52 protein-coding genes and 1 pseudogene (2 of these 53 only partly in view) are annotated in these 56870 nt (G+C 70.6%); 25 read left to right on the top strand and 28 right to left on the bottom strand.

Annotated elements, in window-relative coordinates; translation table 11 throughout:
* Window positions 1–238: the end of an ABC transporter permease gene (locus tag SROS_RS21400; RefSeq protein WP_218919889.1), read on the top strand. The gene continues 2357 nt to the left of window position 1, outside the view; only the last 238 of its 2595 coding nucleotides appear in the window; its start codon lies off the left edge, out of view; the stop codon is at window positions 236–238.
* 374 nt (window positions 239–612) lie between these two features.
* On the opposite strand, the gene mihF is transcribed toward SROS_RS21400, so the two are convergent.
* Both mihF and SROS_RS21390 read right to left on the bottom strand, forming a co-directional pair.
* Entirely contained in the window at window positions 613–858 is a 246-nt protein-coding gene (gene mihF / locus SROS_RS21395) for an integration host factor, actinobacterial type (protein WP_281048016.1), read from the bottom strand.
* Between the two features lie 264 nt (window positions 859–1122).
* A complete protein-coding gene (locus tag SROS_RS21390; protein ID WP_012891026.1) occupies window positions 1123–2037 on the bottom strand; it encodes an IS982 family transposase in 915 nt (304 codons plus the stop codon).
* 86 nt (window positions 2038–2123) lie between these two features.
* On the opposite strand from SROS_RS21390, the pseudogene SROS_RS21385 reads away from it, so the two are divergent.
* A pseudogene (locus SROS_RS21385) lies at window positions 2124–2615 on the top strand (AAA family ATPase); the annotation flags it as partial.
* Window positions 2616–2787: 172 nt separating this feature from the next.
* Window positions 2788–3750 carry a hypothetical protein gene (locus tag SROS_RS21380; protein ID WP_043652535.1) on the top strand — a complete coding sequence of 321 codons (963 nt, stop codon included), beginning with the start codon at window positions 2788–2790 and terminating at the stop codon, window positions 3748–3750.
* A gap of 154 nt (window positions 3751–3904) precedes the next feature.
* On the opposite strand, the gene SROS_RS21375 is transcribed toward SROS_RS21380, so the two are convergent.
* Complete coding sequence (locus SROS_RS21375) at window positions 3905–4435, bottom strand: PadR family transcriptional regulator (RefSeq protein ID WP_012891025.1); 531 nt, start codon at window positions 4433–4435, stop codon at window positions 3905–3907.
* Between the two features lie 55 nt (window positions 4436–4490).
* Between SROS_RS21375 and SROS_RS21370 the strand changes: the two genes are divergently transcribed.
* Window positions 4491–5306 carry an alpha/beta fold hydrolase gene (locus SROS_RS21370; protein ID WP_012891024.1) on the top strand — a complete coding sequence of 272 codons (816 nt, stop codon included), beginning with the start codon at window positions 4491–4493 and terminating at the stop codon, window positions 5304–5306.
* A gap of 129 nt (window positions 5307–5435) precedes the next feature.
* Here SROS_RS21370 and SROS_RS21365 read toward each other — a convergent pair whose 3' ends face one another.
* Window positions 5436–6053 carry a TetR/AcrR family transcriptional regulator gene (locus SROS_RS21365; protein ID WP_012891023.1) on the bottom strand — a complete coding sequence of 206 codons (618 nt, stop codon included), beginning with the start codon at window positions 6051–6053 and terminating at the stop codon, window positions 5436–5438.
* A gap of 72 nt (window positions 6054–6125) precedes the next feature.
* On the opposite strand from SROS_RS21365, the gene SROS_RS21360 reads away from it, so the two are divergent.
* Complete coding sequence (locus tag SROS_RS21360; protein WP_012891022.1) at window positions 6126–6620, top strand: FBP domain-containing protein; 495 nt, start codon at window positions 6126–6128, stop codon at window positions 6618–6620.
* A 210-nt stretch (window positions 6621–6830) separates the two neighbouring features.
* Window positions 6831–7973, top strand: a complete 1143-nt coding sequence (locus SROS_RS21355) for a serine hydrolase domain-containing protein (protein WP_012891021.1) — start codon at window positions 6831–6833, stop codon at window positions 7971–7973.
* Between the two features lie 374 nt (window positions 7974–8347).
* On the opposite strand, the gene SROS_RS21350 is transcribed toward SROS_RS21355, so the two are convergent.
* The 3 genes from SROS_RS21350 to SROS_RS21340 form a co-directional block, all read right to left on the bottom strand.
* Complete coding sequence (locus SROS_RS21350) at window positions 8348–9205, bottom strand: hypothetical protein (RefSeq protein WP_169369330.1); 858 nt, start codon at window positions 9203–9205, stop codon at window positions 8348–8350.
* A 374-nt stretch (window positions 9206–9579) separates the two neighbouring features.
* Window positions 9580–10140: an RICIN domain-containing protein gene (locus SROS_RS21345; RefSeq protein WP_012891019.1), complete on the bottom strand. Its 561-nt coding sequence runs from the start codon at window positions 10138–10140 to the stop codon at window positions 9580–9582.
* Window positions 10141–10491: 351 nt separating this feature from the next.
* Window positions 10492–11397, bottom strand: coding sequence for a LysR family transcriptional regulator (locus tag SROS_RS21340; protein ID WP_012891018.1), 906 nt, complete (start codon window positions 11395–11397; stop codon window positions 10492–10494).
* A 75-nt stretch (window positions 11398–11472) separates the two neighbouring features.
* On the opposite strand from SROS_RS21340, the gene SROS_RS21335 reads away from it, so the two are divergent.
* Window positions 11473–12330 carry an aldo/keto reductase gene (locus tag SROS_RS21335; protein WP_012891017.1) on the top strand — a complete coding sequence of 286 codons (858 nt, stop codon included), beginning with the start codon at window positions 11473–11475 and terminating at the stop codon, window positions 12328–12330.
* Window positions 12331–12549: 219 nt separating this feature from the next.
* The gene (locus tag SROS_RS21330) at window positions 12550–14592 is read left to right on the top strand and encodes a serine hydrolase domain-containing protein (RefSeq protein WP_012891016.1); all 2043 of its coding nucleotides are present in this window, start codon (window positions 12550–12552) and stop codon (window positions 14590–14592) included.
* Window positions 14593–14785: 193 nt separating this feature from the next.
* Here the strand turns inward: SROS_RS21330 and SROS_RS21325 are convergent, their stop codons facing one another.
* The 5 genes from SROS_RS21325 to SROS_RS21305 all read right to left on the bottom strand — a co-directional run bounded on the left by SROS_RS21325 (window position 14786) and on the right by SROS_RS21305 (window position 19016).
* Window positions 14786–16072 carry an RNA polymerase sigma factor gene (locus tag SROS_RS21325; protein WP_012891015.1) on the bottom strand — a complete coding sequence of 429 codons (1287 nt, stop codon included), beginning with the start codon at window positions 16070–16072 and terminating at the stop codon, window positions 14786–14788.
* 5 nt (window positions 16073–16077) lie between these two features.
* Window positions 16078–16428 carry a YciI family protein gene (locus SROS_RS21320; RefSeq protein ID WP_012891014.1) on the bottom strand — a complete coding sequence of 117 codons (351 nt, stop codon included), beginning with the start codon at window positions 16426–16428 and terminating at the stop codon, window positions 16078–16080.
* Window positions 16429–16687: 259 nt separating this feature from the next.
* Window positions 16688–17521 carry an SGNH/GDSL hydrolase family protein gene (locus tag SROS_RS21315; RefSeq protein WP_012891013.1) on the bottom strand — a complete coding sequence of 278 codons (834 nt, stop codon included), beginning with the start codon at window positions 17519–17521 and terminating at the stop codon, window positions 16688–16690.
* On the bottom strand, window positions 17518–18234 hold the full coding sequence (locus SROS_RS21310; protein WP_012891012.1) for a hypothetical protein: 717 nt from the start codon (window positions 18232–18234) through the stop codon (window positions 17518–17520). The genes SROS_RS21315 and SROS_RS21310 overlap by 4 nt, the downstream gene beginning before the upstream one ends.
* A complete protein-coding gene (locus SROS_RS21305) occupies window positions 18231–19016 on the bottom strand; it encodes an SDR family NAD(P)-dependent oxidoreductase (RefSeq protein ID WP_012891011.1) in 786 nt (261 codons plus the stop codon). Before SROS_RS21305 ends, SROS_RS21310 begins: the two co-directional genes overlap by 4 nt.
* A gap of 68 nt (window positions 19017–19084) precedes the next feature.
* On the opposite strand from SROS_RS21305, the gene SROS_RS21300 reads away from it, so the two are divergent.
* Entirely contained in the window at window positions 19085–19591 is a 507-nt protein-coding gene (locus SROS_RS21300) for a MarR family winged helix-turn-helix transcriptional regulator (protein ID WP_012891010.1), read from the top strand.
* A 275-nt stretch (window positions 19592–19866) separates the two neighbouring features.
* Here the strand turns inward: SROS_RS21300 and SROS_RS21295 are convergent, their stop codons facing one another.
* The 6 genes from SROS_RS21295 to SROS_RS21270 all read right to left on the bottom strand — a co-directional run bounded on the left by SROS_RS21295 (window position 19867) and on the right by SROS_RS21270 (window position 26768).
* Window positions 19867–22188, bottom strand: coding sequence for a penicillin acylase family protein (locus SROS_RS21295; RefSeq protein ID WP_012891009.1), 2322 nt, complete (start codon window positions 22186–22188; stop codon window positions 19867–19869).
* A 7-nt stretch (window positions 22189–22195) separates the two neighbouring features.
* On the bottom strand, window positions 22196–24412 hold the full coding sequence (locus tag SROS_RS21290) for an FtsX-like permease family protein (protein WP_012891008.1): 2217 nt from the start codon (window positions 24410–24412) through the stop codon (window positions 22196–22198).
* Entirely contained in the window at window positions 24409–25125 is a 717-nt protein-coding gene (locus tag SROS_RS21285) for an ABC transporter ATP-binding protein (RefSeq protein ID WP_012891007.1), read from the bottom strand. The genes SROS_RS21290 and SROS_RS21285 overlap by 4 nt, the downstream gene beginning before the upstream one ends.
* Complete coding sequence (locus SROS_RS21280) at window positions 25122–25649, bottom strand: PadR family transcriptional regulator (RefSeq protein ID WP_012891006.1); 528 nt, start codon at window positions 25647–25649, stop codon at window positions 25122–25124. Before SROS_RS21280 ends, SROS_RS21285 begins: the two co-directional genes overlap by 4 nt.
* A gap of 89 nt (window positions 25650–25738) precedes the next feature.
* On the bottom strand, window positions 25739–26443 hold the full coding sequence (locus SROS_RS21275; RefSeq protein WP_012891005.1) for a hypothetical protein: 705 nt from the start codon (window positions 26441–26443) through the stop codon (window positions 25739–25741).
* Window positions 26444–26522: 79 nt separating this feature from the next.
* Window positions 26523–26768, bottom strand: coding sequence for a tyrosine-type recombinase/integrase (locus SROS_RS21270; protein WP_043652527.1), 246 nt, complete (start codon window positions 26766–26768; stop codon window positions 26523–26525).
* Window positions 26769–27283: 515 nt separating this feature from the next.
* Here SROS_RS21270 and SROS_RS46095 point away from each other — a divergent pair.
* Together SROS_RS46095 and SROS_RS21260 are read left to right on the top strand one after the other, a co-directional pair.
* Window positions 27284–27826 carry a hypothetical protein gene (locus SROS_RS46095; RefSeq protein ID WP_052316997.1) on the top strand — a complete coding sequence of 181 codons (543 nt, stop codon included), beginning with the start codon at window positions 27284–27286 and terminating at the stop codon, window positions 27824–27826.
* 204 nt (window positions 27827–28030) lie between these two features.
* Entirely contained in the window at window positions 28031–28228 is a 198-nt protein-coding gene (locus SROS_RS21260; protein WP_012891003.1) for a WD40 repeat domain-containing protein, read from the top strand.
* A gap of 352 nt (window positions 28229–28580) precedes the next feature.
* On the opposite strand, the gene SROS_RS21255 is transcribed toward SROS_RS21260, so the two are convergent.
* From SROS_RS21255 to SROS_RS47595, 3 genes are all read right to left on the bottom strand, one after another.
* Window positions 28581–28835, bottom strand: a complete 255-nt coding sequence (locus SROS_RS21255) for a helix-turn-helix domain-containing protein (RefSeq protein WP_245564691.1) — start codon at window positions 28833–28835, stop codon at window positions 28581–28583.
* 279 nt (window positions 28836–29114) lie between these two features.
* Window positions 29115–32576 (bottom strand): WD40 repeat domain-containing serine/threonine-protein kinase, encoded by a 3462-nt coding sequence (locus tag SROS_RS46090; RefSeq protein WP_012891002.1) that lies wholly within the window; start codon window positions 32574–32576, stop codon window positions 29115–29117.
* Between the two features lie 450 nt (window positions 32577–33026).
* Window positions 33027–34145, bottom strand: a complete 1119-nt coding sequence (locus SROS_RS47595; RefSeq protein WP_342632944.1) for an AfsR/SARP family transcriptional regulator — start codon at window positions 34143–34145, stop codon at window positions 33027–33029.
* A gap of 115 nt (window positions 34146–34260) precedes the next feature.
* Here SROS_RS47595 and SROS_RS21240 point away from each other — a divergent pair, with 115 nt between their 5' ends.
* A complete protein-coding gene (locus SROS_RS21240) occupies window positions 34261–35487 on the top strand; it encodes an MFS transporter (protein WP_245564690.1) in 1227 nt (408 codons plus the stop codon).
* Window positions 35488–35765: 278 nt separating this feature from the next.
* Entirely contained in the window at window positions 35766–35915 is a 150-nt protein-coding gene (locus tag SROS_RS51045; protein WP_169369202.1) for a hypothetical protein, read from the top strand.
* A 92-nt stretch (window positions 35916–36007) separates the two neighbouring features.
* On the opposite strand, the gene SROS_RS47590 is transcribed toward SROS_RS51045, so the two are convergent.
* Complete coding sequence (locus SROS_RS47590; protein WP_169369328.1) at window positions 36008–36673, bottom strand: C39 family peptidase; 666 nt, start codon at window positions 36671–36673, stop codon at window positions 36008–36010.
* A gap of 1130 nt (window positions 36674–37803) precedes the next feature.
* Window positions 37804–38061, bottom strand: a complete 258-nt coding sequence (locus SROS_RS53060) for a hypothetical protein (RefSeq protein ID WP_245564689.1) — start codon at window positions 38059–38061, stop codon at window positions 37804–37806.
* On the opposite strand from SROS_RS53060, the gene SROS_RS53055 reads away from it, so the two are divergent.
* The gene (locus SROS_RS53055; protein ID WP_342632943.1) at window positions 38010–38633 is read left to right on the top strand and encodes a tyrosine-type recombinase/integrase; all 624 of its coding nucleotides are present in this window, start codon (window positions 38010–38012) and stop codon (window positions 38631–38633) included. The two genes, SROS_RS53060 and SROS_RS53055, sit on opposite strands and share 52 nt — an antisense overlap.
* Here SROS_RS53055 and SROS_RS21220 read toward each other — a convergent pair whose 3' ends face one another.
* Window positions 38634–40754, bottom strand: a complete 2121-nt coding sequence (locus SROS_RS21220; protein ID WP_012890999.1) for a DUF7824 domain-containing protein — start codon at window positions 40752–40754, stop codon at window positions 38634–38636. It abuts the gene before it with no gap.
* A 295-nt stretch (window positions 40755–41049) separates the two neighbouring features.
* Here SROS_RS21220 and SROS_RS21215 point away from each other — a divergent pair, with 295 nt between their 5' ends.
* The 5 genes from SROS_RS21215 (at window position 41050) to SROS_RS49725 (ending at window position 45359) form a co-directional block, all read left to right on the top strand.
* Entirely contained in the window at window positions 41050–42312 is a 1263-nt protein-coding gene (locus tag SROS_RS21215; RefSeq protein ID WP_218919888.1) for a dicarboxylate/amino acid:cation symporter, read from the top strand.
* Between the two features lie 87 nt (window positions 42313–42399).
* A complete protein-coding gene (locus SROS_RS21210; RefSeq protein WP_012890997.1) occupies window positions 42400–43578 on the top strand; it encodes a threonine synthase in 1179 nt (392 codons plus the stop codon).
* Entirely contained in the window at window positions 43575–44213 is a 639-nt protein-coding gene (locus SROS_RS21205; RefSeq protein WP_012890996.1) for a helix-turn-helix transcriptional regulator, read from the top strand. The genes SROS_RS21210 and SROS_RS21205 overlap by 4 nt, the downstream gene beginning before the upstream one ends.
* 41 nt (window positions 44214–44254) lie before the next feature.
* Complete coding sequence (locus tag SROS_RS21200; RefSeq protein WP_012890995.1) at window positions 44255–44677, top strand: RidA family protein; 423 nt, start codon at window positions 44255–44257, stop codon at window positions 44675–44677.
* A 532-nt stretch (window positions 44678–45209) separates the two neighbouring features.
* A complete protein-coding gene (locus SROS_RS49725; RefSeq protein WP_245564688.1) occupies window positions 45210–45359 on the top strand; it encodes a DUF3703 domain-containing protein in 150 nt (49 codons plus the stop codon).
* Between the two features lie 36 nt (window positions 45360–45395).
* On the opposite strand, the gene SROS_RS21195 is transcribed toward SROS_RS49725, so the two are convergent.
* The 4 genes from SROS_RS21195 to SROS_RS21175 form a co-directional block, all read right to left on the bottom strand.
* Window positions 45396–46691 carry an MFS transporter gene (locus SROS_RS21195; RefSeq protein WP_012890993.1) on the bottom strand — a complete coding sequence of 432 codons (1296 nt, stop codon included), beginning with the start codon at window positions 46689–46691 and terminating at the stop codon, window positions 45396–45398.
* Complete coding sequence (locus tag SROS_RS21190) at window positions 46688–47176, bottom strand: MarR family winged helix-turn-helix transcriptional regulator (RefSeq protein ID WP_012890992.1); 489 nt, start codon at window positions 47174–47176, stop codon at window positions 46688–46690. Before SROS_RS21190 ends, SROS_RS21195 begins: the two co-directional genes overlap by 4 nt.
* A gap of 665 nt (window positions 47177–47841) precedes the next feature.
* Window positions 47842–48366 carry a helix-turn-helix domain-containing protein gene (locus tag SROS_RS21180; RefSeq protein WP_218919887.1) on the bottom strand — a complete coding sequence of 175 codons (525 nt, stop codon included), beginning with the start codon at window positions 48364–48366 and terminating at the stop codon, window positions 47842–47844.
* Window positions 48367–48537: 171 nt separating this feature from the next.
* A complete protein-coding gene (locus tag SROS_RS21175; protein ID WP_012890990.1) occupies window positions 48538–48831 on the bottom strand; it encodes a putative quinol monooxygenase in 294 nt (97 codons plus the stop codon).
* Window positions 48832–49026: 195 nt separating this feature from the next.
* Here SROS_RS21175 and SROS_RS21170 point away from each other — a divergent pair, with 195 nt between their 5' ends.
* The 6 genes from SROS_RS21170 to SROS_RS21145 all read left to right on the top strand — a co-directional run.
* Window positions 49027–50463: an MFS transporter gene (locus tag SROS_RS21170; protein WP_012890989.1), complete on the top strand. Its 1437-nt coding sequence runs from the start codon at window positions 49027–49029 to the stop codon at window positions 50461–50463.
* A 39-nt stretch (window positions 50464–50502) separates the two neighbouring features.
* Window positions 50503–52083 carry an FGGY family carbohydrate kinase gene (locus SROS_RS21165; RefSeq protein ID WP_012890988.1) on the top strand — a complete coding sequence of 527 codons (1581 nt, stop codon included), beginning with the start codon at window positions 50503–50505 and terminating at the stop codon, window positions 52081–52083.
* A gap of 17 nt (window positions 52084–52100) precedes the next feature.
* Window positions 52101–53753: a glycerol-3-phosphate dehydrogenase/oxidase gene (locus SROS_RS21160; protein ID WP_086012364.1), complete on the top strand. Its 1653-nt coding sequence runs from the start codon at window positions 52101–52103 to the stop codon at window positions 53751–53753.
* The gene (locus tag SROS_RS21155; RefSeq protein ID WP_012890986.1) at window positions 53750–55312 is read left to right on the top strand and encodes an FAD-binding oxidoreductase; all 1563 of its coding nucleotides are present in this window, start codon (window positions 53750–53752) and stop codon (window positions 55310–55312) included. The genes SROS_RS21160 and SROS_RS21155 overlap by 4 nt, the downstream gene beginning before the upstream one ends.
* A gap of 16 nt (window positions 55313–55328) precedes the next feature.
* Window positions 55329–55940: a glycerol-3-phosphate responsive antiterminator gene (locus tag SROS_RS21150; protein ID WP_012890985.1), complete on the top strand. Its 612-nt coding sequence runs from the start codon at window positions 55329–55331 to the stop codon at window positions 55938–55940.
* Window positions 55941–56368: 428 nt separating this feature from the next.
* On the top strand, window positions 56369–56870 hold the 5' portion of the coding sequence (locus SROS_RS21145) for a DMT family transporter (protein WP_012890984.1). It continues 344 nt past the right edge of the window; only the first 502 of its 846 coding nucleotides appear in the window; it begins with the start codon at window positions 56369–56371; the stop codon falls past the right edge of the window.

Here is a 56870-nt window from a genome sequence, read left to right as displayed (position 1 = left end):
GCGCCAGGAGGCGGGCCTCATCGTGCTCTGCGCGGTTGTCGTCGGCACGATCGCCGCGCTGCCGTCACTGATCGGGATGAGCTACGCGATACGCCACTCGGTGTTCCCCTCCATCCCGCCCCTGGCCTACCTCGGCATCGTGCTCGCGGCCGCGGTGATCGCCTGGCCCGCAGTGATGCTGCCGGCCCGGATCGCACTGCGGCCCCCGGCCGTGGAGGCGATCACGCGGCCCGAGTGACCTACGACCGCTGTCGCAGGTGAGCATGGCGAACCGTGGGCGTGATTACAGAGAGCTACTGTGGAGCCGGTGGCATACGGTGCCGCTCTCCATGTCCGTCTGATGTGCACCGAACGGAGTGTTTCCTGCCCGCTACCGCCGCTGACCGATTAGTTGCTGCTTAGGCGCCTCGATAGCCCGGAGTTCGCGCGAACTGAAGGTTCCTCGGGATGAACTGATTGAACCTCATGCTCTATTCGGCGCCCCCTTGGCTTCAGGATTCCCCAGACCGTCCCCTGGATCACCTCGCGCATTCTCGCGCCGTGGAGCGGAACCGGCGGCAATCGTGGCCCCATCCGTGGAGATGAGGCCCACACCCGGCTGATCTTCGGCGATCAGCTGGCAAGCGCCTGCAGCAGACGCTCCCGCTGTTGCTCGGTCAGCCCGCCAACCCGGCGCTTCTCAGCAACCCCCGACACCGCCATCAGCGCCGCGACACTCGCATGCCCGTAACCAGGAACCGCTCGAAGGACCTGCGCCACCCGAGTCTTCTTCACCAGCTCCTCGCCGCTACGGCCGAACACCTCGGCCACGCTGGTCGTTCCGGATCTCATCCCGGCCAACAACGCGGCCGACCGCATCAACCAGCTCCGCCAGGCCCTCGCCAAACTCATCACCAAACACGGCTGGACCACCCGAGACGAACCCCGCTGACCTGCGGCTCAGCGCTTATCGAGAAGTCTCGTTGGAATATGCCCACGACCCCATGACATCTCCTCCTCGCACGGGGCCCGGTACCGGAAGTCGCATCGCGAACGCCGATCTGTGGGCCCTGACCTGTCGTCAAGGAGCGCGTGCCCGGCGACACGCCCCTAGATGAATGAGTCCAAGAGGTCTGGTCGCGTTCAGTGATCGTAGGCGATCAGGGATCGTCTGATCGGCCAGCTGGTCTTGTCGTTGTGCCAGATCACGGTGGTCAGCGCGAGGATCCTGGACGGCACCCGGATGACGACGCCGGCCGGGGTCCTGCCCCCGTGGCGTTCCAGGTCGAGCTGCCCTTTGAAGGTCTGGTTGATCGATTCGATGGTCTGGCGTAGCGGCTTGAACAGCCGCGCTCCGGCCCGCTCGGGTTCGCCCCGGCGGGCCGGTCGCAGCAGACGCAGATCACGCTCGGTCAGCGCGTGCTCGAAGTCCCGCCCGTAGTACTGCCGGTCAGCGATGATCACCTGGCCCGGACGACCGGCCACCACCTCGGGAGCGGCATCCAGCATCCCGAGCAGGGTGTGGCGCTCATCGGCCTTGGCCCCGGTCAGGGCGAACATCACCGGCAGCCCGCCCAGAGTGCACAACAGATGTAACCGCAGCCCCCAGAAATACCGGGAGTGACTGGCGCAGTAGCCGTACTCGGCCCACCCGGCCAGGTCACTGCGCCGGGCGGTGTCGCGGGAACGGCCGCACTCCACCGGGGTGGAGTCGACCACCCACTCATCATCGCTCCACAGCGTGGTATCGGCGGCCAGCACCCTGATCACGTGCAGGACCAGCCCCGATGCCTTCCGTAGCCGTTTGCCGTATCCCGATTGTCCGGGCAGGTAGGGGAACATCCGGCCCAGTTCGGCGTGGGCATAGCGCAGCCGGCGTCGTTCGGAGACGAAGCCCAGCAACGCCGACATGACCGCCAAGGTCACCAGTTCAGCGTCGCTGAGCGTGGGCGCGATACCCGTCTTCGGCCGCCACGGGGCCAGGCCCGGTGAGGCCTTCAGTAGATCATCGACCTTCACGTACCGTGCGGTTGCGAGGGTGTCCAACTTGGTCGTCACAAACTGAGCGTGGACGCCCTCGCCCTATCTCCGCAGCTACGCCTTGGACTCATTCATCTAGACGACAGCCCTGATCGGGAGCCACCGAGCGGCTCACCGGACGGGAACTGCTCACCTACCTGGGGCAGTTGCACGGTCTGGAGGCCGCCGAGGCCCCGCGGCGCGCCGGCGAACTGCTCGCCGTCATGGAGCTCGACGGCCCGGCCGAGCGCACCCTGGTCGTCGCCTACTCCACGGGCATGCGCAAGAAGATCGGCCTGGCCACCGCGCTGCTGCACGGACCGGAGCTGCTGGTGCTCGACGAACCCTTCGAGGCCGTCGACCCGGTCTCCGCGGCCACGATCAAGCAGATCCTCAGGCGGTTCGTCGCGGGCGGCGGTTCGGTGCTGATCTCCAGCCACGTCATGGCGCTGGTCGAGCAGCTGTGCGACACGGTCGGGGTGATGGCCAAGGGCCGGGTCGTGGCCGAAGGACCGCTCGACGAGGTGCGCGGCGGCCGCTCGCTCGAGGAGACCTTCGTCGACCTGGTCGGCGTCGAGATCGGCGGTAGAGAAAGCCTGTCGTGGTTGGTGTCCTGATCCGTATGAAGCTCGCCGTGCTGCGGAACAGCGCGACCGGCGGCAAGACGGCGTGGGTCGCCCTGGGCGGGACCGTCAGTCTCTGTCTGGCCATCGCCAACATCGTCCTGGCGTTCTTCGAGTTCTCACACCCGCGGATGCGGATGGACCTGCTCGCGGTGACCTTCGCGCTGTGGGCTCTGGGCTCTCCGTGGAGGCCGCGGGCCACGGCGACTGGTGGGGGACCGTCGGGCCGCTGGCGGCGCTCGCCGTACTCGTCGCGGTCTTGTTCCTCGTGTGGACGAGGTTGCTCGGTCCGCAGCGGCTCGCCCGCGCGGTGGTGCGCGGGTCCTCGGCGGAGCGGGCGGCGCCGAGGGGCTGGGCCGCGCGCAGCCATCTGGGCGTGCTCTACCTCAAGAAGATGCGCACGTGGTGGCGCGATCCGCTGCGCACCCAGAACATCGCGCTACCCGCCGCGTTCTCGGTCATCACCGCGCTGTTCCCGCTGATGCTCGACTTCACCGGGTTCTTCCCGTTCGTCGGTGTCGCCACCGCGCTGATGGGTGCCGCGACGTGCGCGAACCTCTACGGGCAGGACGGCACCGCGTTATGGATGACGCTGATGCTGCCCGGCAAGGAGAAAGCCGACGTACGGGCCCGGCAGCTCGCCTGGCTGACGGTGTTCGGCCCCATGACACTCGTGATGACGGCCGCGGGTGCGGTCCTGCACGGGGACCTCTTTCTGGTGCCGTGGGCGCTGGCGGCCAACCTCGCCGCACTCGGCGGCGGGGTCGGCCTGCTGGTCTGGATCTCCGTCGTGGATCTCGTGCCGGGGCCGGACCCGCACAGGAGCAAGAACTCGCCGCTGGAGCACGGGGACGTCGTCGGCCAGTCGTTCCTGATGCTCCTCCTGCAGCATGGCCGCCGGCATCCTCGCCCTGTTCCCGCAGGGCCTGGCGCCCCTGGGCGTCAAGCTCAGCGGCTCGGCGGACCGGGTGTGGTTCCTCGCGCTGTACATGCCGGATCCGTGGCAGTGGCCGGTGATCGCGGGCATGATCCTGATCGGTCTGGCGAGCTTCGGCGGCATGCTGGCGGTATACCTCGCCGAGAGCCGGAAGGCGAAGGAGAAGGCGAGGACGGAGCCGAAGGCCCGTGAGGAGGCCCTCCACTCGGGTCCGTGCGATGGGTCCTGAAGTAGCCGTCCGCGAGGGTGGTCGCTGTCGGTGTTCTCACAGACGCGGTTCCGAGAGAGACGATCACCGGCCACCGTGACCTGGTCACGGCCGTGGGTCCGCCCCGGGATGGAGCCACTACGCCTGCGCTTCCAGCGCGACGAGTGTCTGGCGCAGCCATTCCAGCTCCGTCCGTGTGGTTGCCGTCGCGATGGTGAACAACCCCTGCCGGAACGGGTCGTCGAAGTCGGCGGCGCGGAGGGGGCGGCCCTCGTCCCAGAAGAAGCTCGCCGGCTGGGTGAGGAAGCGCAGCCTGCGGCGTAGCACCGCCGCCTGCTGGGCCGGATCGTCCAGGTGGCGCAGAAAGGCCAGCAGGGTGAACCAGCGGTTCTCGTCGGTGACGAACAGCTCATCGGGTTCGCGTAGCCGCTTCAGCAGATCCTGCTTGCCCGCCGCGGTCAGCGACAGCATGTGCCGGGGGGCCGCGACCTGACCGGGCTGCAGCTCGCGGTGCAACAGCCCCGCCGCCTCCATGCGCTTGAGCAGCGGATAGAGCGTGCCGTCGGCGATGGGCCGCACGTGCCCGGTCAGTGCCGCGATACGTCTTCGCAGGTCATAGCCGTGCAACTGCGCGTCGTAGAGGAATCCGAGGACGGCCAGCTCCAACATCGCTCCAGGATACCCTGTTGACAGGATATATCGGCTTCGAGATATCTTGCGGGGCATGCACAGCGCACAGGTCCTTTCCGACGGCTCCCGCATCCGCTGGGTCGAGATACCCGGCGTCGAGCCCGTCCTCGTCTTCGTTCACGGGCTCGGCGCCAGCTCCGCCCCCTACTTCGCCCCGGCAACGGCGCACCCGGCCCTCGCCGGGCGCCGGACCCTCATGATCGACATGCTGGGCTTCGGGATCAGCGACCGTCCCGCCGACCTGGCCTACACCCTGGAAGAGCACGCCGACGCCCTGGCCGCCGCGCTGGACCAGGCCGCGGTGGGCGCGGCGGATGTCGTCGCACACAGCATGGGCGGCGCGGTCGCCGTCACGCTGGCCGCCCGCCATCCGCACCTGGTCGGACGGCTGGTCCTGGTCGACGCCAACCTTGACCCCCTGCCGCCACCGCAGGCCAAGCGGCCGGGCAGCTCCGGCATCGCCGTCTACCGCACGGAGCAGGAGTTCCTTGACCGCGGCTGGAACGAGACCATGGACTTCGTCGGCCCGTTCTGGGCGGCGACGATGCGTCTGGCCGGGCCGGAGGCGCTCTATCGCAGTGCGATGAATCTCCTGCGCGGCACCGTTCCGACGATGCGGGAGAACCTGGAGAAGCTGCCGATCCCGCGGACCTTCCTCTATCCGGCCGGAGACGGCCCGCGTGCCGACGCCGACAGCCTCACCGCCTCCGGGGTCTCCGTCGTGGACATCCCCGACTGCGGGCACAACATCATGGTGGACAACCCCGACGGGTTCGCCAGGGCCGTCGCCCAGGCGCTGAACGAGCAAGCGGTGGCATGCCCAGCCGCCCCGGCCGCCGCCAGGGCCTGAACGGGGTCGAGGTCTCGGTCAGTCCCCCGCCGGCGACCCCCTCCACAGCCGGTGGGCGTCCGCTCGCGGCCATCGGGGCTCCTTCCGACACGTCGAGCCGGAGCGCCGCCAGGAGGCGAGCGCACCTCGTCATGTCCTTTCCTCCTCCGCCTCTTCCTCCGCCGCGTGACGCGGCGACCCCGCAGGCCAGTTCTCCAGCAGGAAGTGGAGGCCGTCAAGGGCCCGCTCCCAGGAGCTCTGCACGGCGCGGGAGTGGCTGAATCCGCCGTTGGCCTCAAGGACGATGTAGCCGTGGAAGGCGCTGCGCAGCAGGCGGCCCGCGTCGGTCAGGTCCGGCTCGACCAGCCTGTATGCGCGTAACATCGCGTGGGTCAGCTCGACGGTGCGGGCGTACACGGTGGACCGGGCGAGGACGGCGGGGTCCAGCTGGACCGCCTGGGTCGCCGCGTAGCGGCCGGGGTGGGCCAGCGCGTAGTCCCGGTAGGCGTTGGCGAAGGCGGCCATGGCCTCCTTCCCCGACCGGCCCGCGACCGCCGCGGCGATGCGGTCGGCGAGTTCGCCCGCGGCCAGCAGCGCGACCCGCTCCCGCAGATCCTGAAGATTCCTGACGTGCGAGTACAGGCTGGCGTCCTTGACCCCGAAGCTCCGCGCCAGCGCGGACACGGTGATGTTCTCGAACCCGACGGCGTCCGCCAGGTCTGCGGCCGCCTTCGTCACGCGCTCAGATGTCAGTCCCGCACGAACCACCCGCCGCCTCCGCTTTTCCTAGAGATTTAAGTGTTTGCCTAATATATCTAGGGAAAGGTAGCGTTCCGCGCCATGAAAGCAGTCACTGAGCAGGACATCCGTACGTCGTTCGTCAACTGCTCCCGGGGAGAGGCCAAGCGGCTGGTGCTTCCGCGGGACCTGGCCGAGCAGCCCTGGGACGACCTGGACTTTTTGGGCTGGTACGACCCCGGCGCGCCGGATCGCGGCTACGTCGTCACCGAGCGCGGCGGCGAACTCGTCGGTGTGACGCTCCGCCTGGTCGCCCGGCAGCGCGGGGCTCTCCACCACGGCATGTGCTCGCTGTGCCTGACCACGCATCCCGGCAGCGGCGTCTCGCTGATGACCGCCCGGCGCGCGGGGCAGGCCGGACGGGACAGCAACTCGGTCGGCGTGTACGCGTGCACCGACCTTGCCTGTTCCCTGTACGTGCGCGGCAAGAAGCTCCCCGACCTGGGAGGGCGGCTCGAAGAATCCTTGACGGTGGAGGAGCGGATCGATCGCACCAGAGGCAAGCTGTCGGCATTCCTGGACAAGGTTCTGGCGTGAACCGGAACCGCGTTGATCGGCCGGCCGGCGGCGCGCCTCCCTTGGCGCTCCACCGGCCGGTACGCCCACCGGGAACCGCTACCTCACAGACTCGGCAGGTAGCTCGCCGGAACTCCCCGCGGTCGTGGCCCCAGCGGCTCGGTGCCCACGCGCGGACGCACGGGCATTCAACGGGACCATCGACACCGCATCAAGAGAAAGAAGATCATCGTGAAGCGCAGCGGATCCGCCGACGAACGGTTCGGAGCGGTCGCAGACGCCTTCTCCCGGAACTTCGCCGAATACGGTGAACTCGGCGCGGCCGTCACCGTGTTCGCCGGTGGACGCAAGGTCGTGGAGCTGTGGGGTGGGGTCGCGGACGGACGGACCGGCCGGCCGTGGACACAGGACACGGCCGTGCCGGTCTTCTCCTGCGCCAAGGGCGTCGTCAGCATCTGCGCCCACCTCCTCGCGCAGGAGGGACGCCTCAAGCTCGATGCCCCGGTGAGCCGCTACTGGCCCGAGTTCGCCCAGCGCGGCAAGGAGGCCATCACCTGCCGCATGGTCCTCGGCCACCGGGCAGGGCTCCCCGCCCTTGACCCGGCGCTCGGCTTCGAGGAGATAGCCGCCTGGACACCGGTGATCCACGCCATCGAGGCGCAGGAACCGCTGTGGGAGCCGGACACGGCATACGAGTACCACGGCCACGTCTTCGGGTTCCTCATCGGTGAGGTCATCCGGCGCATCACCGGGCTCACCCCCGGCGCGTACTTCCGCCGTGCCGTGGGCGAGCCTCTGGGGCTACGGGCCTGGATCGGCCTGCCCGCCGAGGAGATGGACGGCCGCGCCCGGCTCGTCGAGGCCGATGGGCGGCCCCCGATGCCGGGCCCCGAACACCTGCTCACCCGCATCGTGACCATGAACGGCGCGCTGGTCTTCCCCGGCCTCGACGAGCCGCACGGCTGGAACGACCCGGCGTTGCTCGCTCTGGAGCTGCCCGGAGCGGGTGCCACGGCGTCGGCGAGCGGCCTCGCCGGGCTGTACGCGGCGGCCGTGACCGGCATCGAGGGCCAGGAGCGGCTGCTCACACCGGACACCGTGACGGACGCGGTCCGCGAGGTTTCCTCCGGCAAGGGATGGCTGGGCTTCGACGCCGGGGCGCGCTGGGGCTCGGGCTTCCTGCTCGACTCGGCCTTCCGGCCGATGCTGGGGGAACGCAGCTTCGGCAACGACGGAGCGGGCGGGCAGTTCGCCTTCGGTGACGACGAGTTCGGCGTGGGCTTCGCGTACGTCGCCAACCGTATGATCGGCCACGGTGACGCCCGCGCCAACCGCCTGATCGAGGCTGTGCGCGAGTGCCTGTCCGACGGGTGAGCCGCGTGGGGCCTTGCGGGTCAGGATCGGCGCCCCCTCCCCCGGCCTGCCGGCCTTATTGTCAACGTGCCGCTGCTTCCGCAATTTCCGGATTCCGGAAGCAGCCCGCGAGGTGACTTCCGGAAACATGATTCCAGAGATCGCACAGAACCCCGGAACGACTTCCGGAAACACGGGCCGGTCACGGATGGAGCCACGGCGAATTCACGGCCGCCTGGGCGACAGGACGGACCGAAGGGGTTCATGTTCTCCGCCGGACAGGGCATTGAGACGAGACCGGCAACCTTTTCTCCGGACCTGGGCGCCGCCGGCGGCCGGACGGAAACGGCGGAGCCCTTCCACCGGCACGGACGGAAGGGCTCCGCGACAGAGGATCAGCCCGGGGGGAAGTTGCCGTTCTTGGCGACCGGCAGGGCCAGCTGGCTGGCGCCGGTGAGGGTGGCCTGCTCGATCGGGAGGCCGGCGAGGACGGGGTTGATGTGCCGCAGGGTCAGCGAGACCGTGGGCAGGGCCGGGGTGGCGAGGTCGAACTTCTCCAGGTCGATCCACCGGACGATGTTGAACACCGCGGCCGGGATGTTGTCGCCGGCCTTCTGCACCGGGACGCACAGCTGGCGGGCGTAGAGGACCTGCGCGCCGTGCGTGGGGATCACCGGGGTCAGGACAGGGTTGAGCTGGCGCAGCGACAGCTGCTGGTTCAGCGGGTTGTTGGGGGTGATGCCGTAGCACTTGAGGTCGATGTGGCGGACGAGCGAGAGCACCTCGGCGGGTGGGACCACGTTGTTCTTGATGACCGGCACGCACAGCTGCTGCGGGGTGTTCATGGAGATCTGTGTGCGCGGCAGGGTCTGGAACAGCGGGTTGAGGTGGCTCAGCACGAGGCCCGTGGTCACCGTGGTGCCGGAGATCTTGTAGCAGGCCAGGTCGATGTACTTGATGAAGTCGAGCGCGGGCGACGGCGGCACCTGGGTGTTCTTGGCGACCGGGACGCACAGCTGCTCACGCTGGCCGAGGGTGACGGTCTCGATCGGCAGGTTGCTGAGCACGGGGTTGATGTGCCGCACCGTGAGTGTGGTGGCCGGCGGCTGGTACGGGCTGGTCTTGAAGCATTCGAGGTCGAGGAAGGCGGTCAGATCCTTCGGTGTCGGCAGCGCGAGGGCGGCGGCGGGCGGCACGCAGAGAAATGTCACGGCGAGCATCGCGACGGCGGCGGATGCGAGGCGCCGGAGCATCGATTTTCTGCGCCCGTGAATTCCCGTTACGGATCGGTCCATTGCGGCTCCAAAATCTGGGGCAGGCCTACTTGTCACCGAGTGTGTGCCGCCGCAGCCGGACTTACAATATCGTTGACCGTTTTTGTCGTACTCGAAATTCAGGCCGACGGGCCGGGGAATTATCAACAGAAATAAAAGCGTTGCCGGCTCGCCGAAAATCGGAGTACGGCGACTTTATCGAGTGTTTATCAATCCGGTGGCGCAGGTCGTCGGAGACGCGCGCCGAGGCGGGTCGGCGTGAGACTTCCCGGAGTCCGGCACGCGCGACCGGTGCGGGGCCGCCGGACGGCGGCCCCGCACCGCGGCGGGCAGGTCGGCTGCCGCCGCGGGGGCTACCAGGTATGGTCCTCGCGCAGGAACCGCCACAGCCGGTCGGAGGAGTTCTGGTCGCGGTTGAGATAGAGAGTGTTCCAGCTCCCGGGGCCGTGGTAGGTGTCCAGGGTCAGGGCGACCTTGGTGTTGGTGCGGGGGCGGAAGCTGCCCCAGCCGGTGGGCTGGCTGGAGTCGGTCTCCTCCGGACGGCGTGACCAGTCCTGGGCCGCCGAGCCGTTGCAGGTCTTGATGACGACCTGATCACCCGCCGCCGCCGCGGCGGTGGCCGGCTGCAGGCACTTGTTCGCAGCCTCGTTCTTGATGATGTAGTGGCCGTCGTCCTTGACGATGTAGGTCCACTTGGCCGTCCGGTACTTCCAGTTCGGGTGGCGCAGCGAGATCGCCTGCGCGCTCTCGGCGACCGAGTCACCGAGAGTCGCCAGGCGGCTGCCGTCCATCCGGTTGATGAACTCCCGGTTGGTCTGCGGCTCAGCGTCGGCGTAAGCGGTGGCCGGTGCGAGCGCCATCGTCGCGGCGGCCAGCGCCGAGGCGGCGCGGACGGCGCGGATGATCTTCGGCATGCGGAGGTTTCCTTCCGAGTGGGTGAGGACCCGGGGCGGTCGCACCCGGGGAGGGAGTGGCCGGATGCCCGGCCGGTCACCCAGAGTAGTTGATCACTTACTCAAAGCCACTGTCTTTGAGGGGGGGTGTCGCTCGTCCTCGCCGGTCACACCGCTCCGCTGCTCCCCCGGCCTCGGCCCGGCCGCCGGCCGGGCCCTGCCGCCGGCCGATCCGCGACGGGAACGCGCGCGGATCCTCCGGGCACCGTCGACGCCGCCCCGATCGGGATCCGGCTCCGAGCCCCGCTCCGATGATCCACGGGACAGGCACCGGACAGGCGGCGATTCCTCGGCGGCTTCACATGGCGATGCTCAGCCGGCCGGCGCTCGGCCGTGCCGGCGTAGGGCTCGGATCACGGCCCGGATCGAGGGCCGACGGTCGGCGTCGGCGCGCCACACCGCGTAGACGTGCCGGACCAGCCTCGGCCGGACCTCGACGAAGCGGACGCCGCCGGGCGCCGGGTCGCGGCCGAGCCGGGGAATGATCGCCACGCCGAGGCCGGCCGCGACGAGGGCGAGCTGCGTGTGGTGCTCGGCGGCGGTGTGGGCGATGTCCGGCTCGGCGCCGCAGGAACGCAACGTGTGCAGCAGCCAGGCGTTGCAGATCCAGCCGCGGCTCCAGGTGATCCACGGTTCACCGGCGAGTTCCCGGATGTCGACGGTGCCGCGTGCGGCCAGCGGGTGCCCCTCGGCAAGCGCGACGTCCGCGACGTCGTCAAGGAGCGCGGCCCTGCTCAGCTCCTCGGGTAGGGCGAGAGGGTGGTTGAACCAGTCCTGGACGACCGCCACGTCCACATCACCGCGGGCGACCCGCGGCACCGTCTCGTGCGGCTCGGCCTCCTCCAGCCCGACCCGCAACCGCGGGTGGTCGCGGCGCAGGTCCCCCAGGGCGGGCGGGACCAGCCCGCGCGCGGCCGTCGCGAACGCGGCGAGCGTCAGGCGCCCGACGACGGCGCCGCGGTGGGCTTCCAGATCCGCCTCGGCGCGTTCGGCCAGCGACAGCATCTGCCCGGCGTGGGCGACGAGCAGCTCGGCGGTGCCGGTGAGCCGTACACCGCGGCCGCTGCGCTCCAACAGCCGCTGCCCGACCTCCCTCTCCAGCTTGGCCATCTGCTGGGAGATCGCCGAGGTGGTGACGTGCAGGGCGTTGGCGGCCCCGGTGACCGACCCGTAGGTGCCGATCGCATGCAGGATGCGGAGCCGCTCAAGACTCAACATCTAAGTGATACTACGCAACGGTCCTAAGAAAGACTCGCTTGTGCTTCGCGATCGTGAGGCGCCAAGGTACCGGCCATGAACACTTTCCGGATCGGCGGAGACCTGCCCGTGCACCCCCTCGGCTTCGGCGCGATGCGGCTGACCGACTGGGGCCCGCCCAAGGACCTGCCCGCCGCCATCGCGGTCGCGCGGCGGGCCGTCGAGCTCGGGGTGACGCTCATCGACACCGCTGACGCCTATGCCCTGGGGGCCAACGAGGAACTGCTCGCCCAGGCGCTGCACCCCTATCCGCGCGGCCTGGTCATCGCGACCAAGGCGGGGCAGAGCCGCCCGGGACGCGGGCGGTGGAAGCCGCTGGGCCGCCCGGAGTACCTCATCCAACAGGCCGAACTGAGTCTGCGTCGCCTCCGGCTGGAGCGGATCGAGCTGTTCCAGCTCCACCGCGTCGACCCGCAGGTGCCCTTCGCCGACCAGATCGGCGCCCTCAAGCAGTTACGGGACGAGGGCAAGATTCGCCACATCGGGCTGTCGGAGGTCGGCGTCGCCCAGATCGAGGAGGCCCGCCGGACCGTTCCGATCGCCGGCGTGCAGAACCGCTACAACCTCACCGACCGGCGGCATGAGGACGTGCTCGACTACTGCGAGGCCGCGGGGATCGCCTTCATCCCCTGGGAGCCGGTGGCCAGCGGCACCCACGCCGCCACGGAGGGACCGCTCGCGCAGGTCGCCGAGGAGGTCGGCGGCACCCCCGTGCAGGTGGCGCTCGCCTGGCTGCTGGCCCGCTCGCCCGTCATGCTGCCGATCCCGGGCACCAGCTCCGCCGCGCACCTGGAGGAGAACATGGCGGCGACGCGCATCGAGCTGACCAGGGAGCAGTTCTCCCGGCTCGACGCCGCGGGGCGAGCACCCCGGCACGCCGGTCCGGCCCGCTGACCGGCCCCTGCCCCCGTACCGCGATCCCTCGGCGCCTCGACCAGAGGCCCGGGGATCCCCCGCCGCGACGGCGGCAACAGCCCGTACGACGTGCCGTGCGGGCGGCCCGGTAGCGCTTTCGGCGGCGCGGGCCGCCGGCCGGACACCTTCTCGGATATTGAACAAGCGCCCGCTTTGGTCGATCATGTCAGTGATCACTCGGAGAGAGGTGCGCGTCCCGTGGGCCGACGACTGCTGTCCCTGCTGGTGATACTCCTGTTCCCGCTCACCCTGGCGGCGCCCGTCCAGGCCGCCCCCGAACCCCCGCCCGGCGTCGTCGTCGGGCAGCAGGACGGTCGCGGGGCGGGGGCGACGCCGAAGGTTCCCGCCGTCGGCGAGACCCGGTCGGGCGGGCATCTGGTGAAAACCACGACGCCCGCGCCGCAGCGCACCGAGGGCGGCACGGGCGCCATGGCGCGGGCGACCCCGAGGGCCGGCACCGCCGCCGCGTTCAACGAGTCCTACGGGGACGACCAGTACCTCACCGCGCCGACGCAGTGGTGGACCGTCAACGGCTGGACGATCGAGCAGATCTACGACTACGCGCAGAGCCAGGGCGCGCGGGTCAGCGACATCGCCCACCAGCCCGGCACCCAGCTCACCTTCACCGCCACCCTCGTCAAGAACGCGGGCGCCTACTGGGTGCGGTCCTGGGGGCTCTACTACGGGCTGACCGACCAGGGCGTGGTCGGCCTGGCGAACTACACCGGCACCCGGCCCGCCTCGGTCGCCCGCTACTGGACAGCGGACGGCTGGCGGTTCGCCGTCGCGCTGGTCGACAACACCGGTGACGGCGCCCGGCCCTGGTGGTGGTACTACGGCGACACCTCGTTCGTGCTCGCGCAGCAGCAGGCCACCGGCGCCCGGCCCGTCAAGCTGCGGCCCTTCGACGCCGGCGGCGGCGCCCGCTGGTACGACCTGCTGATGACGGGCTGGAGCTCGCAGCAGTTCTGGTGGTGGCTGGGCGGCAGCGACGCCCAGATCAACAACCTGGCGAACCAGAACGGCGCACGGCTGGTGGACGCCGCCCGCAACGACGACGGCACCTTCAACGCGATCATGTTGCGCAACACCTCCGGCCCGGGGCCGGGCTGGTGGTACGGCCTCGGCCACGACCAGCTCAACCTCAAGACGCTGCGCAAGGGCGCCCGGCTGATCAGCGCGCAGGGGTACGTCGAGAACGGTCAGACGCTCTTCGTCGGCGTCATGACCCGGGAGGTGACCGGCGCCGACCAGGCCCGCGCCATGGTGCAGAACACCATGCTGCACACCGCCTGGCTCAACGGCACTTCGGCGATCGCCGAACTGTCGGACGGGACGCTCGGCACATTCCAGGCGTACTACGGCGACGTCTCCGGCATGGACGTGCGGGTGCGCGTCGCGAGCGTCTCGAAGACCTTCGCCGCCGCCGAGCTGCTTCGGCTGGCCGCCGCCGGGAAGGTCTCGCTGGGCGCGCGCGTCTCGCAGTACCTGCCCGGCGTGACCGGTGGCGACCAGATCACCCTGCGGAACCTCCTCCAGCACACCAGCGGGCTGTACAACTTCACCGACGACCTGCCCTCCTTCGGGACGACGATGACGCAGGGGTTCACCAACCAGCAGTTGCTGGACATCGTGAACCGGCACGCGCGGCTGTTCACCCCGGGCTCCCGCTACTCCTATTCCAACAGCAACTACCTGGTCATCGGCATGATCATCGAACGGGTCAGCGGCCGGACCTACCCCGACCAGATGAGCCGTGACCTGATCGGCCCGTTCGGGCTGACCGGCACCTCCGTCCCCACCGACACCGCGATCTCGTCGGTGCGGCTGCGCGGCCACTGGTGGAACCCCGCCACCTCCACCCGGGTCGAGACCACCGGCCAGAACGCCTCGCGCTGGGCGGCGGGCGGCCAGATGGTCTCGACCATCCCCGAACTCAACCTCTTCTACAAGTATCTGCTGGTCGGGTATGTGACCGGGGCGAGCTGGCTCAACGAGATGAAGAGCAACCTCGTCTACACCGGCGAGGGCTCCAAGTGGGCCGGAATGGGGATCTTCCGGACCACCTTGAGCTGCGGTAAGAACGTCTGGTGGCACGACGGCCGGGTCCCCGGCTACCGGACGTGGTCGGTGCACTCGGAGAACGGGCAGCGCAGCCTGAGCTGGGCCTACTCGGAGGGATCGGCCAACCCGGTCAACTTCGACGACGAGTTCATCGACAACGTCTTCTGTCTCCTCTGACGACCCCCTCTGAGGATGTCTCCTCTGGCGGCGCCCGTCGATGCCCGTCCGTGTTCCGCGACGGGTGCGGGGGCGTCGCCCGGCCCCGGGGAACAGCCGGAGCCGGCGGAGCCGAGCCGTTCGGCCCTCACCCACGCGATCATCCGGTCATGGTCCATGTTCGGCTGTGGCGGCGAGTGGGGTACCGCGGCCCTCACGTGCCGGCCCCGGCGTCCGGGCCGGATGGCTCGACCGCCTCCAGCCTGCGTCGCAGGTGAGCGCGTTCGGGTTCGGTGCCGGCCAGGGCGAGCGCTTCCCGGTAGGCAGCGGCGGCCTCGGGGAGCCGGCCGAGCCGTTGCAGCAGGTCCGCCCGGGCCGCCGGGTAGGGGTGGTGGCCGCGCAGCCTCTCCTCGCCGGCCAGGCTGTCGAGCAGCGCCAGGCCGGCCTCCGGGCCGTCGCACATCGCCACCGCCGCGGCCCGGTTCAGGGCGACGACGGGAGAGGGGGCGAGGGCGAGCAGCACGCCGTAGAGCGCCACGATCTGCGGCCAGTCGGTGGTCGCGAGGTCTGCCGCCTCGTCGTGCAGGGCGGCGATCGCGGCCTGCACGCCGTACGGTCCAGGCGGGCCGCCGGTCAGCGCGGCGGGCACCAGGGCGAGGCCCTCCTCGATCATCGTACGGTCCCAGCGGCCGCGGTCCTGGTCCTCCAGCAGCACGAGCTCGCCGTCCGGGCCGGTCCGGGCATCGCGCCGCGCGTGGACCAGCAGCATGAGCCCGAGCAGGCCGGCGACCTCCCGCTCGGCGGGCAGCAACCGGCGCAGGATCCGTGCCAGCCGAAGGGCCTCCTCGGCGAGGTCGAGCCGCTGCAGCTGCGCTCCGGCGCTGGCCGCGTACCCCTCCGTGAAGATCGAGTAGAGGACCTGGAGCACACCCGGCAGGCGTGCGGGCAACTCGTCGGCGCCCGGCACCCTGAAGGGGATCCGGGCCTCGCGGATCTTCTTCTTCGCCCGCACGATCCGCTGGGCCATCGCCGCCGGCGGGACGAGATAGGCCCGCGCGACCTCGGGTGTGGTCAGTCCGGCCAGGCAGCGCAGCGTCAGCGCCCCGCGAGCCTCGGCCGGCAGGGCCGGGTGGGCGCAGGTGAAGAACAGCTGCAGCCGCTCGTCCGGGAGATCGGCGTCCGCGTCCGCGGGCGGGGCGGAGGCGGCCCGGTCCGCCTCCACCTGCAGGGCGGCGAGCCGGGCGGCGTAGGCCTGGTCCCGCCGCAGCCGGTCGACGGCCTTGCGCCGGGCCGTCGTCAGCAGCCAGGCACCCGGCTTGGCCGGAACGCCCTGCACCGGCCAGTGCATCAGCGCGGCCTCGATCGCCTCGGAGGCGACCTCCTCCGCCAGGTCGAGGTCCCCGAAACGGCCGACGAGTGAGGCGAGCAGCCGACCGTGTTCCTCCCGGAACACCGACTCCACGGCCCTGTCCGTACCGGTATCGGTCGGCTGCTCCGCCATCTCCGTCAGGCCCCGAAGTCGGCGACCGGCCGCACCACGACCGAGCCGCTACCGCGGGCGCCGGGGCAGCGTGCGGCCCAGTCGAGCGCGGCATCGAGATCCGGCACGTCGATGACGTAGAAACCGCCGAGCACCTCGCGGGTCTCGGCGAACGGCCCGTCGGTGACGGCCCGCTCGCCGTCCGCTCCCACCCGGACCGTCGTGGCGGTGACCAGGTCGGCCAGCGACTCCCCCGAGACGTAGATCCCCGCGTCCTGCACGGCCTTGTCGTAGATCATCCAGTCCTCGACGCCGCACTCCGCGGCCCCGCCGTTCGCGTCGATCGCACCACTGTTGATCAGCAGCATGTACTTCATGGTCCGACTCCTTCGGGTCCTGTCATTTTCTCGCGCGGCGGGTCGCCGTACACCATGACGACGAACGGGATGCGGCCACATCGACAGCTTCCCCGAGATTTTTTCCAGACCGAGCGCGGCCGTCACGCCCGGCCGCCGCCGATCGGCTGCGGGGAGCCACATGTCGGCCTTCCTGCCCTCCAGGAGGCCGGCATCGACCGTCGCCCTCGGCGCTCGCCCGGTGTCATGGACGCCGGCGGCGGGACCGGACAGGAGGAGCTTACGGGCGGTCCGCGCGGGTGCCGGCCAGCGCCTCGACCAGGGCGGCGGTCAGGGCCCGCTGGCCGGCGAGGGAGAGGTGCAGGCCGTCGTCGAGGTGGAAGCGCTCTCCGCCCTGCCGGGAGATGACGGGGTGGCTGTCGACCGTGAGATCCGGCTGCGCCTTCAGGATCTTCGCGATGGCGTCGATGTCACGGTTGGCCCAGCCGATCGCGGCTCGCTGGAAGTGCGGGTAGGCCGCGACGCGCTCCTCGTCCAGCGGGGCCGGGGTGATCCACGCCCATCGCGCCGCGGTGCGCCGTACGAGGAGGTCACGCAGGGTGTGCAGGTTGCGTTCGGTTTCGTCGAGGCTGACCAGGGTCGGCCCGTCGGCCGCGAGACGCTGGGCGTCGTTGCCGCCGAGCATGCACAGCACCCAGTCCGGGCGGTGGAGGGACAGCCCCGGCAGCGCGGCCAGGGCCTGGGTGGTCGTCTGCCCGGTGACCGCCGCGTTGATCAGGGTGATGCCGTCGGCGGGGCGCCGGAGGTCGAGGAGATGGCGCAGGATCTCGAACCATGACAGCAGGTCGTCGGTGGTGCTCTCGCCGACGGCCACGACCCGCTGACCGGGGGCGAAGGGCAGCCGGTCGACTTTTTCCGCGAATCCGGGGGCCTCGAGCAGCTCCGCCGCCGCGCCGCGGGCCTGCTCCTCGTGGGAGCGGCGCACCCGCCGGTAGGTGGCCGTGTCCAGCCCGAACAGGGTGGCGAGCCGGTCGTCGTCGAGGCCGCCGAGATAGCCCAGGACCTTCTCGGGGTGCTGGAACCGTACGAGCCGTTCGGTCATTTCGGTGTTCATGCGACTGCGTCCTTCGTGCGGGAGGCGTTCTTGCCGGCCCGGGTGCGGGGCAGCAGGAACCCCGCGGTGACGAGCCAGGCCAGGGAGGCGAAGCGGGCGATCGGCAGCGACACGGCCGCGCCGGGGACGAGCAGGGTGAGCGTGGACAGCTCGGCCACGACGGCGATGGCCAGGCCGGCGAGCGCAAGCGGGCGCGGGAGCAGGCCGGCCAGCAGCCCCGGTACGGCGATGCCCGCCACGAGCAGGCCGAGGAAGACGACGTGCCCGGTGCCTCCGGTGGCGAAGGCGAGGTCCTGCAGGGCCCGGACCACGGCGGACCCGGTGAGCGCCTCGGTCCGCGACAGCACCCAGCTGAACAGCGCGGACAGGGCCAGCATGGTGGCGGCCAGCGCGCCGCCGACCAGGGCGATGGTGGCACCGGGCGCGCGGACGCCGAGGCTGTGCAGGCGGGCCGAGGCGGTGGCGGCGTAGATCGCCATCGGCACCGAGGCGGCGAACTGCAGGAACCCGCTCACCCGCACGGCGTCGGGGTGATCGTGGAAGTAGGCGAGAATCTCGGCCTGGGGGCCGAAGGGCGAGGGGAAGGTCTCGCCGCCTGCCATGATCGTGCTGATCGCGATCCCGGCGAGGAACAGCACCGTGAACACGACGGCGAGGATCCCCAGCGGCGGCCCGGACTGGGCCTGGCGCGGGGTGCGCTCGACGGCTGTCACACGATCACCCGCCCGCCGGCCAGGTCGAGGGTGACCCCGGTGACCCAGGACGAGGCGTCCGAGACGAGGTACAGCACCGCCTGGGCGACGTCGCCGGGCCGCCCGATCCGGCCGAGGGGGTGGGTCGCGGCCAGCTCGTCCAGCTGCCCGGCGGACATGAACCGCTGCATCCGCTCGTTGAGCACGGCGGAGGGAGCCAGGCAGTTGACGCGGACGCCCTGCTTGCCGACCTCGTTCGCCAGATGCTTGGTGAACATCACCACGCCGGCCTTCGCCGCGGCGTACGCGGCGTTCGCGCCGCCCGGCCGGCGGCCGGCCGCGGAGGACATGGTGATGATCGTCCCCTCCCCTCGCTCGATCATGGCAGGCAGGAACGCGGTCACGGTCAGGTAGACCGAGGTCAGCTCGGACTCGACGACCGCGCGCCACCGGTCGAGCCCGAGCTGGACGGTGGGCGCCGGGGCGCCCTGGCCACCGGCGAACGCCGCGAGGATCTCCACCGGTCCCAGCGCACGCTCGACCGTGGCGCGCACGTTCCGCACCGTGGCCTCGTCGGTGACGTCACCGGGCGCCGCCACCGCCGTGCCGCCTTCCGCCGCGATCTGTGCGACGACCTCGTCGATCGCCGCCCGGTCGCGGCCGTTCACCGCGACCGCGACCCCGTTGGCCGCCAGTGCCCGGCAGGTCGCCGCACCGATTCCGCGCGAGCCGCCGGTCACCAGCGCGACCTTGCCGGCCAGGCCCGGATGGCGCGGCCAGTCCTCACTTGTGTCATCGGACATCCCCATCTCCGTTCTCTAATGTGAACTATTCATAGCACAGAACTATTCATTGCCACTACTATCGCTGCATGAGCACGCAACCGCAGACCGGCCCCGACGACGGATCGACGCCGCGGTCCCGGCCGAGGGGCACGGCGTTCCTGCTCTCCCAGGTGGGCGCGCACGCCGCGACGCGGTTCGCCGAACGGATCGGCGGACTCGGGGTGGTCCCCTCCGACGTCGGGCTCCTGCGCCTGATCGCCGCCCGGCCGGGCCGCAGCCAGCAGTCCCTGGCCGAGGAGCTGGGAGTCGTGCCGAGCCGGGTCGTCGCGCTGGTCGACGGCCTGGAGCGCAAAGGGCTCGTCGAGCGACGGCGGAACCCGCAGGACCGCCGCAACTACGCCCTGCACCTGGCCGCCGAAGGCGAGCGCGTGATGGCCGGGATGCGCGATCTCGCCTCCGCGCACGAGGAGGAGATCTGCGCCGCGCTCGACGACGCCCAGCGCGCGCAGCTTGCCGGGCTGCTCGAAGCCATCGCCGCCCAGCAGGGCCTCACCTCGGGCGTTCACCCCGGATACCGGCACCTGCCCCGGTGATCCCGGCGAGGAGCAGGGCCGGCGCGACCGGCCGCCGGCCCGTGGCCAGGAAAGGGGGCCAGGTGGTGAAGCCTGCCGGCGGCGTCAACTTCTACGGCAAGGCGGCGACATCCCCGTCGACCGGCGCGAGGAACCGGAGCTGACCGTCCTGTATACGCGGTTCCTCCGGGCGACGTCCGTCTCCACCGGCACCCTGGTGCCTCACGACGGCCTTGCCGGTCCTGGATGGTCGGCTCGCGATGACAGTCGGCTCCGGTCTCTTGAGGCGGGAGACCTCACCCCCGCACCGTGGTGGTCCTCAGCTGCGGGTCGGCGGCGATCTCGGCTTCGGTGAAGCGCCCGGTGACCCACTGGCCGCGCGAGAACAGGACCGTCTGGTCGGTGTGGTGGGCCGAGGTGGGATCGGCGGAGAGGGAGTAGGTGAGGATGGTGCGGGAACGGGGGCCGTCAGGGCCGAGCTCGACGGCCATCATGAAGCTGGAGCCGGTGTCCACCTCCGGGTAGCGCCCGTCCGTGCCGAGCGGGCCGCGCATGCGCACCCTGTCGAAACAGCCCTCCCCCTCGGTACAGCCGGGAAGCGGGATCGAGGAGTAGTGCTGCGACCGGCCCGGGGTGAGCGTCAGGGAGATGCGGTTGGCCTGGAAGAAGCGCACGGCATCGGCCAGGGCCTGCCGCACCGCCGGGCTGTCGTGCTTGAGCCCCCGGGGGGTGGTCAGCGGACGCGCGGGGTCGAACGGCACCCGCCATGGGGTGAATTCGGAGTCTCCGGGCTTGCTGGGACGCCGCAGCCGGGTGAAGAACTCGCGCCACAGGATGGCGCCCTGGCCGTCCAGGGTGGCGCGCCCGTCCCACTTCCCCAGGATCCCGCAGGCCTCGCGCGCGTTCACCCGCGTGCCGTCGGACGCGGTCGGCGTGGGGTGGGTACGGCACAGCTTCAGCAGGTCCGAGCGCATGAGCTCGAAGGTGTGGTTGCGCTTGGCGAGCGCGGTGGCCTGCAGTGTCTCCAGGGTGAAGCCGGGCGCGCCGAGCCCGTCGGCCCCGGACAGCCTCTGGGCGATCATGTCCAGGCTGACCCGGGGACGTGGCTCCAGCTCCGTGCGGTCCTTGCCCCACACGCCCTGGTAGCCGGTCAGCGGCGCCGACGGGTTCGTCATCCAGGCGGTGTTGTTGGAGTTGGCCACGTAGTCGGCGCGGGTCAGTTCCGGCTGGTTGCCCGGCCCGAAGATGCCGGGCACGACGGCGTCGCGATCCTTGCCCCACAGGCACGCGGAGGTCGAGCCGTCCAGGACGTATGCCTCCAGCCCCGGAACCGGCGAGGGCTTGGCGCAGCGGCGCGCCTTCGCGTCGCTGATGTGGGGGACGACCGAGGCGTCGGCGAAGTAGGCGGTCCCGCCGATGTCGGTGGCGAGCGTGTGGACGAACGGCATGCCCTGATGGGTGGCCTGGGCCGCGCGCAGCCGGGTGAGGTCACTCGCCTTGGCCATCGCCAGCCATTCGTCGGCCGCGCGCAGGTTGGCGGCGTTGGCGTCGGCGAGCGCGTAGGCGACCTTGTCGGTGCGCCCGACGGCGAGCACCGGGCCGTAGCGCGAGGTGTAGAGCGTGTGGCCGGCGACGGTGCCGTCCTGCAGGGTGACCTCCACCTCCTGGCGGCCGATCGGCTCGGCCCGGCCGTCCACCATGTAGCTGCTACGGTCGCCCGCGAGCTTCAGCCGGTACAGGGTGAAGCGCTGGGCATGGGAGACGGTGTGGGTCCAGGCCACGCTCGCGTTGTGGCCGATCTGGACGACCGGCGTGCCGTACAGGCTGCCGCCGGAGACGTCGAGCACGCCGGGGATGGTCAGCTGTACCTGGTAGAAGCGGCGGCTGCCGTTCCACGGGAAGTGCGGGTCGGCCAGCAGCATGCCGTGGCCGTCGCGCGTCGCCTGGCGGCCCAGCGCCCAGCCGTTGCTGCCCGCGGCCGGTCTCTTGACCGGGCCTTCGGCCTCGGGCGCGCCGGCCCCGGTGATGGCGTCCTTGAGCTGGGAGCTTCCGACCATGCGGTTGAGGTCGAGCAGGTTGTTCCAGATGTCCGTGGCGGTGATGGGGGCGGCCCAGGCCTTGCCCCGGCAGGTGGGATCGGGCAGGTTCGCCACGCCGGTGTCCGCCAGGTAGCGGTTGTATCCCGCGGCGTAGCCGTCGACCATGCGGCGCAGCTCGTCGCTTGGCCCCACCGGCGCGGGCCGGGCCAGCAGCCGCCGCACGACGCCCGAGTCCGCGACGCTCCTGTAGTAGACATCGCTGGCGAAGTTGGTGACCGGGCGGATCGGGTCGTCGGACATGGCCGCGGCGCCGAAGTGCCGGGACCGCTCGCCCCGCAGCGTCACCAGCCACGAGGCCAGCACGCACAGGTTGTCCTGCGCGAATGCGTAGCCGTACCCGAATCCGAGTCCGCCGTAGTCCTTGGCGGCGATGTGCGGGATGCCGTACTCGGTGCGCCGGATCGTGGCCGAGTAGCGCTCGCCGCCGGCCACGGCCGGCGCGTTCGCACGCACCACCACCCCGGCGGAGAGGAGCAGGACCAGCGCGATCAGCACGGCCAGTCGTGATCTGAGCGTCATGGGACTCCTATTCGAAACGGGCGTCGTCCGGCGCGGTCATCCGCCTGAGCAGCGGCAGGCCCGCGAGAATCACCAGCAGGGAGGCGGCCATCCCCCCGCCGACGGTCGCGAAGTAGGCGGGTCCCGGCATCGCCAGGGAGGCGCCCTTGAGCGCGAGCTGGTCGATGAGCGGCTCGGCCACGCCGAACCCGGCGCCGGCGGCGAGCACGGCGGCCAGGACGAGCGGCAGCGCGGACTCCAGCAGCACCACCCCGGCCAGGGTGCGGGTGGGCGTGCCTGCCAGCCGCAGCAGGGTGAAGGGCTGCCTGCGCTCCACCAGCCCGCCGCCGACCGCCACCACGAGGCTGCAGCCGCCGACGATCAGGGTCAGCGCGACCATGGTCATCGCGACGCTCTCGACCTGGGTGTACAGGGCCGCTCTGACCTGGGCGACCTCGGCGAAGGTCATCGGGGCGTCGGCGGTGTGCTCCGCCAGCAGCGTGCGGATCCGCTCCACCGCCGCCGTGTCGGCCGTGCTGATCAGGATCGACTCCAGGTCGAGGCCGGTGGCGGAGGCAGAGTGGCTGGCGGGTCCCGCCAGTGGAAGGATCTTGTCGATGGTGAGCGGGTTGTCGGCGTTGACCAGGCGGTCGAAGGAGCCCGCCACGGCCTGCGCGGCCGCCGGGCACCGCCCGAGCACGGGGAAGCGGGCCAGGCTCGCGCATTCGACGACGGTCCTGGCGGGCGGTGGTCCGTCAGCAGGCATGCGGAAGGCCTCCTGGTCCGCCCTGGCGTAGATCGGCAGCACGTCCACGCCCGGGTAGCCGCGCAGGCGGGCGAGCAGGTCCGCCTGCGCCTGCTGGGACAGCCCCGTCACGCCGGGCCGGGCGAACTGGGCGCGCAGCACATGGTTCAGCTCGCCGCCGGCCACGGCCTGCTGGCCGGAGAGCACCGCGGGGACGAGCCCCGCGATCGCCGTGCCGATGAACACCGCCAGTACGAGCCCGCTCACCGCACGGAAGGCGGCCTTGGGGTCCGCGGCCATCCGCTGCGCAGCCAGCAGCGTCGCCGCGCTCCGGGTCAGCCGGGCCGCCAGGCGCGCGGCCCGCATCGTCAGCCAGGGCCCGGCCAGGACCAGCCCGACCATGATCAGGGCGAGTCCCGTGCCGGCCAGCAAGGCGTCGGGCTCCTTGCCGTTTCGGTACACCGGGCCCGCGAACAGCCCCAGCCCGGCCAGCAGCGGGACCACCCGCCACGCCCTCGGCGGGGGCGGCGCGGCCTTCCTGGCCGCGCCGAGGGGGGAGATCCGCACCCGGCGCAGCGACCACAGGGCGGCGCACGCCGCGATGACCGGAACGCAGGCGAGCACGGCCGCGTACTGCCAGGGGCGTGGGGCGATCAGCTCGGGGAAGAAGCGGGCGCCGGTGAGCCGCACTCCGGCCAGGGCGGGCCGTACCGCCTGGAAGAGCGCGAGGCCGGCCAGCGCGCCGAGCAGCGCGCCCAGCGCGGCGTCCACCGCGGCGAGCACGTTGACCTGCCGGGATGTGGCACCCACCAGCCGGATCGCCGCCAGCCGCGTCTCGCGGCGCGCGGCCGCCAGCCGGGTGGCGGTGCCCACGAGCACCAGCAGCGGGACGATCAGCCCGATGGCGGCGACGCCGAAACCGAACTGGTAGAGGTCGGTGTTGTCGTCGACCGCGGGCTCGGTGGCGACCGTGTCGACCTGCCGGGCGCCGGGCATGGCGGCGACCTCCTGCAGCGTCCGCCCCACCACGATGGCCAGTTCGTCGGGCCCGGACAGCGCGGCCCGGCCGATGAGCCCGGCGCGGGTGCCGGGGAAGCGGTCGGCGAGCTGCTCGCGCGGCGCCGAGTCCAGCAGCCTGGCCAGCGCGGGCGAGGCGTAGTACCGGCCGGGGCCGGGCATGCGGGACAGTCCGGGGATGACCGGTGCCCGGGTGCCGAGCGCGGCGACGTCCAGCCTTTTGATCGTCTGGCCCGCGTAGTAGTCCTCGTGGAGGTTCCACAGCGCGCCGTCGGCGGTGGTGTCGAGGGCCCAGCCGCTGGGCGCCGTACCGCGCGTGCACTCCCAGCAGGTGCGGTCGTTGGTGGCCTGGAAGGCGTTGAAGAGCGACAGCGTGGCCAGCAGCACCACGACGCCGACCGCCACCCCGGCGACGATCAGCGCCAGCCTGGTCGCCGCCTCCCTGCCACCGCGCAGCGACAGCCGCAGGCCCAGCAGGATCATCGGCCGACCCCGCCTGCGTACGGGTCGGTGACCCGGCCGGCGTACGGGTCGGTGACCCGGCCGTCGCGGACGACGACCTCCCGGTCGGCGCAGGCGGCCACCCGGGCGTCATGGGTCACCACGATCACGGTGGTGCCCTCCTCGCGGGCCAGGCCCACCAGCAGCTCCATCACGAGCTCGCCGGTGAGCGAGTCGAGCGCGCCGGTCGGCTCGTCGGCGAAGAGGACCCGCGGCCCGGTCACCAGCGCTCTGGCGATGGCCACCCGCTGCGCCTGCCCGCCGGACAGCTCCCCGGTACGGCGGCCGCCCAGTTCGGCCAGCTCCAGCCGCTCCAGCCAGGAGGCGGCCCGCGCGTAGGCATGGTTGCGCCTGGTACGGCCCAGCAGCAGGGGCAGCGCCACGTTGTCGGCCACGGTCAGCTCCGGCACGAGCTGGCCGAACTGGAAGACGAAGCCGAAGGCGGTGCGCCGCAGCTCGCTGCGGCGGCCGTCGTTCAGCGTGTCCAGCCGCCGCCCGTCGAACCACACCTCGCCGCTGTCCGGGGTGAAGATCCCGGCCAGGCAGTGCAGCAGTGTCGACTTGCCGGAACCGCTGGGTCCCATGACGGCCAGGACCTCGCCCGCGGTGACCGACAGGCTGGCCTCGCGCAGCGCGGGCGTGTTGCCGTAGGAACGGCTGATCTCCTCGGCCCGCAGCAGAGTGTTGACGATCATCGGTTGCGCACCGCCGCCGCCAGCGCCCCCAGCCGGGCCTGGGTGACGTCGATCCACCGCAGGTCGGCCTCAAGTCGGAACAGGCCGTGATCGGCCAGGAGCGCGTCAACCAGGTTGCCGGTGCGCTTGATCTCGGTCAGCTCCCGCATGCGTCGCAGATGCGTCGCACGCTGGGCATCGAGGTAGCCCGCCGCGTCGCGCCCCAGCATCAGCGCCAGCACGGTCTTGGTGAACAGCACCGTATGCAGGTACGGCTCGGCCGCGACCGGCTCGGCCAGCCATGCCTCGACCTCCTCCCTGCCCACGGAGGTGATGGCATAGCGCTTGCGGTCGGGCCCGTCGCCGGGTTCGCTCTGCCCGGCGATGACCTTGCCGTCTCTGGCCAGCCGGCCGAGCGTGGAATAGACCTGGCCGAAGGGCAGGGGCTTACCCCGGCTGAAGAGGGTGTCGTAGTCGCGTTTCAGGTCGTATCCGTGGCTCGGCTCCCGTTCCAGCAGGCCGAGCAGTGCGAGAGGAACACTCATGGCAGGGGACTATACCCTGAGGATATATATGCGGGTGATAAAGCGTCCGCCTCGGCCGAACAGGCGATGTGCGTGTGGCCGGCGCCGGTTCAGAAACCGATCAGCTCCGGTGCCTGGGCGGCGGACCGCAGCACGCCGGGCAGAGCGGCGCGCAGCTCGCCGATCGTCTCGGGCGGCAGGTCGAGGCGGACCTCGAAGGCGGTCTCGGTCTCCAGCATGTCGGCGGCCTCGGGGGTCAGCTCCAGCCGGAGCGCCGCGCCGTCCAGCATGACAGAGCGCACGTCCTCGCCGGTGCCGCGCATGCCCTGGCGCGCCACCCAGCAGGTCTCCTTGTAGCACGTCACCAGAAGGATCTCGGACTCGGACTCGCCGGCCTGCTCCGCCAGGTAGACCATGTGCCCGCCGTGCTCCTGGCCCTGGCCGAAGGCGCGGGCGGTCATGGTCGTGGCCGGCAGGTAGGTCAGCTCCCCGGTGATCGGCGGCGGGGACGGCGGCCGGTCGTCGTCAGGGAGGTTGCGCCACCGGTCGTAGCGGTCGCCGTACGTGATGGGCAGCCCAAGGGGCGCCGCGGTCGGCAGCGCGGCCAGCAGCCAGCCGGGCGGCTCCTCGCGGGGGAACGTGGTCAGCTCCGCCGGCGCCGCCGGCGCCGGCACGTCCTCGAACGGTGGCGCGGAGGAGTCGACGCGCCCGGTGTAACCCCTGCCGCCGGGCGAGAACGCCGGCTCGCAGGTGAACCCGGCGCCGGCGCCGGCTCTGTAGGACAGCTCGCGAAGGCGCTGGAACGGCCCGTCCATGCCCACGGCGACGATCTCGCGGCCGTCGCGGGTGACGGCCTGGAACTCCTACAGCTCCGGCAAGCCGCCACTCAGCTGATCAGTGAGTACGGCGACGGGGCGCCAGGACCTCGGTGACCTTGGCGATGGCCTCAGCACCAGGTTTGACGTAGCGCATAGCGGTGCGAGGGTTCTTGTGCCGGGTCTTGCCCATGATGAGCTGCAGGGGGATCTCGGCTTCGCCGAGGTGGGTGGCGGCGCTGTGGCGCAGCTGGTGGAGGTCGAGGCCGGCGTAGATGTGGGGTCTTGGGACTATCGGGCCGGAATTGAACGTTAAGCCTTCCACTGCTGGTCAGCGTGGGGTCAGTAGTCTCCGAAGACCCCGATCGAGAGGGCTTTTCCGAGGCTTGGATGCCGACTTCCCGCAGCTCAGGACGTGCCGGTCGGTCTTAGCGTTCAATCCTGCGGAAACAGTCCCAGCACCCCGAGTATGGCCGTCGCTCCCCGGCCCTCAAGGCCGCATCCTTCGCTGCGCTCGGCTGCGCCTTGACCGCCGGATTCGACGACGGCCCTCAGGGCCCTTGCGACGACGCCCGGTCGCGTCGGCACCCGAGCGGAAGCACTGAGGACGGCCCCGCATTTCCTCATGATCATCCCGGGGCAAGTCGGGGTGTCGGTAAGACTCGTGCAACCAGGTACACGCGATTGAGTCCGCCCGGGTCAGTGGCGTTCTACTGGTCGGCGGGGAGGCGTCGAGACCCCGCCGCCCAGTCTCCCTTTCCCCCGCCTCACCCCGTACCCCTTCGGGCTCGTCAGAGCAGGATGCTGGTCAGGCGGTGAGGCGGGTCATACGCTCCGGTCGTGGCGGACATCGGCTACTTCGAGGCTTGGCAGATGTGGCTGGACGGCGAGTCCACCTTGGGAAACGACATGTTCGGCCTGCCGATGATCTGGTGGGGCAGAGCCGGGAAGATCGCGGCCTTCGTCAGCGGGATGACGATCCTGCTCGACATCGCGGGTCCCGAGCGTCTCACGTCGTTCGCAGACCGGCTACACGCCCTGATCCAGGCTCTCTGGAGCCGCGCGCTGGTCTACTCGTTTTCGGTCGGTGCGTTTGTACTGGCGTTTAGCTGGATCGCCATATGGGACATCGCATGGAGCATCGACATTCCCGTCCCGGCCGGTGTCCCCGGCTTGAACGTGCTCGTCGGTCTCCTCAAGATTGTCGTCGTCGTCACGCTGCTCTGTCTGGCCCCGCTGGCCGTGGCGGGAACCGTGCTCCTCATCGACAAGGTGTGCGCGAAGCTGCCTGCGATCTTCATGCATCCTCGCGCGGTTCACATCCGCGTTGTGGCGGCCGTACTCCTGATCGCCGGCTTCCATTTCGACCTGCTCGCCTCATAGCTCATCCCATAAGAACTTCGTTTTTCCGGCCGGAGGAGGAAGCATGCCCCCTCGCCGTCGTCGGCTCACCGCAGCGCCCGAACCTCCCGCACGGGAACGGGCACCGGACCTGCGCGCCGCCGTACGCGCCGCGCTGAACGCCATGGACTGGCTCACCGACTCCGACCAGGCCATGAAGACGCTCGCACTGCGGCAGGCCTCGTTATGGTCGCCTTCCACCCTGACGGCCATCTGCTGGCCACCGCCGGCGAAGACGGCACCGCCCGACTGTGGGATCCCGACACCGGCCAGCCGGTCGGCGACCCCCTCGCCGGCCACGCGGCAGGCGTCGGCGCGCTCGCCTTCCACCCCGACGGACACCTGCTTGCCACCGCCGGTGATGACGGCACCGTCCGGCTGTAGGCGTTGACGGCCGAATTGTGGCCCAGCCGGGAGTTCTTGTATGAGCGCATCCGCCGCCTTCAGGACCGGGGTTGAGGAACAGCGGAACAGCCGTTGGCGGTAAGCCGCTCCGACGCAGGTCGCGGAAGGCCATGCAGGGCGTCGGGGCGGTGTTTCCCGAGACCGGGTCCTCGCGTCAGCGGGCCCTGATCACCTGGTCCTTTCACATTGGACCAGCTCAGCGCCACAACGAGAAATAAGATCTTTCTCACCGCCAACGGCTGTTCCGCTGTTCCTCAACCCGGGGGGCAGACCAAGTACGCAGGAAAGGGGCAACGGGTTGGTCAGAGACCGCGCTGATCGGGAGTGCGGATCATCGACTGCCTGTTTCCAACTCGGCCGGGCGGCGAGCGACGCGCAGCTCGCGCAGGTTGGGGATGTGGTTGTAGAGCGTGCCCGGGCTCACGCCGAGGAGTTTGGCGATCGAGATCACCGAGTGTTCGGGGTTGGGCAGCATGTCCCGGGCGGCGCGCAGCAGGTCGGGGGTGACCACGGTGGGGCGGCCGCCGACCCGGCCGCGTGCCTTGGCCGCAGCCAGGCCCTCGCGGGTGCCGTCGACGGCCGCCACCCAAGGCGGTGCGTGGTGAACACCGCCGCCCCGGCCGGCCCGGCCTGCCCCGTGTGCAACGCGCCAATCGAGCAAGCCCGCACCGGCCGCCCGGCCCGCTACTGCGGAACCCCCTGCCGCCAGACCGCGCACCGAGCCCGCCGCCGAGCGGTCGAAGCGGCCAGACACGCGGCGTGGCTGCGCGGCCGCCTGGCCGCGGACCTGAACCTCGCCCGCGACCGCCGATGAGATCCTTGAATCCCTCGCTAAATATTGCCGACGAATTTCAGGCGCATGACACTAGCAGACGTCACGATAGGGCAGTTGCGGGATGTATCTCTCCCACTCCGTCCGAGCCAGTTGCCCTCCTGCGCGGGTGCAGAGCAGGGTTGCGGCGCTGTCGGGGTCGGTGACGTGGGTGTAGACGATGCCGGTGCTGGTCAGGGCGTGGAGGGTTCGGCCGTCAAGGGAGAAGGCCAGGGCTCGCACAGGGTCGGGCACGCCCGGGAGGGGCAGGTCTGTGACGTCGCCGGTGACGGTGTCGAGCAGCCGGATCCGGTGGCTCCGGTCCTCCATGGCCAGGGTTCGCCCGTCTCCGGACGAGGCGATGGATTCCGCGCTGTGCTTTCCCGCCAGCGGGGAGTCGAGGAGTTGTCCTGTGGTCAGATCGACGGGATACAGGGCACGGGAGTCGAGGAGGGCGTAGCGGGGGTCCGAGGCGAGGCCGAGCAGGCTGATCGTGAGGCGGCTGGTGTCGATGCGCCGGGTGATCCTGCCGGTTGCGGGGTCGATGAGCACCATGCCGTCGTTGTCCAGGGCCACCAGTTTCGCGCTATCCGGGGTGAAGGCGAGCGGGCCTCGCGCCCCGGGTGTCGTGGAGGTAAGCCGCCATCTGGAGTCCGCGTTCCAGGTCTGGATGATGAGCTCTTCGTCGCATTCGGGTGGTGCGCGGCGGATGCCGGAGGCTACGAGGGTGCGGCCGTCGGGGCTGAAGGCGACGTGTTGCCCCTGCGGCAGGGGCAGTCTGACCACCAGACGGCCCGTGGCGACCTCGCTGACGCGGACGGCGTCGCCTGGGGTGATTACCGCTAGGAAGCTTCCGTCAGGGCTGAGACTCACCGCCTGGAAGGGGCCGTCATCGGAGCCGCCGCACGGTGAGGTGCTCTTCGGCATGGAAGTGAACACGGTCGCGGGCCCGATCTGGCGGAGGGAGCGCAGGTCCCAGACACGTACGCCATCCGGTGCCACCGTGGCCGCGCGACCGGCTCGTGGGAAAATGGCGGCGCTCGTGGCCTCCTCGCCCATGCCGTACAACCGCGGGGGAGTCGTGTACGGGGCGAGGTCGATCATCCGCGCCTCGAGCCCCCGCGGCAGGAGTGACAGGCCGCGCCCGTCCGCGGTGAAGGCGAGCGCGTCGATCAACCCGGGCAGTGGGGACATGACGGTCATGGAGCGGTTGCTGGGGAGGTTCCAGAGCTGGATGCTCTGCCCGTCAGCCGTCGCCATCCACCGGCCGCTCGCGTCGAGGGCGAACACGTGCGCGGCGAGGCCGTTGCCCGCGTGATCGGCCCGCTCAGAGCCGGAGGCGACGTCCCAGAACCTGAGCTCGCCTGTGTTCGACACGAGGGTGGTCCCATCCGCGGTGAACCGCAGCATGTCGATGTTCGCCTGCTCGCGCAGCCAGGTCTCCTCGTCGACCGGCTTGGGGACCGTGAACTCCCGGGACGTGCGTCCCGACACGACGTCGACCAGCTCCACCCTGCCACCTTCCGTGGCGATCGCCAGCGTGGAACCGTCAGGGCTCAGGCCGATCGTCCAGACGTCCTTCCTCGACAGCGAGGCCAGCTCGGTGCCGCGGGTCAGGTCGAATACGGAGATGGGCCTGTCGGATTGGTGGGTGAAAGTCGCCGCCCTGCTGCCGCCGGCACTGAAGACTGCGCTGTTGCCCGGCGCCGCGGCCTCGCCGAGGCGCTTGCCGCTGCGCACGTCGAAGACGCGGGTGATGGTTTGGGACGCGTCGATGGCCAGGAGCTTGGAGGCGTCGGGGCTGAGGAAGGCGTTCGCGCAGCAGCCCGGTGAGCGGATCGTGCCGGCCTTCGCGCGTGAGCCGGTGTCCCAGACCTCGGCCCAGTTGCTGTTCCACGACAGCACATGGCCCTGATCCGAGACCGCGACGTACGCACCCTTCACCTGTATCAGCACGTCCGGCTGGCCGAGCGACGACAGCAGGGTCAGCCGCGCCTCCGCTACCGGCGAGACGCGCCAGGCGGCCACGGCGGCAAGCAACGCGGTCGACGGCGCTAGCGTGCGTAAGGAGGGGACCCGCGCCGCCACGCTGCGGGCGATCGCCTCGTCGCGTTGCGCGGTGACGACCCGGCGCTGGGTCTCGGCGAGCGTGGCCAGGACCGCCGTCAGTGACAGCAGTACGGCCAGCGTGACCAGCAGGAGCCGCCTGCGCCGTACCCGACGGCCGGCCAGGGCGGCGGAGGCGGCCAGGAAGTCCCGTTCGACGGCGTTGAGCCGCAGGTTCCTTCTGGCCTCTGCCGCCCAGCGGTTGTCGCGTTCGAGGGCAGAGCCCTGGTCGAGATCGGCGTCCTTGCGGCCGTTCGCCGCCCACATCCGTGCGGCCTCGCCCAGCCGGTGGTGGTCGGCCTGTCCCGGACGCTCCTCCGCCAGCCAGTCGGCCAGCCGAGGCCAGGCCACGGGCAGCGCGGGAGCGGCGATGGAGACGCCGGTCCCAGAGCGCAGCAGGATGCCCTCCATGCAGAGCGCCTCGACGACGGCGCGGACGGCCGGGTCGTTGTCACCGAGCTCGGCCATCGGCGCGGTCCTGAGCTGATCGCCCGGACCCATCAGGCGCAGCAACACGCCGGGCACTGCGGCTCGCTCGGGCGCGGGGAGGGCGGCGAACACCTGCTCGGCGCGCTCGCCCAGCGGCGGATCCACGCCGTTGCCGCGTGGGCCGACCGTGCCCGCCGCCCTGCTGCCCGCCTCCATCAGGCGAGCCGGGTCCGGTCGGTGTTCGAGCAGCCGCAGCAGCACGTCGCGGGCCTCCGGCCGGGCTTCCGGGCGTGCCGCCAGCCCGGACAGGACGAGCGAGCGGAGCGGCTCGGGCAGTCCGGCGGCTGACGCCTGGGCCCGGTAGGGCGGCCGCGCAGAGGCGGCGAACAGCATCACTGCCGCCCAGCCGTACACGTCGGCGGCCCGGTCGGCGGGTGCGCCGTGCAGGACCTCGGGCGCCATATACAGCGGGGTGCCGACGACGCCGGACGTGGCCGCGCCGGTGAGCAGCCTGGCGATGCCGAAGTCGATCACGCGGGGACCGTCGGGGCTCAGCAACACGTTGTCCGGCTTGAGGTCGCGGTGCACGACCCCGGCCCTGTGGATGGCCACCATCGCGGTGGCGATCCCCACCCCGAGCCGGTGCAGCTCGTCACCCCGCAACGGCCCGTGCTGTTGGACGATCGCACGCAGGCTGGCTCCGGGGACGAACTCGCTGACGATGTACGGCCGGTCGGCGTCGAGGTCGAAGCCGACGATCCGGGCCGTGCAGAAGGGCGCCACCCGTAACAGCGCTGCCACCTCGCCGTCCAGGGGCCGCAGCGCGGACATGTCGGCGTGCAGCACCTTGATCGCCACCCGGGCGCCATCGGGCCCGTAACCCTCGAACACCACGCCCTGACCACCCACGCCCAGCCTGCCCGCCAATGCGTAGCCGCCGATGCGCTGGGGGTCGCCCTCGATGAGGGGGCTGCAGACCATGATTTATTCTGACGCGGGCGATCTCCGCGCGAAAGTGCGGCCGTCACCCGACGTCCACGGCCCAACGCTGACATAGGCAGGATCGTGCTGACGCCGTAGCCCCCGCTCTCCCCTACGTGGGGGGCAGACCAAGTACGGGAGAAAGGGACAGTCATGCCTCTGACCTCGGCACAGTAGGCGGCGGGGGCATGACCTTTCTCCCGTACTTGGTCTGCCCTCCAGATCACGTGGGCACCGGTTCGCGCGGCTACCTCGGCGAGTTCGGTGATGGCCGCCTCCAACTCGGCCGGATTCAGCCGGGAAAGCGGCGTCAGGTCGGCGCCGTAGCCGGACAGGGCTCCTTCGGGGAAGACCATCAGGTCGTTATCGGCGCAGGCTTCGACCACTCGCGTGATCTCGCTCAGGTTGCCGGGGATGTTCCAGGAGATCTGAGCTTCCCCCCGGTAGCGGCTACTGCCCACCCCACCGGCCCTGACCACCATCGAACGGTCGACGAGGCGGGCCAGCAGGTCGAGGACGTCCTCTGGCGCCACGTCGCCGCCGTCCGCGCAGATCTCCTCGGCTGCCTCCAGCGCGCAGCCCTCCGTGTGTACGGCGAGGCGCCGCAGGACAAGGCGTTCCGGCTCGGACAGCAGCTCCCAGCTCCAGTCGATCATCGCGCGCAGGGTCCGCTGCCGTGCCGGGGCGCCGCGGTGTCCAGAGGAGAGCAGCCGGAACCGGTCGTCGAGCCGTTCGGCCAGGTCGTGGACGTCCAGTGCGCGCAGGCGGGTGGCCGCCAGCTCCAGGGCCAGCGGGACGCCGTCCAGCCGGCGGCAGATCGCCGCGACCGCTCGGGCGTTGGCGTGGTCGATCACGAACCCAGGAACGGCGGCCGCCGCGCGTGCCTCGAACAACCGGACGGCGCTGAACCTGCGGAGGGTCGCCGCCCCGGTGTCGGCCGGGGAGAGGGGCGACTCCAGCGGCGGTCTCCAGGGCCATCCGCGTCTTGCCGACACCGCCTGGGCCGGTGAGAGTGACCAGCCTGGCCGACTTCAGCAGCGCCTGGACCTGGGCCATCGCCTCCTCACGCCCGACCAGCTCGCTGATCTGCGCGGGCAGGTTCGTCCGCGGCGCCGCCCCTGGCGTAGTGGCCAGGGCAGGGTCCTGCTCGAGGATCCGGCGGTGGAGTCCGGCGATCTCCGGCCCTGGGTCCAGGCCCAGTTCCTCACGCAGCCGCGTCAGCAGGTCGGCGTAGGTCTCGAGGGCGTCGCTCTGCCGGCCGGTGCCGTACAGGGCGCGCATGTACGCGGCGCGGAGGCGTTCGCGCAGCGGATGGCGTTCCACCAGGTCGCCCAGTTCGCCCGCCAGGGCACCCAGCTCACCGATCTTCAGGCGCGCCTCCGCCCGTTCCTCGAGGGCGGTGAGCCGCTGCTCTTCCAGGAACGCCATCGCCAGCCGCGCGAACTCCTCGTCGGCGAAGTCGGCGTAGGCCGGCCCGCGCCACAGCTCAAGCGCCTCGGTCAGCAGGCCCGCCCGTGAACGCGGGCTGGGCGCCTCGCGCGCCCGCGCCAGCAGCCCGGTGAACCGCATCGCGTCGACGGCCTCCGCATCGATCCGAAGCCGGTACCCCATGGCCGCCTCGAAGGACACCAGGTCCCTGGCGCCTGGCTCGGCCTCGTCCAGGGCGCGGCGTAGCTGCGAGACCTTGACCTGTAGTGCCCCGGACGGATTGCGCGGCGGCGCGTCACCCCACAGGTCGTCGATCAAGGGAATCGGCGGCGCCGTCCTGTTCCCGGCCACGCTCTCGCTGGTCACCACCAGATTCACCGAAGGCCGCGAGTGCGTACGCGCCCTGGCCGTGTGGGCCGGGGCAGGCGCGGGCGGGCTGAGCCTGGGCGCCCTGCTCGGCGGTGTGCTGACCCACGCGTTCGGCTGGGAGGCGGTGTTCCTGGTGAACGTGCCGCTGGTCGTGGCGGGCGCCGTGGGCGCGTTCGCCCTGCTCGACGTGGACGGCCCGCGCGAACGGGGACGCGGCTTCGACATCCCGGGCGCCCTGACCGGAACGGCCGGGCTGACCCTGCTCGTCTTCGCCATCGCCCAGGGCCCCGAGGTCGGCTGGAACGCGACCTCCGTCCTCACCTCCGCCGTCCTCGCCGTGGCGCTGCTGACCGCGTTCGTCATCATCGAGGCCCGCACCAGGCACCCGCTGATGCCGCTGCGGCTGTTCGCCAACCCCAACCTCCGCGCCGGCCTGCTGGTGATCCTCGCCTTCGGCATCACCATGCAGAACCTGGTCTACTTCCTCACCCTGTACGTCCAGGACGTGCTCGGCTACTCGGCACTGCAGGCAGGGCTGGCCTTCCTGAGCCTCTCCGTGGTGATCGGCATCGCCAACTTCGTCGCAGAACGACTGATCAACCGCATTGGCGCCCGCGCTACCCTGATCATCGCCCTGCTGCTCGGCTCCGCCGGCGGCGCGCTGATGGCCGCAGGCATGCGCACCGACGGCTCGTACTGGACGATCCTCGCCGGCCTGGTCGTGTACGGCACGGGCATGGGAACGATCTACCCGACCATGTTCGGCATCTCGGGCACCGGCGTGGCCGACAAGGACCAGGGCGCCGCAGGGGGCATGGCCAACACCGCCCTCCAGATCGGCACCGGCGTGGGCCTGGCCATCCTGGTCAGCGTCTCCGCCTCCGGGCTCACCGGCCTGACCGGCGAGGCGCTGCGCGCCGCCACCTCCGACGGCCTGCGCAACGCGGTCTACGTCGCGGCCGCACTCACCCTCGCAGGCATCCTCGCCGCCCTGACCATCGCCCGCCGCACCACCCCGGCCACCCCATCACCGAGGAGCCCGTCCCCGCCCTTCGCTGAACCGCCGAACGAACGACCACTACCCAACGCTTCGACACGAAAGGCGTCATCATGACGACGACCAAGAACCCGACCGCCGCGACCGAGCGGCGCGTTGATCGCACAGTTGGCCATCTCCAGGTTCAGGCGGCTCTGAGCAGGGATAACGCAATCGCGTGTACCTGGTGACAGCTTCGTTAACGACAGGCCAGTTTGGGCCGAGAATCCAACGTACCTATCCCTGACCTGCGGATACTCGGGTTCTAGGATGATCGAAGATCTCTATCGCCACAGTTCGTGACCTCTGGAGCCGTGAGAGGGCGGTTCGCTAGTCGATGCCGTCAATGCCACAGTGTGGTCGGATGGTCCCGCCCCGTCCTGGTCCTCGACCTGCCCTTGGCCCGGCAGAACATCGAAAGCACCCGCGCCAAGCTCAAACGCCTCGCCGGCCTGGGCATCCTCGCGGAGATCGAGCCGGGATTGTTCGCTCAGCCGTGTCCGTAGCCCGGGCTACGAGCCCGCGACCTGCCCTTCCCGAGCGCCTACGGGAAGGGACGACCCAGAGCGGTGCCATCGCAGCCCCAGCCGGGCGCCTTCTACTTCTTGACGGGCTGGTAGATGCCCCAGCGGCTGTAACCGGGAGCGGGGTTGGTCGAGAAGGAGGCCTTCGCGAGCTGTGCCCAGGTGATGCGGTGCTCGCCGCCGTCACCCGTGTAGTTATTGGGATCCCAGACGATGAAGGTCTTCGCCTCCTTGTCATAGCCGTGAACGATCATGACGTGACCGACGTTCTTCCGGCCGAAGTCGACGTCCCTGTACCAGGGAAGCCGGTCGAGGAAGACCTGGACCGGAACGGCCTTGCCCAGGGTGCCGATGCTGTGGGCGAGCCGCTGGCCCAGACGCTTGGAGCTGTACGCGTCCGATGAGGGCACATAGGTGTACCCGGTCTTCTTGGAGTATGCGTTCAGCACCCGCAGGATGTTATCGGCGAGTGAGCCGTCCTTGTTGGTTCGCATCTTCTTGGCCAAGGTGGCTTGGTTGACCTTGATACCGAGCGTGCGCAGAGCGACCGAAGCCGATGCCGGGGCGCACCAATACTCCGTGGCCTGGAAGACGCCCTTGATCGTGAGCTTGGCCCGCGTAGGCGACGCGGACGCTTGCGCGGTGGCGCTACTGGCAGGGGCTTGGGTGGCCAGCGCGCTCGCTGGATGGAGGGCGATGAAGGCTGAGGTCAGGGCTGCGCTTGCCAGAAACTTCTTCACGCGGGCTATCTCCGGGGGGTTAGTCATGAAAAGTTCTGTTCGGCACCCTATGTGATCTTGTCTGCCGCGACGATCGGCTTGACGAAGTTGACAGTGCTGGAGTTGGGCGCACATCCCTGCACACGCTGTGGAAGGGCAGAAGCCCAGCGGCCCTTGCTCACACCGTTCTTCGCCTGTCTCTACTTAAGGAATAACCCCACAGTTCCCTGAGCCCTCCATCGTCGCCATAGCTCCAGGACCTGGGCGTTCTCCGTACAGAAGACGTCGGTCCAGCAGTTGAAGGGATCTCGGGATCGGTGAAGCCTCTTCCTCTTCGTTGAGGTTTTTGTAGTGGTGGTGAAGATGAGGAGGCGTGTGGCCGGCCCTTCCATGGACGCCTTGGTCCGGTGTCGAGCGTTGCCCTGACAGAGAACGCCTGATCACGCGGGGGTTGGCTCCGTACACCAGCTCAGGCGTCCCCAGCCGCTCGCCGGGCCGAGCCGGTCGCCGTCGCCGTGTCCTGGGCACTGCCTGGTACAGCTCCGAGATCGGCCGGCCATGAACGACCTTGGGTTCGGTGAACCCAAGGGGGCATAACCTCCCAGACCACCCCAACGGTCCAACGTCGACCTTTGGGGTCGCGGGAACTCCAGGCTTTCTTGGGGTCTCGGGGCCATCCGGCTGAGATCGAACGCTAAGGCTCTCCCGCCGCAGGTCAAGGCCATGCAGAGCCCCCGCGAATCGCAGCCTTCCCGGCCGCATTAACGGTGCGGCGTGGCGGACCCTTCGGGGATAGTCCCCCCGACCTCCTGTCATAAAGATCAACAAAAGCCGCTTGATCGTACAAGAGTAGATAAAAGGGATATAAGGGGCCGTCGAGGTAAGGTAATGATCGCTTAGATGTACGCGATAATCACCTATTGTCATGTGCATAAGCGATCATGATGGCGCGACGACCAGGCGCAACTCTTGCCGGGGCGATGCGCGACTCCGACACGTTATCCGGTACATCGCCGCAGGCGTCGCGCGGTGACCGGCATGAGCGCCGCGCCGAAGATCGCCGCCCTGCGCGGCGGAGGCGTCAGCCTCGCTGTGGCTGCTGACGCCTTCCTCGCGATCCCGCGCACGGCCAACCCCAACATCCACCGCGCCTACGCCTCCGCCATCGACCGCACCATCGAGTTGCTCGGCCGCGACCGGCCGCTCGCCGACGTCGCCGACGCCGAGATCGGCGCCGCGCTCACCGAGCTGTGGGGGATGAGCGCGCCGGCGACCTGGAACCGCAACCGCGCCGCCGTCACCTCCTGGCTCGTCTGGTGCCAGACCAAGAAGCACTGGGCCGCCCCGTCGGTCCCGGCTGAGGCCGAACGCCGCAAGGAGAGCGCCGACGAGACCCGCGCGGTCGCCAAGACCACCCTCCACCGGCTGCTGTCGCGCCGCGACATCCCGCTGCGCGAGAAGACGCTGTGGCGGATGCTTCTACGAAACCGCCGCCCGGGCCGCGGAGATCCTCGCCCTGAACGTCGAGGACCTCGACCTGGAGCACCGCCGCGCCCCCGTCCGCTCCAAGGGCGGCGCCGTCGAGTGGGTGTACTGGGACAGCGGCACCGCCCATCTGCTGCCCCGCCTGCTCCGGCTCCCGGACGGCAGCACGCGCACCCACGGCCCGCTGTTCCTGTCCGAACGCCGCCCGGTCCCCGCCCGCCGTCCGGCGGCCGCCGACATCTGCCCGCACACCGGCCGCGCCCGCCTGGGCTACGACCGCGCCCGCGCCCTGCTGGACAAGTACGCCGGGCTGGATCTGCACCGGCTGCGCCACAGCGCCGCCACCCACCTCGGCGACGCCGAGATCCCGCTGCAGCTCATCATGGGCAAGACCCGCCACAAGAACCCCCGCACCGCCATGCGCTACGTCAAACCCGGCGCCGAAGCCATCGCCAAGGTCACCAAAGTCCTGGCACCCCGCCGCCGCACCCACTGATCAACCGAGTGGCGGCTCGCCGGAACCATAGGAGTTCCGGGCCGAGACGGTGGTCAGCGCGTGCGCGCCGACCTGGGCACGGCGGACGGCGAGCCGCGACCAGCCCGGCGCGGCGGCGAGCGTGACGAACCCGGCCAGGCCGTTGCGCGGGCGCTCGCCCGGCGCGGGCAGCGCCGCGGCGGTGATCCGGCAGACGTGCGCGGGGGCGCCCCGCCTGGCCACGGCGTCGAGCTCGGCGACCATGTCGATCATCCTGACCTCGCCACCGGCTACGAGCAGCCCGGCCTGGCGGCCGATCTCGGCCGCGGGCAGCTCGCCGCGCGCGGCGACCTCCAGCAGCACGTCGACCGACTCGGGCATTTGCGGGTCGCCCAGGACGCGGGCGAGCAGCGCCGAGAACGCCGCCCCGGCCGGTCCTTCGGCCCTGGCGAGATCGCGGGCCTGCTCCGGCCCGACGAAAGATTCGTCCCAGAAGCGCCTGAGCACGTGCTGCATGAGGTAGGCGGTGGCGACCTCGCGGTGCGAGGGCAGTGTCGAAGGCCACCATTCGCGGTGCTCGGCCTGGGACCAGTGCCGGAGAACGCCGAGCATCAGGTCGACCAGTGGGAGACCGACGGGGACGGCGGTGGCCGTCGGCACCAGGCGCACCTCGTGGTGGTGGCTCCGGTCGTGCCAGTCGTGGTCGCCGCCGTCGCTCCCGCAGGTCCACTCCAGCTCGATCTCGACCTCCGGGCAGGTCCAGGCGGCGAGAATCTTGCCCGCCGCGGACGTCAGGCGGGCCGCCCGCTCCGCCGCTTCGGGATCCGGGGTGCGCGGCAGGCGCAGCAGCGCCTGTTGGAGGTCGGCGGCCAGCGGCTTGGCCCCTGCCGCCTCGATGACCTCCAGCCGCCGGACCATCTCGGCCGCCGCCACGTGCCCGGTGCTGTGCGTGGGCGTGGCCAGCAGCAGTGGGGGGAGGGTGTCCTCCTCGACGGCCCGAAGGATCTCGGCCCCGCGGTGCAGCAGGAGCAGTTGCGGGGCGGCCAGGTCCGCCTTCGGCATGAGGCGCTGCCAGGCACGCGGGGTCGGCGCGGTCGCGGTCAGAGAACGGGCGGCGCCCCGGAGCCACTGGTCGGCCCGCTCCCAGCTCTCCTGGCGGTACTCCCAGGTGAGCCCGTCGAGCAGCCAGGGGCGCAGTGCCGCCGCCACACCCGCCCGGTCACGGCCGACGAGCGTGACGAAGCCGGCGAGCAGCCGCTCCCACGCGCGCCAGGAGCGCGCCCCCTCCCTCATCAGCCGGCTGAGCTCCTCGACGGCCTCGATCGGGGGCGCGACACCGCAGGCGCGTTCGGGCGCGGCGGGCAGCGGCGGTGGCACGAACGTGGGCCCGGTTCCGGCCACCGTGCCACCCGCGAACGCCGTGGCGGCCCGGTGGCCGAGGTGGGGCGCGAGCAGCTCGATCGCCTCGCGCACGGTGGCGCGCCCCTCCTCGCTCATGCCGCCCGCATGGGCGAGGGCCACCTCGACGGCCTTCTCCTGAAGCTCGGCGGAGTCGGCGGCGAACGCGCGGGCCAGCGGAGCGGCAATCACCTCGGCCAGCGCGGGCGTACGCCGTACCGAACGGTCGAGCCACGCCAGCCCGGCGCGCACCAGCTTGCGCTCGGGGCGCAGCAGCAGCGCCTCCCACGCCTCGGCGAGGTCGTCGGCGGTGAGAGCGTCGTAGGCGCGCAGGCGCCTCATGGCCAGCTCGGCGACCGGGCCGGGGGATGCGGGCAGCAGACGCAGGTAGTCACGAGCGTGGGAGGCCGCCTCGGCAGGCGAGGGGTCCAGCATCTCGTGCAGGCGGACGAAGAACCGCAGGTCGATGGCCGTACCGCCGCGCAGGAAGCGGCGTACGCAGCCTTCGATCAGCGCCTCGCGCTTCACCCGGCCCGCCTCGGCCAGCGCCGCCAGCGCGCCCAGCCAGCCGGCGCGCGGCTCCCCGTCCCACTGGAGCACCTGCCCCACGCCTTCGGCCTCGAACAGGCGCGGCAGCAGGTGGTCGAGCAGCGGGTCGTGCGGCGGCGGCTCGACGCCGGTCTCGCGGAGCAGGGCCAGCGCGAGCGCCATGCCGCGGTCGTCGGAGACGCGCAGGCGCAGCACCAGCCGCTCGGCCAGGTCGGCGCGCCAGGCGGCGGGCCGGTCGCCGGGCGACGAGACCCATCCGAGCGACGAGACCCATCCGACCTGCGCGAAGTGGTCTTAGAATTTTCTTGCATTTCTGCAATTCTTGTCTAAGACTGTGAGTGGGCGGGACCACATGCGTGCCGGCCACACCGAGCGATTCCCTCGGAGCGAAGCCTGCAGCCCACTGCTCCGTGACGGTCGTTCGGTCCCCGCCGCTCGCACCGGCTGGTGCGTCACACCGTCCGTCTGGAGTTGCTGCATGAAGAATCTGATGAGCCGACTGATCGTCGGCGCCCTTGTCCTGGGGGTCGGAGCGGGACTGGTCTTGCACTACCAGTTCGCCTCAAGCCGCGAGGAGATCGTCGCGGTCCTGGAGACGGTGACGCACCTCTTCCTCAATCTGATCAAGATGGTGATCGCCCCGCTCATCTTCGCGACGATCGTCGGTGGCATCACCGGCATGGCGAAGGCCACGGGCATCGGGTCGCTGTTCGCCCGCTCGATGGTGTGGTTCGTCTCCGCGTCGCTTCTCATCGGCGCCTACGGATTTCTCGCGGCGCACGCCATGGGCGTGGGGGACGGGCTGAACCTGACCCCGGCGGCAGGCGGGGCCGGCATCGAGACCGAGCCGGTCACGCCGGCCACGTTCGTCGAGGGACTTGTCCCGCAGAGCTTCATCGAGGCGTTGGCCTCCAACAAGCCGATCCAGATCCTTGTGTTCTCAATGTTCTTCGGGGTCGCCTTGCTCGCCCTCAAGTCCGCCAACGGCGACTCCCGTCTGGCCGACGCGATCGACGAGCTCACCAACGTAATGCTCAAGGTCACCGGATACGTGATGGCGCTCGCACCCATCGGCGTCTTCACCGCCGTCGCCGCGGCACTCACCGCGGAGGGTGTCGGCGCCTTCGCCACGTACGGGTCGCTGATCGTCAGTTTCTACACCGCACTGGCAGGCCTGTGGGCCGCCCTGATCGCCGTGGGGGCCCTGTTCCTCGGCCGCGGAGTGCTCCGGCTGCTCGCCGCGGTGCGCGAGCCCATGTTCATCGCGTTCTCGACATCGAGCACGGAGGCCGCGTTCCCCAAGATGATCAGCTCGCTGACGTCCTACGGTGTCGATCGGCGGACGACCGGCCTGATCCTTCCGCTGGGCTACGCGTTCAACATCGACGGCTCGATGATGTACATGATGTTCTCGTCGGTGTTCCTGGTCAACGCCTACGACATCGACATGCCCCTCGCCCAGCAGATCCTGATGTGCCTCGTCCTGCTGGTGAGCAGCAAGGGCATGGCCGGCGTGCCGCGCGGCGCGCTCGTGATCATCGCCGCGGTCGTTCCCGGCTTCGGTGTCCCGGCGGCCGGCGTCGCGCTGCTGCTGGTGATCGACCAACTGCTCGACATGGGCCGGACCGCGACGAACATCCTCGGCAACGCCGTCGCCGTCGCCGTCCTCGGCCGCGGCACGACCGGCACCACGACCCACGGAACAACACGAGCCGGCGACGTTCCCGCGGCGGCCACCGAACCGGTGCGCTGACCCAGCCGCCCATCCCACGTGCCTCGACCACTCATCTGACGTTCCCCTCGCGGGGGGAGCCACCTGCCGAAGGGTTTCAACAGCTCCATGAACGACACCACCAGCACCGTGATCGATACCCCGTTCCTCTACGACAGGTCCGGCCGGCGTTACGCGGTCACCGACCGGCGCTGGCGCGGTGAGGACGGGACGCCTCTCGCACTCAGCCCGATGCCAGGGCTCACGCCCGACCAGATCGACACCAGCGAACGCTCCCTTTGGCGCTACCATGCCGCGATCCCGGTCTCCCCTCGACACCGGGTGAGTCTCGGAGAGGGCTTCACCCCCATGCTGCCACTGGACTGGAACGGGCTGCGCGTTCACTTCAAGCTCGAGTGGTTCAACCCCACCTCCAGCTTCAAGGACCGCGGCATCACGGTGATGATCTCCCACCTGCGCGGACAGGGAGAGACGCACGTCCTTGAGGACAGCTCCGGCAACGGCGGCTCCTCGGTCGCGGCCTACGCGGCTGCCGCCGGGATTCACGCCAAGATCATCGTCCCCGCGGCGACGTCGGCCGCCAAGATCCTCCAGGCACGCGCGTACGGCGCCCAGATCGAACTCGTCGAAGGCACTCGGGAGCAGGTGTCCGACGAGGCGATCCGTCAGTCTGAGCAGATCCCCTACGCCAGCCACAATTGGCACCCGTTCTTTCTGCAGGGCACCAAGACGATCGCCTACGAGATGTGGGAGTCGCTCGGGTTCAGGGCGCCTGACAACATCGTGCTCGTAGCGGGTGCGGGCAGCAACATCCTCGGCTGTGACATCGCGTTCAGCGAGCTGCTCGAAGCGCGTCAGATCGACAGACGCCCCAAACTTCTGGTCGGCCAACCGGAGCACTGGGCCACCATCGCGGACGCGGTGAACGGGATCGATCCGCGGAGCCGGGGACCGCGGGTCCCGACGATCGCGGAAGGAGCCTCCATCGCCAACCCGGTCCGGCTCCCGGAGACCGTCGAGGCGATCCGTCGCTCAGGTGGTGCGGCAGTGGCGGTCACCGAGGACCAGATCCGTACAGCCGTGCGCAAGCTGGCCTCGCGTGGTCTGTACGCCGAGCCGACCAGCAGCGTCGCCGCAGCGGCCCTCGATCACTTCATGGCCGACGGCGCCATCGGCCCTGACGAGACCACCGTCGTTATCCTCACCGGCGCCGGACTCAAGTCCGCAGAGAAGATGGCCGCTGTCTTCGACACCGACAGCAATCCAGACGAGGAGAGCCACGCGTGAACCCTGACGACCCCGACGAGCACCTTCTGCTCGAAGCCGAGAAGATCGCGATCGCGATCGGACGCATGTTCCCAGGCCTGTGTGAAGTGGTCCTCCACGACCTGCGCCGGCCAGAGCACGCGATCCGCGCCATCGAGAACAACCTGTCCGGCCGCAAGGTGGGTGACTCCGCCACCGAGCTGGGGCTCCGCCGGATCGCGGACCCGAACTACCCCAGCGTGATCCAGAACTACCCCAACCAGTTCCCGGACGGCCGTCCGGTCAAGAGCACATCGATCGGGATCAAGAACGCTGAGGGCCGCTACGTCGCTGCACTCTGCCTGAACCTCGACGTGTCGACCCTCTCCCCCATGACGCTCACCCTGGCCAACCTGGTGGCGACCGAGGTCGAGCACCGAGGCGAGGCGTTGGAGACCCTGCGAGACCGCACAGCGCGGGAGTTGCGTGACGTCATCGAGACGTTCGCCGCCGAACGGGCCGCCACCCCACGAGCACTCAGCCGTGCCGTCAAGAAAGACCTTGTCAGGCAGCTGCACCGTGACGGCTACTTCGCCTCCAGGAGTTCCACCGAGACCATCGCAGACCTGCTCGGGGTCTCCCGGAGCACCGTCTACAACTACGCCAAGCAGTCCTGACCACCGATTCCTGGCGCCAGCCATCACGACGAAGGAACACGATGCCCAACCCCGCAACCCCGAACACCACCGAGCGCAGCGACACCGTGCACCTGCGCAACAGCCCAGACCTGATCCAGCCGCTGGGCCACTACTCCCATGTCGCCGTCCACGGGGGCCTCGTCTACGTGTCCGGCCAGCTGCCGGTGGACCAGCACGGCACCGCCCTGAGCGACCAGGCGTTCGACGTTCAGGCGCGCCAGGTCCTCCACAACCTCGACCGGTGCCTGATCACGGCAGGCACCGACCGGTCCCGCCTCGTCTCGGTCACCGTCTACGTCACCGACATCGGTCAATGGCCGGCGTTCGACGCCATCTACGCCGACTGGATCGGCCGGCACCGCCCCGCTCGCGCCGTCACCGGCGCCAGCCGGCTCCACTACGGTGCCGCAGTCGAGGTCCAGGCCACCGCGGCCCTCTCCTGAGAAAGGCCACCCGGGACTGTACGTCACCGGCTCTGGCGCAAACGCGGTGGTGACGGAGTGTGCGGACCGGCAGGGTGATCTTGGTGTGCCTCAGAGATCTTGAAGACGCCGCTCCCGCGGTCGGCCGACGTGGTCCCCGAGCAGGTGATCGCGGAGCAGCAGGTCATGCGTGTGCGGGCTCGGACGCGGTCGGTGGCGGCGCCTTGCCCAGCGTGGCCGTGCCGACCACCGGGTAGATCGCTTTGCGGGCGGCCTCTTTTTGACGGATGAGCAAGCCGCCGAGGACGAGCGACCGGCCTCCTGGCTGCCTCCAACTCCATCTCCGCGTCAGTACTGGTCAGTGGCCTGGAGCGGGTACAGCGTCCCCTCACAAGTGACGGCTTTTTGCGTACCCGCTCCACCCGGCGGCAGGCCTGGTGGGCTTTCGAGTCCCAAGTGCGCCCTCGTACATCTCGGTGACCACCGAGTGGACGGACGAGGTTCCGCGGTGAAAACCCGTTGGATGGACCGGCGCGGACGGTTCTAGGTGGTCGTGGCTCAGGGGAGGTTCCGCACCATCGTCGTCGCGCCCGGGTCCGCGCTCGGCCGCTTTCCCGAGGGCACCGGCCTCGCCCTCGTAGGCCTGACCCAACCCATGCCCCTGCCCGAGGACCTGGCCGCGCTCCTACAGGCCACCGGCTGACGGGCGCCGCAGAGGAGGGATGACGCTGGATGCGACTCAGCAAACCTGACCAGCGGCCGCCGCCGCGTCGGCGACCCCAGGGGCGGTCGGCTTCACGGCAGCAGGAGGCGTGCGGTAGGCGCGAAGGGGGGCATTGGTCGCGGCCACGGCGGCGATCGCCAGGATGGCGGACAGCCCGCCGACGACCAGGGAGAAGGAGGCGGAGGTGGCCGACGCCAAGAGGCCACCGCGGAAGTTGCCGAGTTCGGGGCCCGCGACGCCGATGACGTGTTCCACGGAGGAGACCCGCCCCCGGTAGGCGTCCGGGGTCTCCAATTGCACCAGGGCACTGCGGGTGACTACCGACACGGTGTCGGCAGCGCCTGCCACGGCCAGGCAGCCGAGCGCCAGCCACAACGACCCAGCCAGACCGAAACAGGCCAGCGCCAGACCCCATACACCGGCTGCGGACAGCTGTACCAGGCCGGCACGGCGCCAGCGCGTCACCGTGCCGGAGAGCAGACCGGCCGTGATCCCCCCGACCGCGACGGCCGAGAGGAACAGACCGAGGGTCTGCGGGTTGCCCTCGAAACGGATCTCGTTGACCAGCGGGAAGAGCGCGATCGGCATGGCGAGCAGCGTCGCGGACAGGTCGGTGGCCATCGAGCCCCACAGCGTCGGACGGCGCAGGACGATCCGCCAGCCGCCGCGCTTTGGCCGGCGCCTGCCGCCTGCCGCGCCGGTGCCTTCGGGCCGCATGGCAGGTAGGCGGACCGCCGCGAGCATCGAGACTGCTACGGCCACGGCCTGGGTCGCGTATGCGGCAGGGAAATCCCAGCGGGCGATGATCAGTCCGGCCAGCGCGGGACCGGCCAGCATCGCCGCCTGGAAGGAGACATTGGTCAGCGCGAGACCGGCCGCGACCTGGTCGCCCGGCAACAGCCGGACCGGGAAGGCGCGCCGGGCAGGAGCTCCGAGAGCGCTGCAGGTCGTCCCCATGGCGACCAGCGCGAGCAGCAGCACTACGTTTCGGTTGCCCGCCAGAGCCTGCGCGCACAGCCCTACGGCGGCCAGCAGTTGGCCTACGGTGCTGGCCCGCACCACCGCACGACGGTCAACAGTATCGGCCAACGTACCGCCGAGCAGCCCGAACAACACCATCGGCAGCCCGGTGGCGAGCCCGATGGCGCCGGTACCCACCGGGCTGCCGGTCAGGTCCCAGACCTGGGCCAGCACCGCCACGTTGGCTATCTGTCCGCCGAGTTGAGAGGCCGAGGTGCCGATCCACAGGTCGCGAAACGACTGACTGCTACGCAGCGGGCGGGTGTCGAGAAACCGGACACGCCCCCTCATCGCGGTGGCTCGACGAGGTGGTGGAGGATCCGCTGCCGCATCGACCGGTGTTCCAGTGCCCGCCGCAGCTCCTCGACAACGGTGGTCATCGCGTACGGGACCTCGCTGTCCAGCTCAGCGACCGTCTCGTGGGTAGCGCGCCACTCCGCCTCCAGGAACGGCACCAGCGATCGGCCGCGCTCGGTCAGGTCGATCCGCCGGGTGCGGGCGTCAGGTCCCGGCTCTGAGGTGACGAGATCCTCCTTGCGCATGGCGGCGATGGTCTGGCTGATCGCGGAGTGCGAGCGGTTCAGGGACTTCGCAAGCTCGCGAATGGTCAGCGGTCCTGTGTGAGCGAGCCGGATCAGCGGATAGGCGAACCGAGGCCGCACCCCCTCGATGCCACGTTCGAGGTAGACCTGCTCGATCTCGGCGTCCATGGCTGCCAGAAGCTCGTGCAGGGAGTGCCAGGGATCGGGTAGCGCGGTGGGATCCAAAGATGTCATAGCGCTAATATAACAGCGCTGGGATAATCGAAGTCCGTATCGGACCGCACAGCGCCCGCGACGTACCGCCGGCCCCCATGCCGGGGAGGCGACCCGCCCGCGGCCGGCGTCGGCCGTCGCCCGGCGCAAGCAGGCCGGCGACTCCGGCGATCACCTCCAGGGAGGGGCGAAGGCGTTTCCGTACGCCCTCCGTCTTCTCGTTCCGCAACTTTGCCGGCAACAGGCTCACCCCACCCTCGCCGAGGTGATGCCAATCCCCCGAGAGCGCGGAGACGGTCCTACCTCCGGACACACCGGCAGCGAGACGCTCAGGAAGGTGCTGCACGAGGCCATCGAGAGTTTCTCCCCAGCCAAGGAGGAGTGAACCCGTGGCTCGCGATCATCTCGAGGGCTTGGACGGTGCCCCTGATGACCATCGCCTCGCCGTCAGACGATGTTGACCCAGGCCTTCCTCATGCGCTCCGGGCAGGCCAGAGACAAGGGGCACTCTCCGCAAGAGCTGGAGGTGGGCTTTCGATCCGAGCTCGCCGATGTCTTGTCCCAGGTCCTGCTCCTGGCGCGGCATCACGGAGTCGATCTGGAGGCGGAGGTCGAGCGGAAATGGATGCCATGGCATCCTGACCGGTTTCCCGCGCAGAGCAGGAGCCGGACGGCCGACGCAGCAGTCAGCACAGATATGACATAAGGCGCCGGCGGGCGGGCTGAAGCCGCCGTGGTCGCACAGCAAGATCGTGCCGCCGAGACGGCCGGCGATCGAGAGACAGCCGCGAGATCACCCTTGAATTCCGGCGTGGGCAGGTGTGAGGAAGCGCAGGTGTCTGCAGGGAGTCGGCCAGCTTGGCCAGGCTCCAGGTCGAGAACGGCAGGCCGTGCTCGGCCGGCGTGGACTCGGCGATCTTCTTGATCTCGCGGCGTTCCGGGAGGGTGAAGGTCTTGGGCCGGCCGCCTTCGTACCTCGGGTAGAGCGAGTCGAAGCCGTCGGCGTTGAAGTTATGGATCACGTCCCGGACCCGGTCCGCGCTGGTGAACGACACCTCGGCGATCTTCGCCACGGGCATGCCCTGTGCGGACAGCAGCACCGTCTGTGCCCGCCGCCAGGTCACCACCGCCCCCGTGCCGCGGCGGAGGATCCGCAGGAGTCGTCTGCCCTCGTCATCGTCGACCTCACGAACACGCACTCGTTCTGCCACCAGCACAGTTTCGCCGCCAGGCGCTGTTCATTCCGGGAGCAGATCGTCTGAGGCAGGACAGTCACCAGGCGGCTGGTGGCGGGCACGGACGTGGGCGGCCGAGCGCTTCCTGGTTCTTGCCTGGATTCTTGCCATTCGGCTCGACCCCTTGCAGGCAGGTCCGCGGGCGGGTCAGGGGTCGAGGGGCTCGTAGGCGACGACCTCTCGGGAGGCGAGGCGGGCCAGGCAGTCACCGACGACGTATTTCTGGAAGTGGGCGGAGGCGCGGTGCGCCTCGAAGGCCGCGGCGTCGACGTACTGCTCGTAGATCATGAACCGCCGGGGGTCGTCGGTGGAGACGTGGGCCTGGTAGCCGAGGTTGCCCGGTTCCTGGCGCGACAGCGGGGTGATGATCCGGACGATGTCGGCGACGGCGCTCTCCTCGCCGTCGCGGGCGGTCCACACAGCTTGCACAACATAGGCCATGACAGGTGACTTTAGGACGATGTCGCGACAGCTCACAACCAGCCTGTGACGCTTGACAAATCGGACAGTTCGCGAATAACGTCCCGTCAACCGACAGGCACAGACGAAGACATCCCTGTCAGTGGTCTTCGTCTGTGCTTTTTGTCGTTCTCGGACCGCTGGCAAGGGATTCACCCCCCCGAAAGGCGGCTGAGCATGAACGACGGCTCCGCTAACACGAGAACAGCGATCATCGGCAACGCGGGCGACGCGGCCAACCTCATCGACACCCTCAAGAGCCTGAACGGCAAAGCGAACTGGATCTGGTTCCTCGCCCTGGCGGGCCTGTTCCTTGACGCCTACTCCAATGCGGCGCTGGGGGCCGGCCTGTCCCCCATGGTGAAGCAACTGAATCTGTCACCCACGCAGGTCGGCGTGCTCACCGCGATGGCTCCGGCGATCGCCATCATCTCCAATCCCTTCGGCGGCTGGCTCGCCGCGCGGATCGGCCGGGTCAAACCGCTGCTGATGACGAAGGTCATCTTCGCGATCGGCGCGCTGCTGACCGCGGCCGGCTCGGACTTCCAGACGGTCTTCGCCGGACGGGCCCTGGTGGGCATCGCCTACGGCATCGACTTCGCGGTGGCGATGGCGCTGCTCGCCGAGTACACCCCCGCCTCCCTCAAGGGCAGGCTCAACTTCTGGCAGGGCGTCTGGTACACCGCGACGACCACCAACCTCCTGCTCACCCTGCTGTTCTACAAGTTCGACGTCGGCGCCGACATCTGGCGCTGGTCCGTCGGCTCGTCGGCCGCCTTCGCTCTCGCCCTGTTCGTCCTGCAGCTGCTCTTCCTGGTCGAGAGCCCCACCTGGCTGGCCGCCAAGGGCAGGCTGCGGGAGTCCGCGGCGAACCTGCGCCGGATGTACGGCTTCGCCGTACAGGAAGGGCCGCAGGAGACCGGGCCGGCGCAGCACCTCACCCGCCAGGTCGGGTTGCGGGACGCGGGCGTCCTCTTCCGCAAGCCTTACCTGCCCAGGACCGTGCTGTCGACCGTCATCTCCCTCACCCAGGCCATGCAGTACTTCGCCGTGGGCTGGTACCTGCCAGTGATCAGTCTTGAGCTGTTCGGCAGGGAGTTCGAGAAGGCGACGCTCGGTTCCATGGCCTTCAACGCGGTCGGCATCGTCGGCGGCTGCCTGTCGGCCTACGCGGGCCGCCGGTTCGGCCTGCGGGTCAGTTCGATGGCCGGCTACGCCATGGTGTTCGTCGCCCTGCTGGTCATGGGCGCGACGTTCAAGCAGCTGCCCATCGGGCTGGCCGCGCTGCTGCCGGCGCTGTTCATCTTCTTCCACTCCGCCGGCCCCGGCCCCAACGGCAAGTCGATAGCGGCGCTGTCCTACCGCAGCGACATCCGCACACTGGGCACCGGCGTGACCGGCATGCTCGGCAGCCTCGGATCGGTTGCGGGCCTGTACCTGTTCCCGCAGCTCCAGGCGGGTATCGGAGTGGGCAGCAGCCTGATGCTCCTGTCAGTGGTGCCGCTGGTGGGCCTGTTCACCTGCATGGCGATCAAGTGGGACCCGACCCGCGCCGCGGTGAACCTGGAGGAAGAGGCGATCGGCCTCCAGCAGCGCACGACGGTGTCGGCCTGAACGGTGGCCGGTTCGGACACGATGAAAGGACCTTCACGGATGACAAGGGAACGCCGCCGAGGCGTACTGAGCATCGATGAGGGCACCACGGGCACCCGGGCCGCCGCCGTCCTCGACGACGGCGGCGCCGCCCCACCCGCGTACCTGCCCCTCTCGGTCCGCTCGCCCGACCATCTACGGGTCGAGCAGGACGCGACGGAGATCTGGGCGAACACCGTCAAGGTCTGCCGTGAGGCGCTGGACTGGGCGGCCGCGCACCGGGTGGAGATCACCGGAGTGTCGATCTCCACCCAGCGCGCCACGGTGCTGCTGTGGGACACGGTGACCGGCTCCCCGCTGAGCCAGGCCGTGGTGTGGCAGGACCGCCGGTACGCCGCCCGGCTGCGAGAGTGGGAGCCGGAATGGGACGCGCGCCTGGCCGAGCACACCGGCCGGCCGGTCGGCTCCCGGGCGCCGCTGCTGTGGGCGGCGGAGGAGATCGCCGGTAACGCGGCCGTCCGCCGGGCCCACGGCGAGGGCAGGCTGGCCTTCGGCTCGGTCGACACCTGGCTGGTCTGGAAGCTCACCGGGGGTGCACGCCACGTCATGTCGGCCACGAACGCCGTGGCCGCGGGCGCCTACGATCTACGGACGGGCGACTGGCACGAGCCGTGGGTCGAGTTCCTCGGCTGCCCGCGCGACGTGCTGCCGGAGATCGTCGACGACGACGGCGACTTCGGCGCCACCGACCCGTCCGTTCTCGGCGTGCGGCTGCCCATCCTGTCCGTCATGGGCGACCAGCACGCGGCGATGATCGCGCTCGGCGCTCACCGGCCAGGCCAGGCCACGACCGTCCACGGGACCGGCACGTTCCTCGACGCCGTCGCGGGCGACCGGCCGCCCGTTCACCGCCGCCAGGTGCCGGGGGTGCTCACTCTCGTCGGCTGGCGGTCGCAGGGCACACCCGTGTTCAGCTTGGAGGGCTACGCCTCGACGACCGGGTCGGCAATGCGGCGGCTGTGCGAGGAGATCAAGCTGTTCGACTCGCCGGCCCAGCTGTCCGAACTCGCCCGCGAGCACACCGGGCCGACCCGGGTGATGTTCCTGCCCGCGCTGGCGGGGCTGCGGACACCGGTCTGGTCACCGGAGGCCACGGGGATCCTCACCGGGCTCAGCCTGTCCACGACCCGGGCGGAGCTGGCCCGCGGCATCCTCAACGGCTTCGCGCACTCGGTGTGCGACCTGCTGGAAGGCGTGGAGGAGGTCATGGGCAGGCCGGTCACCGACCTGTTCTGCGGAGGCGGGCTCGCCGGCAGCGACGTGTTGATGTCCGGCCAGGCGGATCTGATCGGCCGGCCGGTACGGCGTGCCCGCGACCACGAGACCGCCAGCCTCCGCGGCACCGCCTACCTCGGCGGCGTACGGGCCGGGCTGTGGCCGAGCATCTCGGCGGCCGTCGCCGGGCTCCAAGCGGCCCCCCTCTTCGAACCCACCCTTTCCGAGGCCGAGCGCCTGGAGGCCCGCGCCGCGTGGCGCGACCTGCTGGCTCGCCACATCATCACGGCCGGGCCCGGCGCCCGGCCACCGGGACCGGGCTCCCCCGGTCCCGGACCCGATGCACAGGAGGAATCAACGTCGTGATCCGGCTTCCCGAACGAATGGCGAGGTCAGAGACGAAGAGCGCCATCCGCCGTACCGCGCTCGCACTCGACCGCCGGGAGCAGATCGAACGGCTCGCCTCCCGGCCCGTGGACGTGCTCGTCGTCGGCGGCGGCGTCACCGGCTGCTACACCGCGCTGGACGCCGTCACCCGCGGCCTGACGGTGGCGCTCGTGGAACGAGACGACTTCGCGTCGGGCACGTCGTCCAAGTCGTCGAAGATGGTGCACGGCGGCCTGCGGTACATCGAGCAGGGGAACCTGCCGCTGGTGCGGCGTTCGCTGCTGGAGCGCCAGCGCTTCCGTCGCAACGCGCCGCACCTGGTGCAGCGACTGCCGTTCGTCTTCCCCGTGCTCGCCCAGGACGGCGTCTTCGACGCGCGCATCGCCAAGGCCTTCGAGGGCCTGCTGTGGACGTACGACCTCGCGGGAGGGTGGCGCATCGGCAGGCTGCACCAGCGGCTCAGCGTGCCCGAGGTCCTCGCCCGCGCCCCGCGGCTGCGCGCCGAACAGCTCAAGGGCGGGCTGCTCTACTACGACAGCCGTACCGACGACGCGCGCCTGACCCTGACGATCGCGCGTACCGCGGCGCACTTCGGGGCGACCGTGCTCAACGGCGCCGCCTGCCGTGGCCTCGTCCGCGAGGGCGGCAGGGTGCGCGGCGCAACCGTCGAGGTCGACGGCAGGGAGATCGACGTGCGGGCGGGCGTCGTGATCAACGCCACCGGGGTCTGGTCGGACACGCTCGACGCCCTGTCGGACCCTGGCCACCGGCCGCGGATCCGTCCCGCCAAGGGGGTGCACATCGTGGTGCCGTGGACCCGGCTGCCCATCGACGGCACCGTGACCGTGCCCATCCCCGGCCGTGCCCGCCGCGCGACCTGCACCCGCTGGGGAGACGTGGTCGTGGTCGGGACGACCGACACCGACTACGACGGCTCCCTGGAGCATGTGCTGTGCACCAGGGAGGAGATGCAGTACCTCCTCGACGGGGCCAACACCGCCTTCGACGCCGGCCTCGCCCCCGAGGACGTGGTCGGCTCGATCGCCGGGCTCCGCCCCCTGGTCGGCGGCAAGGAGGGGGCCACGCTCGACATGAGCCGCGACCATCGCATCTCGACCGACGCGCACGGGCTCGTCACCGTCACCGGCGGAAAGCTCACCACCAGCCGTCACATGGGCGAGCTCGTGGTCGACGCGGCCCTGAAGGTGCTCGGCCGCAGGGCCCGATGCCGTACGGCACGCCTGCCCCTGCTGGGAGGCGCCGGCTACGACGCGGAGGCCACCTCGGCCACCGGAGGGCTCGGCTCCCACCTGGGACAGCGATACGGAACCGAGGCCCGCTTCGTCACCGATCTCCTCAGCGAGGACCCTTCCCTGGCCGAGCCGATCGTCGAGGGCACCGCGCACCTGCGGGCCGAGGTGGTCTACGCGGCCAGGTGCGAGCTGGCGCGGACCGTCGACGACGTGCTGTCGCGCCGTACCCGCATGCGGGTGTTCGCCCGTGACCTGTCGGTCAAGGCGGCCCCGGAGGTCGGCCGGCTGCTCCAGAGGGAGCTCGGGCTGTCCGACGACGAGGTCGCCCGGCAGGTCGACGACTACCTCTCCGGCATCGACCGCGAGAAGACCGTACTGATGGAGGCACTTACATGATCAGCAGGCAGACCGTCACCCATCCGTTCAACCGCGGCGACTACGTCGTCGGCGCGCCCACCCCGCCGCGCTGGGCCGCCGACTGCCCGCCCGGCGCGGGGAAGGCCAGCCTGCAGACCGCCGTGGTCGAGGTTCCCGCCGCGGTCGTCGCCGAGCTGCGCGCGATCGCCGCCGCCGTGCACACCGAGCGGGACGAGGTGATCGTGCGCACCCGCGACTGGTGGGCGGGCACGTCCATCGGCGAGACGGACGGCCACCCCGCCACCCCCGACGCCGTGATCGTCGAGGCGGCGGACGAGGAACAGGTGGCCGCGGTCGTCAGGCTCTGCCACGCGCACGGCATCCCCCTGACGGTCTCGGCCGGCCGCAGCAACGTCCTCGGCGCCGCCCTGCCGGTGTTCGGCGGGGTCGTGCTGGACGTCTGCCGGCTCAACCAGATCATCTCCTTCGACGCCGAGTCGATGATCGTGGAGGTGCAGGCCGGCATGTTCGGCGACCTTTTCGAGAAGGAACTGCAGGAGACGTACGGCGCCACCACCGGGCACTGGCCGTCCGCCTTCGCCATCTCGACGGTCGGCGGCTGGGCGGCCTGCCGGGGGGCCGGCCAGTTGTCCACCCGGTACGGGAAGATCGAGGACATGGTCGTCGGGCTGGACGTGGTGCTGCCCGACGGGAGCACCGCCGGCTACGGCACCTACCCGCGGGCCGCCGTCGGCCCGGACCTTCGCCAGCTGTTCATCGGCTCCGAGGGCACGCTCGGCGTGATCACCAGGCTGCGGCTGCGCACCCACCGGCTGCCCGACTACGCGGTGGGGCTCGCGTACGGCTTCGACACGTTCACCGCGGGGCTCGACGCCTGCAGGGAGATCCTCCAGCGGGGCGCCACCCCCGCGGTGCTGCGCCTGTACGACGCCCACGAGAGCGGCACCCACTTCGGCGAGCGGGACACCAACCTGCTGCTCATCGCCGACGAGGGAGACCCCGCGCTGGTGGACGCCACCATGGCGGTGGTCGAGAAGGTCTGCGGTGAGCGGGCGGCGGTGACGCTCGACGGCGAGGCGGTCCTCGCCCGCTGGCTGGACGAGCGGATGATCGTCGGCAAGTCCGGCGACGGCTTCGCCAAGAGCCCCGGATTCGTCGCCGACACCTGCGAGATCGCCGCACCGTGGTCGTCACTGCCGACGATCTACGACGAGGTGGTGGCGGCCATCGAGGCGGTCCCGGGAACGCTGCGCGCCTCCGCGCACCAGTCGCACGCCTACACCGACGGCGCCTGCCTGTACTTCTCGCTGCGCGGCGACGTGGAACGGGCTCGCCGCCGCGAGTGGTACCAGGCCGCCTGGGACGCCGCCAACGAGGTGCTCATCCGGCACGGCGCCGCGATCAGCCACCACCACGGTGTCGGACTGCTGCGCTCGCCATACGTCGAGCGCGCGCTGGGCAGCGGCTTCGGCACCCTGCTGGCGGTCAAGCAGGCCCTCGACCCCGAGGGAATCATGAACCCGGGGAAGCTGGGGCTGCCCAGCCGATTCCAGGCCGACGCATCCGAGCTGGGCTGACACATAAGGTGGACCGGTGAACCCTCGTCCGAAACGTCCCGTTGACCGGCGCCTGCTGGCCTCGCTCGCGGAACACCCTGTGATGGCGTCGCTGGTCGGCGTGGAGATGGCGGACCGGTTCACCACCACCTCGACTCCGCTCGGCATCCTCGCCTCGGTCCCGCTCGGCGATCTGGAGGCGACCGTCCAGCGGACCCTCGCCGCAGGCAAGATCGTGTTCGTCAACATGGACTCGACCCCCGGTCTGGGGCACGACCCCGGCGCCCTGACCTACCTCAAAGGGATCGGGGCGATCGGGATCTGCTCCACCCGAGCGGCGATCATCGAACGGGCCGGCAGCCTGGGCCTGCTGGCCATGCAGAAGGTGTTCGTGACCGACCGTTCCAACCTGCACCGCAGCATCCAGGCCATCTCCCGATCCCGCCCTGACCTGGTCCAGCTCATGCCCGCGGTCATGCTGCGCTACGTGGCGCAGCAGGCCAGGGACCTCGGGGTGCCGTACCTGGCCGCCGGGTTCGTCCAAGGTGAGGCAGACGTGGTCGAGGCACTCCGCCACGGCGCGGCCGGGGTCTGCACCTCGGACAAGGCCCTGTGGGAGCTGCGCCGGTCGGCCCTGCGCGCCTCCTGAACCACCTCCCGCCGTCCCGCCGCCGCACTGTCCCGCCGTCCGCTCCTACGCGCGTGCGGGTCAGGCGCCGGCCAACCCTCAGCCGCCGCGTGTGTCCTCACGGGTGGGTCTCACGGAAGGACGACTCGTTGACGCCGGTCACCCCGGACCTGTCCGGACTCCCACCCGGGCCGCCATCCGGCGCGCCGTCCGGGCCGCCGGCGGCGACACCTCGCACGCCGCCGGTCGGCACGGCCGAAGGTCCGCCCAACGGGACAGCCGGAAAGATGCCCGGCGGCACAGCCGGGAGCGCCCCCAGCAGCACAGATGAAAGGACATCTGGCGGCACAGACAGGACAGGGCAGGGCAACGCCGGCGCGAGGGAGCGCGGCCGGGCGGGCAGGAGGTCCGGCGGCGCGAAAGAGCGTCCAGGCGGTGGCTCGCGGCTGATGGCGGTCACGCCCGCCGTGTTCGTCGTGCTCTGGAGCAGTGCCTTCATCGCCGGCATTCCGGGGGTCGCGGCCGCTCCCCCGCTGCTGCTGATGTTCGCGCGCTTCGCCCTGGCCGGGGTGCTGCTCGCCGGCTACGCCCTGATCACCCGCGCGCCCTGGCCGCGCGGCCGGGCCGCGGCGCACATCGCCGTCGCCGGTCTACTGATGCAGGCCGTGCAGTTCGGCAGCTTCTACACCGCGCTCGGCATGGGCTTTCCCGCCGCGGTCGTCTCCCTCGTCCAGGGGCTCAGCCCCGTCGTCATCGTGCTGGCCATGCGCCTGCTCGGCGAGACGGTCACCCGGCGGCAGGCGCTCGGCTTCGCCCTCGGTGCGGCCGGAGTCGTCCTCGCGGTGGCCGACCGGGTGAGCCTGTCCATCTGGGGCGTGGTGCTGTGCCTGGCCGGGTTGCTCGGGTTGAGCGCCGGCACCCTCTACCAGAAGCGGTTCGTCCCCTACATGG

Origin of the sequence: Streptosporangium roseum DSM 43021 (genome assembly GCF_000024865.1) — a bacterium.
In the GTDB taxonomy this organism is placed as follows: domain Bacteria; phylum Actinomycetota; class Actinomycetes; order Streptosporangiales; family Streptosporangiaceae; genus Streptosporangium; species Streptosporangium roseum.
Note: the sequence above shows the minus strand (reverse complement) of the source record. Positions and strands in the feature narration are given on the sequence as shown.

Coding starts and splice junctions, on each gene's coding strand:
- mihF (WP_281048016.1), bottom strand. CDS start 858: ATGCGGTCGGCCGCGTTGTTGGCCGGGATGAGATCCGGAACGACCAGC.
- SROS_RS21375 (WP_012891025.1), bottom strand. CDS start 4,435: ATGTTGGAGCTGGCCGTCCTCGGATTCCTCTACGACGCGCAGTTGCAC.
- SROS_RS21370 (WP_012891024.1), top strand. CDS start 4,491: ATGCACAGCGCACAGGTCCTTTCCGACGGCTCCCGCATCCGCTGGGTC.
- SROS_RS21360 (WP_012891022.1), top strand. CDS start 6,126: ATGAAAGCAGTCACTGAGCAGGACATCCGTACGTCGTTCGTCAACTGC.
- SROS_RS21350 (WP_169369330.1), bottom strand. CDS start 9,205: ATGCTCCGGCGCCTCGCATCCGCCGCCGTCGCGATGCTCGCCGTGACA.
- SROS_RS21345 (WP_012891019.1), bottom strand. CDS start 10,140: ATGCCGAAGATCATCCGCGCCGTCCGCGCCGCCTCGGCGCTGGCCGCC.
- SROS_RS21340 (WP_012891018.1), bottom strand. CDS start 11,397: ATGTTGAGTCTTGAGCGGCTCCGCATCCTGCATGCGATCGGCACCTAC.
- SROS_RS21335 (WP_012891017.1), top strand. CDS start 11,473: ATGAACACTTTCCGGATCGGCGGAGACCTGCCCGTGCACCCCCTCGGC.
- SROS_RS21325 (WP_012891015.1), bottom strand. CDS start 16,072: ATGGCGGAGCAGCCGACCGATACCGGTACGGACAGGGCCGTGGAGTCG.
- SROS_RS21320 (WP_012891014.1), bottom strand. CDS start 16,428: ATGAAGTACATGCTGCTGATCAACAGTGGTGCGATCGACGCGAACGGC.
- SROS_RS21315 (WP_012891013.1), bottom strand. CDS start 17,521: ATGAACACCGAAATGACCGAACGGCTCGTACGGTTCCAGCACCCCGAG.
- SROS_RS21305 (WP_012891011.1), bottom strand. CDS start 19,016: ATGTCCGATGACACAAGTGAGGACTGGCCGCGCCATCCGGGCCTGGCC.
- SROS_RS21300 (WP_012891010.1), top strand. CDS start 19,085: ATGAGCACGCAACCGCAGACCGGCCCCGACGACGGATCGACGCCGCGG.
- SROS_RS21295 (WP_012891009.1), bottom strand. CDS start 22,188: ATGACGCTCAGATCACGACTGGCCGTGCTGATCGCGCTGGTCCTGCTC.
- SROS_RS21290 (WP_012891008.1), bottom strand. CDS start 24,412: ATGATCCTGCTGGGCCTGCGGCTGTCGCTGCGCGGTGGCAGGGAGGCG.
- SROS_RS21285 (WP_012891007.1), bottom strand. CDS start 25,125: ATGATCGTCAACACTCTGCTGCGGGCCGAGGAGATCAGCCGTTCCTAC.
- SROS_RS21280 (WP_012891006.1), bottom strand. CDS start 25,649: ATGAGTGTTCCTCTCGCACTGCTCGGCCTGCTGGAACGGGAGCCGAGC.
- SROS_RS21275 (WP_012891005.1), bottom strand. CDS start 26,443: ATGGACGGGCCGTTCCAGCGCCTTCGCGAGCTGTCCTACAGAGCCGGC.
- SROS_RS21260 (WP_012891003.1), top strand. CDS start 28,031: ATGGTCGCCTTCCACCCTGACGGCCATCTGCTGGCCACCGCCGGCGAA.
- SROS_RS46090 (WP_012891002.1), bottom strand. CDS start 32,576: ATGGTCTGCAGCCCCCTCATCGAGGGCGACCCCCAGCGCATCGGCGGC.
- SROS_RS47595 (WP_342632944.1), bottom strand. CDS start 34,145: ATGCGGTTCACCGGGCTGCTGGCGCGGGCGCGCGAGGCGCCCAGCCCG.
- SROS_RS21215 (WP_218919888.1), top strand. CDS start 41,050: ATGAGCCGACTGATCGTCGGCGCCCTTGTCCTGGGGGTCGGAGCGGGA.
- SROS_RS21210 (WP_012890997.1), top strand. CDS start 42,400: ATGAACGACACCACCAGCACCGTGATCGATACCCCGTTCCTCTACGAC.
- SROS_RS21200 (WP_012890995.1), top strand. CDS start 44,255: ATGCCCAACCCCGCAACCCCGAACACCACCGAGCGCAGCGACACCGTG.
- SROS_RS21195 (WP_012890993.1), bottom strand. CDS start 46,691: ATGAGGGGGCGTGTCCGGTTTCTCGACACCCGCCCGCTGCGTAGCAGT.
- SROS_RS21190 (WP_012890992.1), bottom strand. CDS start 47,176: ATGACATCTTTGGATCCCACCGCGCTACCCGATCCCTGGCACTCCCTG.
- SROS_RS21175 (WP_012890990.1), bottom strand. CDS start 48,831: ATGGCCTATGTTGTGCAAGCTGTGTGGACCGCCCGCGACGGCGAGGAG.
- SROS_RS21170 (WP_012890989.1), top strand. CDS start 49,027: ATGAACGACGGCTCCGCTAACACGAGAACAGCGATCATCGGCAACGCG.
- SROS_RS21165 (WP_012890988.1), top strand. CDS start 50,503: ATGACAAGGGAACGCCGCCGAGGCGTACTGAGCATCGATGAGGGCACC.
- SROS_RS21160 (WP_086012364.1), top strand. CDS start 52,101: ATGGCGAGGTCAGAGACGAAGAGCGCCATCCGCCGTACCGCGCTCGCA.
- SROS_RS21155 (WP_012890986.1), top strand. CDS start 53,750: ATGATCAGCAGGCAGACCGTCACCCATCCGTTCAACCGCGGCGACTAC.